This is a genomic window from Photobacterium sp. 270122K, from assembly GCF_059941365.1.
The window spans coordinates 172,609-230,279 of record NZ_JBPOEN010000008.1; the positions used below are offsets into that span (position 1 = coordinate 172,609).

Here is a 57,671-nt window from a genome sequence, read left to right on the forward strand (position 1 = left end):
ATCAAGAAGAAATCAAACGTCAGGGCTTTATCCGGGTAGTTGTGCTCTAAGGCCATGAAATGCTCAAGCGCGGTGGCGTCAATGCCCACTTCTTCATGCAATTCTCGGATCACGGCTTGCTCCGCCGTTTCACCCGCTTCCACTTTACCGCCTGCAAATTCCCAAAAACCGCCCTTATGCGCGGTCGCCGCACGGCGGGTAATAAACACTTTGTCCTGCGTCGTATTTAGAATGATCCCAGCAGAGATCCACACTTGCTTCTTATCCACACTCAACCCTATCTCTGTTGACCTATACTTTTCTTATTCAGCTGTTTATCTGTTTGTTTCGAAAATATAAACAGATAAGCAGATAAACAAAAGGCCGCATAGGCGGCCTTTTGTTGTCAGGTATCTCAACGATTAGTTGATTTGACCATGACACTGTTTGTATTTCTTACCAGAACCGCATGGGCAAGGTTCATTACGGCCCACTTTACGCTCATCACGCTGGTAAGGGGCGCTATCGTCACCCTCTTCAGCGCTTTCATCGGCAATTTGGCTCGCCGCATTTTGGTGCTGGAATTGCTGACGACGGGCCAGTTCTTCCGCCAAACGACGACGTTCCTCTTCGACACGCTCAACCTCTTCCTGCTGCTGCACGCGCACTTTACTCAAGATGGCGATCACATCAGACTTCAAGTTTTCCAGCATGCCTTCAAACAGCTCAAACGATTCACGCTTGTATTCCTGTTTCGGGTTCTTCTGCGCATAGCCACGTAGGTGGATACCTTGACGCAGATGATCCATCGCGGCCAAGTGCTCTTTCCACAAAGTATCAAGGTTCTGCAGCATCACCGTTTTCTCGAAGTTGCGTAGCACTTGCGCACCAACCACTTCTTCTTTGTGACGGTAAACCTCTACAGCCTTCTCGACGATACGCTCACGCAACGCTTCTTCGTACAGCTTGTCTTCGGTATCTAGCCACTCTTGAATCGGCAGCGCAAGATCGAAGTCATCTTTCAAGCGCGTTTCAAGGCCGGCGATGTCCCACATATCTTCCAGAGATTGCGGTGGAATGTGTGCATCAATGACAGACAAAATCACGTCTTCACGGTTTTGTTCAATCATGTCGCTGATGTCTTCCGCATTCATCAACTCGTCACGCAGTTCATACACGACTTTACGCTGATCATTGGCAACATCATCGAATTCAAGCAGCTGCTTACGAATGTCGAAGTTACGGCCTTCTACCTTACGCTGGGCGTTTTCGATGGCTTTGGTCACCCAAGGGTGCTCAATCGCTTCGCCTTCTTCCATACCTAGCTTCTTCATCATGTTGGATACACGATCAGAGGCGAAGATACGCATCAAGCCATCTTCCATCGACAGATAGAAGCGCGAAGAACCGGCATCACCCTGACGACCCGCACGACCACGTAGCTGGTTATCGATACGACGCGATTCGTGACGCTCGGTACCAATGATGTGCAAACCACCCGCGGCCAATACCGCATCGTGAGCAACACGCCAATCCGCTTTGATCTGTGCAATTTGCTCGTCAGTTGGATTCTCAAGCTTCGCCGCTTCGGTCTGCCATGAGCCACCCAATACGATATCCGTACCACGACCCGCCATGTTGGTCGCGATAGTCACGGCACCCAATGCACCGGCTTGTGCCACGATATCCGCTTCACGCTCGTGGAACTTAGCATTCAGGACTTCGTGTTTAATGCCTTGCTTCTTCAGAGCTTTAGACAGCAATTCTGATTTTTCAATCGAAACCGTACCAACCAAGACCGGCTGGCCTTTTTCAACACGCTCTTTGATGTCTTCGCTGATCGCCGCAAACTTTTCCAACTCGGTCATGTAGACCAAATCACCCATGTCATCACGGATCATAGGCTTGTTGGTTGGCAATACCACGGTTTCCAGACCATAAATAGACTGGAATTCAAACGCTTCCGTATCCGCAGTACCGGTCATACCGGACAGTTTGTTGTACAAACGGAAGTAGTTCTGGAACGTGATAGACGCTAGCGTTTGGTTTTCATTCTGGATCTTCGTGCCTTCTTTGGCTTCAACCGCCTGATGCAGACCTTCAGACCAACGACGACCCGGCATAGTACGGCCGGTGTGTTCATCAACGATGATCACTTCATCGTCTTTTACGATGTAATCCACATCGCGCTCAAACAGCACGTGGGCACGCAGTGCTGCATTCACGTGGTGTAGCAAACTGATATTGGCAGGCGAGTACAGCGTATCTTCTTCCGCCATCATGCCATTTTCTTTCAGAAGGTCTTCCACAAACTCTTGGCCGTTTTCGGTCAAGTGCGCTTGCTTGGATTTCTCATCAACAGTGTAGTGGCCTTCGCCACGGTATTCTTCACTATCTTCTTGATCTTGCTTCACCAACTGCGGGATCAATAAATTGATCTTGGTGTACAACTCAGAGCTGTCTTCCGCAGGACCGGAAATGATCAATGGGGTACGCGCTTCATCGATCAAGATGGAATCCACCTCATCGACCACGGCAAAGAAACGTTCGCGCTGCACACGGTCTTCAGGGCGGAAGGCCATGTTGTCACGCAAGTAGTCAAAACCGAATTCATTGTTCGTGCCGTACAATACGTCTGCGGCGTACGCGTCTTTCTTCGCTTGTGGCGGCATGTTCGGTACGTTCACGCCCACGGTCATGCCTAAGAATTCAAACAGGGCACGGTTGGTTTCGGCATCACGCGCAGCCAAGTAATCGTTCACGGTAACAATGTGAACACCTTTACCGGTCAAGGCGTTAAGGTAAGCCGGCAAGGTTGCGGTCAAGGTTTTACCTTCACCGGTACGCATTTCTGCGATTTGACAGTTGTTCAGCACCATACCGCCGATCAACTGCACGTCGAAATGACGCATGCCGAAGACACGCTTAGAGGCTTCACGGACAGTTGCAAAGGCTTCTGGTAGAAGCAGATCGAGCTCTTCACCTTGATCAAGGCGCTCACGGAATTCAACCGTTTTCGCTTTTAGCTCTTCGTCAAGCAGGCTCTCAAACTGAGGTTCAAGCTTGTTGATTTGATCTACAATTTTGCGCATACGACGCAGAGTGCGGTCGTTACGGCTACCGATAACTTTGGTCAGTAGTTTTGATAACATGGCTTTGCCGTTTTCTCTTGTTATTTCAGCTGCATAAATGGCTGAATTGCTTAATCTGAATTTTTCAACGGGGATTCACCAAAAGCCACACTGTGTGCAAAATTGGATTTACCATCCCTGTCCCGTCTAAATCCGCCATTTGGTATGACAACGGAAGCTGACCCGAAAAACTACGCATAACAATGATATTGTGGTCTGATTCAATCATTTCAAGGGAAAAATGAAAACAAACCCGGAGTTTTCCAGATCGTTGCTGCCCATTCATACCGACAGCATCGCATACTGCACGTGACAGACAGCCTTCGCCACAGTACCCCTAAGCGGGTTATAATAAGACATATTCACAGTGCCGCCTATGGCTAATCCCCCACAGGGTTTACCATATTCGCAAAATTAGAACTAAGCCCCGACTTTTTTGCCTAGGAAGCGTCAGTAATGCGTGATCATCGCCCTCAAACGCCCGGCCATTTGCTGGAAGACACCCCCATCGGCAATATTCAGCAACGCGCTATCGCCTTAAGTCAGCTGGACAAAGCGGTAAAAGCGCACCTTGCGTGTGCCGAGCACTGCCGGGTCAGTAACTTTCGCCAGGGCGTGCTGATCATCGAAACCGCCTCTGCTGCCTGGTCGATGCGACTCAATTATGAACGCAACACGCTCAGCAATACGTTGCGTGCCAACCTGCTGCCGAGCCTGACACGCATTGAGATCAAGGTGAACCCGCAGCTGGCTGCCGTTCAGCAAGAAAAGACAGAGAAAGTACCGGACATTGTACGCAAACCCATTACGCCGCAAGCGGCGGAGTATTTGCGTCAGACCGCACAGCATGCCCCCGATAAAATCCGGGTGCGACTGGAGCGCATTGCGGCGTTAGCGAATCGCAATAAAAGCTGAAAGACAAACAAAAAAGACATACAAAAACGCCGGACATCGTCCGGCGTTTTTTTAATTCATGCTTAAGTGCAAGTAAGCTTAGGCGAAGACCATGCCTGGCTGAGCGAACGTCACAGGGACTTGCTGCTCATCCGTGAAGGTCGACCACTCGTACGCTTCTTGATCGGCCAGCACTGCACGCAACAACTTGTTGTTTAGGGCGTGGCCAGATTTGAAGGCGACCATTTCACCAATAATATTATGGCCACACATGTACAAGTCACCAATGGCATCCAGTACTTTGTGTGTCACTAACTCATTGTCAAAACGTAAGCCGTCATCATTCAAGATACGGTAATCATCCAACACGATCGCATTGTCAAAGCTACCGCCCAACGCCAGATTTTGCGATTGAAGGTATTCAATATCTCGCATAAATCCAAACGTACGTGCGCGGCTAATGTCTTTAACAAAAGATTGGCTAGAAAAGTCTAACACTAAACGCTGCTGCTCTGCATCGATGGCCGGATGGTTAAAATCGATCGCAAAATCCAGACGAAAACCGTTATGAGGACGGAGTTCTGCCCATTTGTCGCCATCTTCAACACGCACCGTTTTCTTAATACGCAAGAAGCGTTTCGGTGCATTCAGCGTATCTATGCCCGCAGACTGCAACAGGTAGATAAAGGGACTGGCGCTACCATCCATAATCGGAATTTCAGGTGCATCCACTTCGATAATCACGTTATCGATCCCCATACCGGCCAGTGCCGCATTCAGGTGCTCAACAGTTGAGATACGCACCCCTGACTCGTTCACGAGGGCGGTACATAACATGGTGTCGCGCACAGAACTCGCATCTGCTGGAAAATCAACAGGCGGATTAAGGTCTGTACGGCGATAAATCACCCCTGTATTGGCAGCAGCCGGACGAAGAATAAGCGTGACTTTACGCCCAGAGTGAAGACCCACCCCAGTCGTTTGCACAATGCTTTTCAGTGTACGTTGTCTGATCATCTGCTTTTCTCAACTATTGTTTTGCCTAAATATCGGCCCAGATCCTTGCAAAAAATAAGAACAAGGACCGATATCATATCACTTTGTGACCAATTTCCCAAATCAATTACATTGATCAGTCGGCTTGCTTGCGCAAGAACGCTGGGATATCGAGGTAATCGTGATCAGCTTGTGGCTTGGCTTTTGCCGCCGTCGCCTGGCCGGCAGAGTCAGCAACAGACGCAGACGGTGCTGGCGTTTGTGGCTTCGTCTCTTCAACCACTGGCGCAGCAACAGGTTTGTCCTGTGCCACAGCCTGAACAGGCTTTGATGATGTCACTAACGTGATGTCAGGCTTGCACTCTTTACCGATACCGGTTGCAACGACTGTCACACGTAGCTCATCAGTCATGTCTGGGTCCAAAGAGGTACCAATCACAACGGTTGCGTTATCTGATGCGAAGGCTTTCACGGTATTACCCACTGTCTCGAACTCGTCAAGACGCATGTCCATACCTGCCGTGATGTTAACCAACACACCACGCGCGCCCGCCAAATCGATGTCTTCTAGCAATGGGCTAGAAATCGCCATCTCAGCCGCTTCTTCCGCACGATCATCACCAGTAGCCACACCGCTGCCCATCATCGCATGACCCATTTCAGACATAACTGTACGTACGTCAGCAAAGTCGACGTTAATCATACCAGGGCGCGTGATCAGCTCCGCAATGCCTTGAACCGCATTTTTCAATACGTCGTTAGCTTTTGCGAACGCGTCTAACAAGGTAATACCACGGCCAAGGACCTTCAGCAGTTTCTCGTTAGGAATGGTGATCAATGAATCGACGTGCTTTGACAGCTCTTCGATCCCTTGTTCCGCGAACGCCATGCGCTTTTTGCCTTCAAAGCTAAATGGTTTTGTCACCACCGCTACGGTCAAAATGCCCAGCTCTTTCGCGACTTCAGCAATGATTGGTGCTGCACCGGTACCGGTACCGCCGCCCATGCCTGCTGCAATGAAGATCATATCAGAGCCTTGTAGCTCAGCTTTGATGGCTTCACGGTCTTCCAGTGCGGAGTCACGACCCACTTGTGGATTCGCGCCTGCACCCAGACCTTTTGTGATTGTGCCACCGATCTGAATCACCGTGCTGACACTGCTTTTACGTAAGGCCTGAGCATCCGTATTCACGGTAATAAACTCAACACCCTCAATTGACTCACGTACCATGTGATCGACAGCATTACCGCCGCCGCCGCCAACGCCAATGACCTTAATTACCGCTTCGTCAGACATTTCCATCATCGGTTCAAACATGTGTTCTCTCCGTCCATCCTGTTCGCATCAGGTTTTAAAAATTTTTGCTAAACCAGCCACTAACTTTTGTGAACAAACCAGAAACTGAGCGTTTCGGTTCAATCTCACTGCCATCAAATGTCTGACTATCCTTTCCGTAATGCAGTAAACCTACTGCCGTCGCATAGTGCGGGAATTGAACGTGCTCGGTCAGCCCGGTCACATTCAGTGGCAAACCAACCCGGACTTGATTGCTGAAAACACGCTCTGCGCATTCCACCAATCCTTCCATTTGTGCCGCCCCACCGGTTAAGACAATACCTGCCGCTAACTGGTGTTTGACCCCCGCATTACGCAGTTGTTCTTGTACTTCGATGAGCTTCTGATTAACGAGCCCCAGCAATTCACTGTAGCGAGGCTCTATCACTTCCGCTAACGTTTGGCTTTGCAAACTACGAGAAGGGCGACCGCCAACACTCGGTACATCGACCTTCGCGTCTTTGTTCACTAACTCACTCAATGCACAGCCATATTTCACTTTTATCTCTTCCGCATCCCCCAGAGGGGTGCCAAAGGCATAAGCAATATCACTGGTCACAACATTGCCAGCATAAGGGATCACTGCGGCATGTCGTAGCGCGCCCCCTGTCCATACGGCAATGTCCATGGTGCCGCCACCCAGATCAACGACACACACGCCGAGCTCACGCTCATCAGGCGTCAGCACCGCATAACTGGCCGCTAACCCAGAGAAAATCAACTGGTCAACTTTCAGCTCACAGCGCTCAACGGCCTTCACAATATTTCGTGCCATATCATTGTGACACGTGATCAGGTGAACATTGGCCTCCATGCGTACCCCCGATAAACCGACAGGGTTTTTAATGCCCTCTTGGTAATCAATAGCAAATTCTTGAGGGATTACATGTAAAACTTTATGTTCATCACTGATTTTTACTGACTTCGCTGTATGAATAACATTATCAACGTCGTCTTGCGTTACCTCTTTGTCAGAAATAGGCACCATGCCTTCTTCTGTCTGGCAACGAATATGTTTGCCTGATAATGACAAATATACCGAGGTGATCTGGCAGTCAGCCATGAGTTCGGCTTTGTTGATCGCGCCTTGCACCGACTTTACAACCGATTCAAGATCGTTCACACCGCCTTTGTCCATTCCATTCGATGGACTACTGCCTTCCCCAATGACGTTGACTTCACCATTAGGTAAGATTTCCCCGACCAAAGCACAGACTTTGGAAGTGCCAATATCTAGGCCGACTATCAGTTTTTTATCTGCTGCCTTCGTCATTAGCGTACGCTCTTATTTGTTCGATTAAACCAAACAGGTTTACGGACAAGCCGGGACTACTTGCTGTTGTGTGTGTCTGGGTCGGTCACCCAGCCGACAGCGGCCCCTGTGTCATAGCGCAAGTCTACGTACTCGATGGCTTTTCCCTGCTGTTCCAATTCTGGGGACAAGCTGATAAAGCGTTCTAATCGCTCCATTCGCTCACTGCGCCCCAGTTCAAGCCTGATGCCATTTGTTAACCAAACACGCCAGGCTCGCCGTTCGTTTAATGCAAGCTGAGCAATATCAAACCCTGCCCGTTGTAACATCGGTTGCATTTCTCGCCACACCGTCAGCACCTCTTGGCTTGAGCCATCAGGCCCTGACAATGCCACTAACTTCTGTCCGGCTTGTGCCATCGGTGCGGTAAACACGACACCGTCGGGATTGACCAAAAACTGGTTATCCCAAGACGCAACAGGCTGTTGTTCGACCAAGTACACTTTGAGTGTATCGGGCCATTGTTTGCGTACTGCGGCTTGCGCGACCCACGGCATCGCTTCTAAAACATGCTGAATGTCATCGACATCCTGCGTCATGAAACTGCCGAGGTGATCAAGCTTTTGTATCCCTGTTCGCACATCATTGGGCGTCAGGTAATGCAATTCCCCTTGGATCACCAGCTGTGACAACGGCAACCGATTCGCGTCCGTCATCCACTGTATGGCGGCACTGAACAGCCACACCACAAAGCCGATCACAAAGAGAAAAAATCCGATCCCGCCCCAGTGCTTACGGGCACAAGCCGGGATCGACGGTATTCTTTTTAAGACACTATCAGCCATAATTAGTTTAACCTTGATTAAATAGCCGATAATTACCCAGAAATAACCACTATTGAGGCCTTATCTTCAACAATCGTTCAATTCCACTGGGTAAAGTTGACAGATTATACCGAGCAAGTTCAAGCTCTCCAACACCTGTATTGCGATTCCTGAGAGCAAAGCCCACGAAAAACGGTATCGAACGTGGACTTTACATTAATTATATGCTCAAAGCATAAATTATATGCAATATAGATACCGTAAAATCGTGCGCTTGCTGGGATCTTAGTGTTGGCGCATCGCTGCGACATTCAGCTTCATGTCGGCCAACTGGCGGGCAATTTTACCTACATCACCGGCACCTTGTGTCAGCACTAAATCACCCTGTTGCAAAATATTGGCCAACGCGGCCGGTAGCGCCTCTGTGTTCGGCACAAAAATCGGGTCGATTTTACCGCGACCACGAATGGTACGGCACAGCGCACGGCCATCAGCCCCCGCGATCGGTGTTTCACCGGCAGCGTACACATCCAACATCACCAGCACATCGACTTGCTCTAGGACATTAGCAAAATCGTCATACAGATCGCGCGTACGACTATAACGGTGTGGCTGGAATACCATCACCAAGCGCTTATCATCCCAACCCGCACGAGCCGCCTGAATGGTCACATCGACTTCGCTTGGGTGATGGCCATAGTCATCCACCAGCATCACGTTACCGTTGCCCGTGTTGAACTCGCCAAGGTGATCAAAACGACGACCGGTACCTTGGAATTCCACCAAGGCTTGAATGATCGCGCTGTCTTCCACCCCTTCTTCTGTCGCAACGGCCACTGCTGCCGTTGCATTCAAGGCGTTGTGTTTACCCGGCATATTCAGGGTCACCGCCAGCGCAGGTTTGTCTTTACGTAAAATAGAGAAATGGCCCTGCTGACCACATTGATGGTAATCCACTAAACGCACATCAGCATCTTCAGAGAAACCGTAGGTGATCACGGGACGGCCAATGCGTGGCAACAACTCGCGTACGACAGGATCGTCCACACACACCACGGCCAGACCGTAGAATGGCAGGTTATGCAGGAAGTCCACGAAGGTTTGCTTTAGGACTTCAAAGTCACCGCCGTAGGTATCCATGTGATCCGCTTCGATGTTAGTGACCACTGACACCATCGGTTGCAGGTGCAAGAAAGAGGCATCACTTTCATCGGCTTCAGCTATCAGGTAGCGGCTTAAGCCCAAGCGCGCATTGGTGCCTGCGCTTTTTACCAAACCACCGTTAACAAACGTTGGATCGAGACCGGCTTCTGAGTAAATCTGAGTAACCAATGCGGTTGTCGTGGTTTTACCGTGTGTACCGGCAATCGCAATACCGTGGCGGTAGCGCATCAATTCTGCCAGCATTTCGGCACGGCGAACCACAGGAATACGCTGTTCGCGAGCTGCCACCAGCTCAGGGTTTTCTTGATCAATGGCCGTCGACACCACCACCACGCTCGCCCCTTCAACGTTCCCCGCCTGATGGCCAAAAAAGATCGACGCGCCTTTGCTTTCTAGACGCTGGGTCACCACGTTGGGCGCCAGATCAGACCCGCTGATCCGGTAACCTTCATTCACCAAGACTTCTGCGATGCCACTCATACCGGCACCACCGATACCCACAAAGTGAATACGCTCTACGCGGCGCATCTCTGGCACCATGGTTCGAATTTTTGCTAGTTGTTGGTTATCCAGTTTACTCATCACTTTGTCTCGTCTTAATGCTTAGCTAGCGATTTGATCACGTCAGCAACACGGCTGTCGGCATCAATGATCGCGGCATCACGTGCGGCTTGCGCCATGGTTTGCAAGTGCGCACGGTCTAATTGTTCTAATTCAGCGGCTAACCCGTCAACGGTCAGATCCGGCTGCTCAATCATCAAAGCAGCACCACACTGCACCAAATGATCGGCATTCAATGCCTGTTGGCGATCTTTGTGCATGAAAGGCACAAAGATCGCGCCCAGACCGGCCGCCGATAATTCAGACACGGTTAACGCACCTGAACGGCATACCACGATGTCAGCCCACGCATACGCGCTAGCGACATCATCAATAAATTCGGTGACCTTGTGAGGCAACGCGGTGTGTTCACGATAGGCTTGTTCCGTCTCGGTTTGCGCCCCTTTACCGGCTTGATGCCAAATCGTCACTTTATCGCCAAGTTGGCCTGCCACTTGTGGCAACGTCTGGTTAAGAATACGTGCGCCTTGGCTGCCTCCCATCACTAACACGCGAATAGGGCCTTCGCGTCCCGCAAAGCGTTCCGCTGGCGGCGCCAATGCCACCACATCCTGACGCACCGGGTTCCCGACAACGTCACGCCCCGCAAACGCGCCCGGAAAGGCTTGCAGTACACGGCTGGCAATGCGTGATAGCCATTGGTTGGTCAGGCCTGCCACGGCGTTTTGCTCATGCAAAATAACCGGTACCCCCGACAACCATGCCGCCACGCCACCCGGGCCGCTGACATAGCCGCCCATGCCCAGCACCGCATCCGGCTGCCACGCTTTGATATAGCGGCGCGCCTGAAAAATAGCGCTGATAATCTTAAACGGCGCCGCCAGTAAGCGCGCGATGCCCTGCCCACGCAGGCCTTTGACTTTGATGAAATCAATCTCGATGCCGTGTTTCGGCACCAAGTCAGCCTCCATGCGATCAGCGGTGCCTAACCAGCGGATTTCCCAGCCTTCTTGCTGCAACTGCTTTGCGACGGCCAGCCCCGGAAAAACGTGGCCACCGGTGCCTCCTGCCATCACAAGCAAGCGTTTATTCTTGTTCATTGTTTGGTTCTTCTGTTGTCGGCTCCGGCATATTCTTGGCAGCCAATCGCTGCTCGAAATCAATCCGGATCAAAATCGCGACCGCGGTCGCCATAATAAATAAACTGGAACCACCGTAACTGATCAATGGTAGGGTCAAGCCTTTAGTCGGCACCATGCCCGCTGCTGCGCCGACATTCACCAATGACTGGAAGGCAAACCAGAACGCAAAGCCAAAAGCGAGAAAGCCCCCGAACAACTGCTCCGTTTGCAAACAACGACGGCCAATCAAAAGGGCTTTCACTACCAGCGAAAAAATCAGTAACAGCACGACCGTAACCCCAACCAATCCCAATTCTTCAGCTAAGACGGAGAAGACAAAGTCCGTGTGTGCTTCCGGTAAATAAGCCAGCTTCTGGATGGAGTTTCCTAAGCCTTGTCCAAACCATTCGCCACGGCCGAACGCCATCAGAGACTGCGTCAGCTGATAACCACTGCCAAACGGGTTTTCCCACGGATCCAAAAAAGACGTAACTCGGGCCCAACGGTAGGGTTCGAAGACAATCAATGCGCCAATCAACACGGCAGCTGACGCCAGCATAACCATAAACGGTAAGATCTTAGAGCCGGCGATAAACAGCATGCCCACAGTGGTCACAAACATGACCACAAATGAACCCAGATCAGGCTGCGCTAACAATAACAGCCCCAGAAAAAATAACAGTAAAATGGGCTTTATAAAGCCAAACGTACTTTCACGTACTTGTTCATATTGTCGGACCAAATAAGCCGCGATAAAAATAAACAGAGACAACTTAGTGACCTCTGCAGGCTGCAAATTCAACGGACCTAATGGGATCCAGCGAGAGGCACCGTTAACTGAATTACCAATAACCAGTACCACGCCTAATAAGACCATTGAGCCTATTAGCATTTTTCCACTGTGCCGATTCCAGAATTGAAGGGGAATCATCACAATGATGGCAGCCAGAACCAGCGAGACCGAAAGAAACGACGCATGGCGCAAAGCAAAATAGAAAGGGAAACCTGTCAGACGGGTCGCGATAGGCACCGAGGCCGACGTCACCATCACCAAACCGGTGATCATCAGTGCCAATGCAATCCACACCAACTGACGATCGTACGGTGCCTGTGCCGCGGGCTTGGTCAGCCAATCGGACACGCCACCGAAAAACGCGCTGAACGCGTCTTTGATTGCCACTCGCATCAGTGTGTCTCACCAATACGGTATTGCAGCACCTTCGCTTGCTCGACAAACGCGTCACCACGCGCCATGAAGTTCGCAAACTGATCCAGACTCGCACACGCAGGCGAGAGCATGATCATGTCACCGTAACGCGCCTGTGCTGCCGCCAGTGCCGTGGCTTCCGCCAGTGTCTCCACCGCCACGCTATGCGCGGCCAATGGCAAGAACGCATCACGATCACGACCAAAGCAATATAAGCGCACATCCATCGCCGCCAAGATCGGTGACAACGCAGAAAAATCCGCGCCTTTGCCATCACCGCCCACCAACAGATGCAAGATTCCCTCTAGGTTTAAGCCTTTAAGGGCGGCTTCTGTACTGGCGAGGTTGGTGGCTTTCGAGTCATTCACCCAGCGCACACCCGCATGGTTCACCACCAACTGGCAGCGGTGCGCGAGCCCCTGGTAGCGACGCAATGCACGACACGCCGCATCACGGTCAATACCTGCCGCATCAGCCAGCGCCAATGCCGCTAAGCTGTTTGCCACGTTATGGCGACCGACCAGCGCAATATCATCAGCCAGCATCAACGGCTGACCGTCAATCGCCAACCATTCACGACCGTCCACGGAAACCAGACCGTAAGCGTGATCATCAAAGCCAAAGCTGGTCATCGCCGTGTTGATATCGGGCTGGGTCGCCAAATCATCACGGTTGAAGACCACGAGCTCGGCGTGATCGAATATACGCATTTTGGCTTCGCTGTACTGGCGTAAACCGCCCGGATAGCGATCCATGTGATCTTCGGATAAATTCAGGTACACCGCCGCTTTCAGCGCCAGTGATGAGGTCGTTTCAAGCTGGAAGCTGGATAACTCCAACACGTATAGATCGTGATTTTCAACCAGCATGTCCAACGCGGCGACGCCAATGTTGCCACCGACGCCCACGTTGATCCCGGCTTCTTTGGCCATTTCACCGACCAAGCTGGTCACGGTGCTTTTGCCGTTAGAACCGGTGATGGCCACCACAGGCTTGTCGACCGCACGGGCAAACAATTCGATGTCACCGACGATCTCAACGCCGGCATGCGCGGCAGCTTGTAGTTCCGGTGTCGCCAGTGCAATCCCCGGACTGGCAACGATCATATCCGCCGCCAACAGCCAGTCCATATTCCACTGACCGCAGCACAGTGCTACGCTGTCCGGTAACTGGTCATGACCAGGTGGCGTGTCTCGGGTATCAATCACTTTAATATCCATCGACGGAGACAGTCGCATCAGGTGATGCACAACGGAGAGCCCCGTCATACCCAGCCCAATCACAACAACCTTATTTACGCCACCTAAGCCTTTCATTTATCGTACCTTCAATGTCGCCAGAGCAATCAGAACCAGCATCAATGTAATGATCCAGAAACGCACAATCACGCGCGGCTCCGGCCAACCTTTTAATTCATAATGGTGATGGATCGGTGCCATGCGGAAAATACGCTGGCCACGCAGCTTATAAGAGCCGACTTGCAGGATCACCGACACGGTTTCCATCACGAACACGCCGCCCATCAACACCAATAGCAGTTCCTGACGCACCAGTACCGCGATCGTGCCGAGTGCGCCACCCAGTGCCAATGAGCCGACATCGCCCATGAACACTTGAGCTGGGTAAGTGTTAAACCACAAAAAGCCCAAGCCAGCGCCGACAATCGCCGTACACACCACCACCAATTCGCTGGCGTCTTTCAAATAAGGAATATGCAGATAATCGGCATAATTCACGTTGCCCGTCGCCCACGCAATGAAGGCCATACCACCCGCGACCATCACGGTCGGCATGATAGCTAAGCCATCCAAGCCATCCGTCAGGTTCACCGCGTTACTGGTGCCGACAATCACAAAGTAAGTGAAGACGATATAAAACAGACCCAACTGCGGCATCACGTCTTTAAAGAACGGTACCACCAATTGTGTCGCCACCGTATCTTGACCGTGTACGTACAGCGCAAATGCCACGCCCAGTGCAATCACCGACTGCCAGAAGTATTTCCAGCGCGCGATCAGGCCATCGGTATTTTTGCGCACTACTTTGCGGTAGTCATCGACAAAGCCGACCGCACCGTAGCCCAGCATGACCACCAGCACAGCCCAGACATACGGGTTGCTGAGATCCGCCCATAACAACACGGTGATCGCAATGGCCGCAAGGATCATGATCCCGCCCATCGTCGGTGTACCACGTTTGCTGAAATGCGATTCCGGTCCATCGTGGCGAACCACTTGACCGATCTGCAGCATCTGCAAGCGGGCGATCAAGCGCGGGCCCATCCATAACGAAATCATCAGTGCCGTTAAGATACTGATGATGGCGCGGAACGTCAGGTATTCAAACAGACGGAAAAAAGGAAAAGTCGGTTCTAGTAAGTCGGCTAACCAGTAAATCATGCTTCTTGTTCCTGCAGTGCGACAATCACATCTTCCATGCGGGCGCTACGCGCGCCTTTTGCCAACACTGTCACTTGGAGGTTATGTTCATTGAGTTGTGAGTCGAGTTGCTGTTGTAACGCCGCAATCAACTCCGCTTTATTGTCAAAATGACGGCCGCCGTTCAGTTCGCTCACCACGTGGCTCGCGCGTCCAAACGTCATGACCGCCAGACCGCGATCTTGTGCATGCTCTGCCACTTCACGGTGCAAGGCTGCACTGTCTTCGCCCAATTCCGCCATATCACCTAAGATGAACCAACGTTGACCCGCAAAACTGTCGAGTAAATCGATCGCCGCTTTTACGGAGGCCACGCTGGCATTGTAGGTATCGTCAATCAGGCGCAAATTCGCGCGCGGTTCGGTGATGTCGACCCGCCCTTTCACGTTCACCACAGCCCCAAGGCCAGTTTGAACCTGTTCAGGCGTTGCGCCCACTGCCATCGCCATCGCCGCAGCAGCCAATGCATTCGATACATTATGCTGCCCCGCCAGAGTCAGGCTGACAGGAAACGCCCCAGAAGGGGTGCGCATTGTAAAACATGCACGGCCAAGACTGTTAATAATTATGTCATCAGCAGAAAAATCAGCATTTTTTTGCGTGGCAGAAAAGGTCAACACCGTGTGCGCATCCAATAATGGCTGCCAGGTCTCACGTGAATTGGAGTCCAGATTGATGATGGCCGTGGCGTTATCGCCCGTCAGCCCTTCAAAAATTTCCCCTTTGGCTTTCGCCACGCCGGCCAGCGAGCCAAACCCTTCTAGGTGCGCCGCCGCCAAGTTATTCACCAACGCGACTTGGGGTTTCACCAAGTGCGTCGTGTAGGCAATCTCATTTTGGTGGTTAGCACCCAGCTCAATCACCGCAAATTCGTCCGCTTCCGTCAGGCGCAACAAGGTCAATGGTACACCGATGTCATTGTTGAAGTTACCCGCGGTCGCCAGTACCTTGCCTTTTTCTGCCAAAATGGCCGCCACCATCTCTTTGACCGTGGTTTTGCCACAACTGCCGGTCAGTGCCAGCGTCGTCAGGCCATGTTGTTCAGCCAGTGTCGCTTTCACCCAAGCGCTTAATTGGCCTAGCGCCGCGTGGGTATCCGCCACAACCACCTGTGGCAATGCCACCGGCAGGTGTCGGTTGACCAACAAAGCCACAGCGCCGTTCTCAAGTGCCGTTTGACAAAAATCGTGAGCGTCAAAACGCTCGCCTTTCAGGGCAATAAAGACGGTACGATCGCCAATCTGACGCGTATCTGTCGATACCGCATCAATCACGGCATCGTCGCCAACCAACTCGCCCGCTAATACGTGAGCAAGCTGGGAAAGTGAAACCTGAATCATGCGCGGGTCTCCAATAATGCGTGTGCCGTTTCGCGATCCGAATAATGAATGGTGCGATCGGCCAGAATTTGATAATCCTCGTGCCCTTTGCCCGCCACCAAAATGATGTCATTGGCATTGGCGTGGGTAAATGCCCACTTACAGGCCTGCGCCCGATCGTGGATCACTTCCGCAGCATCCGGAGTGGCAAGACCGTCCAGCATATCCGCCATGATGGCTGCCGGATCTTCGCTGCGCGGGTTGTCATCGGTTAAAATCACACGATCCGCTAATTGCTCGGCGATCTGCGCCATCATCGGACGCTTGCCGGTGTCGCGATCGCCGCCGCACCCAAAAATACACCACAGTTGACCATCACAATGGACACGCAAGGCCTGCAAGGCTTTTTCCAATGCATCTGGCGTATGAGCATAGTCAACCACAACCATAGGTTTGTCAGGGGCTTGAAAAACTTCCATCCGACCGGTGACAGCCGTCAACTGCGGGGCACTTGCCAGCAAAGGCGCAAGAGGTCGCCCCGTTGCCAACAAGGTCGCTAAAGCCAACATCAGGTTCATCACATTGAACGCGCCCACCAAGGGCGCACTGAACTCGCCAGCGCCCCAACTAGAGTCAAAGCATACCGTCACCCCTTGGGTGCTGTAGTGAACCTGCTCCAGCCACAAGGCGGGACCCGTCAGGCCGTCAAGGTGGGCTTTGTCTTGGGCGACAGCCACAGCCTCTGGCAAGGTGTGCAACCACTCACGTCCAACGGCATCGTCAGCATTGATAATGGCCACACCGCACTGATGGGCGGTAAACAGGGTTTTCTTGGCCTCGGCATAGCTGGCCATATCACCGTGGTAATCCAAATGGTCACGGCTTAAATTGGTGAAGATACTGGCTTGGAACTGCAACGCGCTGATGCGCCCCTGCACTAATCCATGCGAGGACACTTCCATCGCGGCATAATCGGCGCCTTGCTGTACCATCTCCGCCAGCACGTGCGGGATCTCAATCGCACTGCCAGTCGTGTTCGCCGCAGGCACAATCTGCCCGAGCAAGCCGTTACCCGTGGTGCCCATCACGCCTGCCTGATGGCCGATCAAATTGGCCCACTGTGCCAGCAACTGGCTAATGGTGGTTTTACCGTTGGTGCCAGTGACGGCGATCAATTCAAGGGCTTCATCCGGCGCACCGTAAAAGCGTTTGGCAATCGCAGAGAGCTGCGTATTAAGGTGTGGCAGGGCAATCACGGCGACGCCGCCTTGCTCTGTCAGACAAAACCTTTCGTCATCGGTATGCGTAAGAACGGCAGCAGCGCCGTTTTCAATCGCTTTGGCAATAAACTGACGCCCATCAACACTGTGGCCTTTCACGGCGACAAACAGGTCACCGGATTGCACGTGGCGGCTGTCTAAGATCATGCCACTCACGGAGAATGCCGACAAGGACGGTGGCAACACCTGTCCATGGAGCCATGGCGCCAACAACGCGCCAAGTTGAGTCTGTTGCTTAAGTTCCGGCATCGGTATGATCTCTATGGTTCACGAGGTTCAATTCTTCGAGGGTGCCCGCATCCGGCGGGATATTTAAAATTTGTAAGGCGCTTTCCATCACTTCAGAGAAAATTGGCGCAGCAATGGCACCGCCGTAATATTTATCCCCTTGGGGTTCGTTGACAACCACGACCATGGCCAGACGAGGCTCACTGATCGGCGCAATCCCCGCCGTCATCGCAACGTATTCATCGCTATAGCCCCCCGCCACGGCCTTTTTCGCCGTACCGGTTTTCGCCCCCACCCGGTAACCCGGTACCGCAGCACGTTTCGCACTGCCTTCTTTGTGAGTAACGGTTTCCAGCATATTCAGCAACTTACGCGTCTCTTCAGCCGAAACGACCTGTCGCCCCGGCACCACGGACTCGGTTTTGAGGATCGACAACGGTCGACTCATCCCCATCGCACCCAACGTGGCGTACGCGCGGACCAATTGGATCGGCGTCACGGAGATACCGTAACCAAACGCAAGTGTGGCCCGTTCAAAATCAGACCAACGACGGCGATCCGGGAAGAAACCTTGCGCCTCACCGATCAAGTTGATCCCAGAGGCATCCCCCAATCCCACGCTGCTGTACATGCCCAATACGGCATCAATCGGCATCGCCAGTGACAACTTACTGACGCCTATATTACTGGATTTTTGTAAAATTCGAGCAAGGTTTGCTTTACCAACGCGAGAAACATCACGCACACGGCTACCGCCGATCTGCATCAAACCATTGCCGGTATCAATCACGGTATTTTCATCCGCCACACCATTTTCCAGCGCAGCCAACACCACAAACGGTTTAATGGTGGATCCCGGCTCCATCGCATCGGTGATCACACGGTTACGCATACGGTAACTTTGCAGTTGTTCACGGTTATTGGGGTTATAGGACGGGGCATTGACCATGGCCAACACTTCACCGGTGCGCACATCCACCATCACAATCGAGGCCGATGTGGCTTGATAGTCCGCCACCGCTTGCTTCACGGCACGGTACGCCACTGCCTGCAGACGCTGATCGATACTCAAACTCAGTGGTTTACCCGGTTCGCGCTGTTTCAGAGAGATATTTTCCACCACACGCCCGTAGCGATCTTTACGCACGGTACGTCGGCCCGGTTCGCCGGTCAGCCAACCGTCATAGGTGCGCTCCACCCCTTCCAGACCGTGGCTGTCAATACCGGTGACCCCGATCAGATGCGCGCTGACTTCCCCTGCGGGATAAAAACGGCGAGATTCATCTTTCAGTCCAATACCCGGTAGATCCAATTTACTGACATACGCGGCCATTGCAGGGCTCACCTGGCGCTGCAAATAAATAAAGCGACGCTTTTTATTGTCTTCCAAGCGTGTCAGCAAATCTTTGCGATCCAGCCCCAGCACATCCGCCAGCGCATACCAACTTTCACGGTGTTGTAAGCCATCATGTTTGAAAATTTGTACCGGATCGGCCCATACCGCCTGTACCGGCACACTGACGGCCAGCGGTTCGCCGTTACGATCGGAAATGATCCCGCGCGCAGACGGCATGGCTTTGACCCGCAGTGAACGCATGTCGCCTTCTTGGATCAATCGGCCGGGCTCCAGCACTTGAATATAGGCCGCGCGCCCAATCAGTGCGGCTAACGCCAGCACAACAAAGCCACAAATGACAGTAAAGCGCCACGGAATGAATGCCGGTGGCGCTTTCTGGCGACGCTGATTTTGTTTGGATGAACGCTTTAATAGAGTCTTCAATTTCATTACTGCACAATGACTTCACTGTCGCGGGATGGACGATGCATTTGCATTTCGTCCTCGGCCAAGCGCTCAATGCGGCTGTGCTCAGCCAGTGAATTTTCTTCGAGAATTTGGTTGCGCCATTCGATATCGAGCTGATCACGCTCGATCAGCAACTGTTCTTGATGGGCAATTAATTGGCGGGAGTTGTGGGTGATCAAGACCACCCCAACGGCAGAGCACAACACCAGAACCAAGAGGAAAAGCGGGATCCGCCCTATGGTCAGGAGATCCTTGCCAATGATTTTAGCAAGATTGTCTGAAGGTTCCGGTGTTGTTTTCATACGACTACAAACGCTCAGCCAGACGCAATACCGAACTGCGAGAACGCGCATTCTCACCAATTTCATTGCGACTTGGTTTGATGGCTTTACCCACGGCTTTCAAGTCCGCCGAGCCTAGTGCTTTGATCTGTGCTTCCGTTAGCGGCAAACCGGCAGGCACTTCTGGCCCTTTGCTTTGCTTACGAATAAAACGCTTCACCATGCGATCTTCCAACGAGTGGAAACTGATCACCGACAAGCGGCCTTCTGGCGCCAGCACATGCATTGCGCCGTTCAGTGCGGTTTCGATCTCATCCAACTCACTGTTGATGTAAATACGGATCGCTTGGAAACTACGCGTTGCAGGGTGCTTGTGTTTATCTCTAAACGGTGACACATCAGAAATTAGCTTCGCCAATTGGGTCGTGCGCGTTAACGGCTCGTTCTCTGGGTTTTCACGGTATTCAACAATGCCACTCGCAATACGCTTGGCAAAACGCTCTTCACCGAACTCACGCAATACCCATGAAATGTCGTCTGCGTCTGCATGAGCCAGCCATTCTGCCGCCGATTGGCCAGAGGTTGGATCCATACGCATGTCCAACGGACCGTCACGCATGAAGCTAAAGCCACGCTCAGCATCGTCCAGTTGTGGCGATGACACACCCAAATCAAGCAGTACGCCATCCACACGGCCGATCAAGCCACGTTCTTCCATGTATTTTTCCATGCCCGAGAACGGACCATGGATGATGTTAAAGCGTGGGTCAGTAATTTTTGCGGCTTCCGCAATCGCCTGTGGATCACGGTCGATACTGTAAAGACGACCGTTTTCGCCCAACTGAGAAAGAATCAAGCGGCTGTGACCACCGCGGCCGAAAGTACCATCGATGTAGATACCATCGGGCTTAATCGCCAACCCATCAACGGATTCATGAAGTAAGACGGAGACGTGCGCAAACTGTTCAGACATAAGGATTCATTCAGCTCTTGTGAAAGCCCGCCAAACCATAAAGGAGGTAGCCGACGGCCTGACGTAAACATATATTAGGAAGGAAATTCAGCAGCTTAAGCCTTTAAAATGCTGTTTTAATAGCATTTGCCGCAAATTCCCATGGCAAAGTGTACGTATTTGACAAAAAAGATGTCAAGCCAGCACCCACATTTCTAACAATCTATTGATATTTAGCACCGATATTTCATTCGAGCAAAAACGGCGGGGAAATTTTTGAGGGGCTGAATACGATAAAAGGCGATGAAACACTCCCGAAGAAGTATCGCATCACCTTTTATACTGAAAGTGGTGAGTTGGCCATATAAGCCGGGTTCTGTTCCGCTTGCGCGGCGGTAACCATTCCTCTAGGCCTGCAATCACTCACAGGCTCAAGCAACCTACCCGTCCCCAACGCGGGCCACGCCATTAGGGACCTATTTGGTCTTGCTCCGGGTGGAGTTTACCGTGCCACGAACTATTACTAGCCGCGCGGTGCGCTCTTACCGCACCCTTTCACCCTTACCTGTGCACCACTCCGAAGAATGGGCCATCGGCGGTATACTCTCTGCTGCACTGGTCGTAGGCTCGCGCCCCCCAGACGTTATCTGGCACCCTGCCCTATGGAGCCCGGACTTTCCTCCCCTTCGTCAGTCTCCCAAAGGACATCAACGAAGCAGCGGTTACCTTGGCCAACTCAGGCGCGGATTGTATAAGACTTGGGTCACAGTTACCAGTGAAAAAAGCCCTGCGCTGCAGAGGTGTTTAAAAAAGCGCCGAATGCGCGCGATTTGTGTACCGCCACAGCGAGACCTCACGCCTCTCACCACAAAAAGCTCACATCAAAATAAACAACGCGTGTTAATCAAGATGCTCCAAGCCCCACTTGTACAGGGCATTTTTCTTCACGCCGTGAATTTCTGCTGCCAACGCGGCCGCTTTTTTCAATGGCAACTCTTTCGCCAGTAAGCCTACGGTGCGCAGTGCATCTGACGGTAAGTCTTCTTTTTCGGCACGGTGACCAGCGACCAACAACACCATTTCCCCTCGGGTACGGTTGCTGTCTTGGGCGATCCACTCCACCAACTCACCCAGCGGGGCACCATGAATGGTTTCGTAGGTTTTGGTCAGCTCACGGGCTAACACCACCTGACGCTCAGGGCCCAGTACCGCAAGCATGTCCGCCAGTGACTCGGTAATACGGTGCGGTGACTCATAAAAAATCATCGTGCGTTCATCATCAGCCAGTGCTTGGAAGCGGTCACGACGGCCTTTGCTTTTCGGCGGTAAGAAGCCTTCAAAGCTGAAACGGTCAGACGGTAAGCCAGCCCCACTGAGCGCGGTGATCACGGCACACGGTCCCGGTAACGGCACAACTTTAACCCCCGCCTGACGACAACGGTTCACAAGATGGTATCCTGGATCACTGATCAATGGCGTACCGGCATCCGATACTAAGGCAATGCTGGTACCGCCCTGTAGTTTCTCGATCAAATAGTCAGCTTTTTGCTGTTCATTATGATCGTGAAGCGCAAAGGTGCGGGTCGAGATCGAAAAATGGGTTAATAGCCGGGATGTATGGCGCGTATCTTCTGCGGCAATCAGGTCCACATTCGCCAACACGTCCAATGCACGCTGTGTAATATCTGCCAAATTACCAATTGGTGTTGGGACGATGTACAAAGTTGCGATGTCTACCGTGCATGAATTGGTCTCACTCATTTGTTTAAGATCTCATCTGCAATTAATATAGAAAGTAATTTGTCACAGTTGAATGAATTCAATGCTCAATTTTACCCATAAGCGTAAAAGTGTATCACGACTGTTCGCCCCTGTAGCCCTTGCCGTGATTTTGGCAGGCTGTGCTTCCACGAGCGATCAACCTGTCGTCGCCACTGATATCACCGTCGCCGCTACCGATACGGCGGCCAACTATCTGATCAAAGCCGAATCCAGCGAAGGTGCACAAAGCATTAACTGGCACATTCTGGCACTCAAAGCCTTTATTCAGGAAGGCCGCTGGGCGCAAGCAGAGCAACAAGTGCAGCGCTTGAGCCAAATGAACCTCGGCCCTGTCCAGCTGGCGGAATGGCAACTGGCACGCGCCACACTGCGTTACCAGCAAGGTCAGCCACAAGCAGCACTCGACAGTTTGAACTTCCAGCCGTGGTGGACACTGTCCAAGAGCCAGTATGTGCGCTATCACATGCTGCGTGCAGAATTGTTTGGTCAAACGCAGCAGCCTCTGGCAGCAGCCCGTGAGCGTACGGCGTTAGAACAGTACCTCAGCCCAGAACAGAAAGCGGCAAACTGGCAGCAGCTCTGGCAGAGCCTTTCGCAGTACAATAATAACCAACTGCAAACCATCACCTTCAGCGACGATGAAAGTGTGCTGCGTGGTTGGGTACAGTTAGCCGTGCTGAAAAATACCTATGCACAGCGCCCGGCGAAATTGAAAAGCATGGTGGAAGACTGGCTGGCCCAGCACCCTTACCACCCGGCGAACCAATATCTGCCCGCCGATCTGGAAGCCATTACCTCTTTAGACATCGCGCAAGTCGACAACGTGGCGCTGTTACTGCCGCTGTCAGGCCGTTTTGAGAAATCAGGTAAAGCGGTACGTGATGGTTTCATCAACGCCATGCTGGATGATTCAGGCCGTGCGGCAGAGACCGAACTGACGGTGTATGACACGGAAGCCGAGTCGATCCCTGCCATCATGAGCAAGCTGCAGCAAACCGGTGTTCAAATGGTGATCGGGCCACTGCGCAAAGAAAAAATCACCGAGTTCCAACAAGCCAACAAGGGACAAATCACCCTGCTCGCGCTGAATGAACCGGATCAAAGCACGATCAATACCGGTAATGCCTGCTACTTTGCGCTCTCGCCAGAACAAGAAGCCGAGCAAGCAGCCCGCCACTTGTTTGCTGAAGGCCATCGTTTCCCGATGGTACTGGCGCCGGGCAACCGCTTTGGTCAACGCGTCAGTGATGCATTCATCAAGCAATGGCAGCAACTGACCGGCAATACGCCAGCACAACGTCAGTTCAGCTCTCGCCAGCAGATCCAAAAAGAGATCGCCGGCGTGTTTGGCTTGACCGACAGCCAAGCGCGTATCGATCAAATGAAGCAAATTCTGGGCAACAACAGCTTGGAAGGTCAGCCACGTAGCCGTCGTGATACCGATGCGGTGTACATGATTGCCAACATCAATGAGCTGACGCTGCTGAAGCCATTCATTGATGTGGCCGTGAACCCGGGTGTCACGTTGCCGCGTCTGTACGCGAGCTCGCGTAGCTACCCGAACCGCAAGGTGAATACCACGGACATCCGCGGGATTGAGTTCAGTGACATTCCATTGTTAGTGGATGCTAACCAACACTTCATGACCAACTTCGATGAGCTCTGGCCAAAGAGCAATAACACCGAGATCCGCTTGCACGCCTTCGGGATGGATGCTTATAAGATGATCACGGAATTGCCGCAAATGCGTGTGGTCGATAACTACACCACGCAAGGCAACACCGGCCTGCTGAGTTTGGATAACCAGTGTGTGGTACAGCGTGAGCTGAGCTGGGCGACGTTTGCCGGGGACGGCATTGAACCTGCGCAATAAACGCCAGCAAGGGCAACACTATGAGGCCATGGCCGAGCAATACCTTTGCCGCCATGGTCTTATTGCCTGTCAACGCAATTTTCAATGCCGCAGTGGGGAAATCGACCTGATCATGCGTGATCGTCACTGTTGGGTCTTTGTCGAAGTCAAATTCCGTAAAAACAACCATTACGGTTCGGGCGCAGACGCGGTAAACTGGCGCAAACAGCAACGGCTGAAACGTGCTGCCTTTTTTTGGCTGCAAAAACATGGCCATGCTATTGAACACACCGAGTTTCGATTTGATGTGGTCACGCTAACGGGCACACCACCGATAATTGAATGGCTTACCAACACCTTAGTAGAAGGTTGATCCATGCTAGAGAGCATCAAAGAAAGTTTTACCGAAAGCATCCAAACCCAAATTGCTGCCGCCGAGGCTCTGCCCGATGCGATATCCAAAGCAGCTCAGGCAATGGTGCAAAGCCTGCTCAATGGCAATAAAATCCTCTGCTGTGGTAACGGCGGCTCGGCAGCGAACTCACAGCATTTCGCCTCTTGCCTGATCAACCGCTTTGAAACAGAACGCCCTAGCCTGCCGGCCTTGGCGTTAACCGCAGATACTGTCACGTTATCCGCTGTCGCGAACGACTATCATCACGATGAAATCTTCTCGAAGCAGGTCCGTGCATTAGGTCAGGCAGGCGATATTCTGTTTGTTCTGTCCACCAGCGGTAACAGTAAAAACATCATCAAGGCGATGGAAGCGGCGCTAACCCGTGACATGACCATTATTGCACTGACCGGTAAAGACGGCGGTGAGATGGCCGGTCTGCTGGGTATCCACGATGTGGAAATCCGTATTCCCTCCCAACGTACGGCCCGTATTCAGGAAGGCCACCTACTGACGGTACACTGTCTGTGTGATCTGATTGATAAGGTTTTGTTCCCTCACCACGACGCTTAAGGTATTCAGGATGATTTCCCGTAATTGGCGCTGGCTAGTGTGCCTCTTTCTTTTTCCACTGCTTTCAGCCTGTTCAATCATTGATCCGGCAGATACCCGCTCCGGCTGGCAGCAATGGCATGATACGCAAATTGAAATGGAAGTGGGGGGGTTAGCCAATAAGCCGCCATTTAATCTTCAAACGCGCGTCAATGCCGTGTCTGTTGAAGGCAAAGTGTTACTCGTTGGTCAGGCTGTAGATAGCCAGATTAGCCAGCAGTTAGAACAGCAAGTGCGTGCTATCGCCAATGTGCAATTTGTGTATAACGAATTGCAGATCCGCCCGCTGCCACAACTGGGTGAAGTCAGCCAAGATAGCTGGATCACCACCAAAGTGAAAAGCCAGTTGATCGCCAGCAAGCGCTTACGCGACATCAGCATCAAGGTGATCACTGAAGGCCAAGCGGTGTATCTGTTAGGGTATGTCACGCCCGATCAAGGCGATGTGGCGGCCGATATTACCCGCAACGTCTCTGGGGTAAAGAAAGTGGTGAAGGTGTTCGAGTATCCACAACCGTAAGCCGTAATGCGATTAACGGTAAACGAAGTCGCAGTGGTATAAAGAAAAAACAGAAAGAAAAAACGCAGCCTAGGCTGCGTTTTTTTATTGGCAAGGTGTCACTTATTTCACGACACGCAGGCTTGGGCGACCACGTGGACGCGGTGGTTCATCATCAGAATGATCCTCCGCTTCTTCTGTCACTTCTGCCAATGGTGAAACCACTGACATGTCATTGTCATCATCTTCGCCGTCTTCATCATCAAACTCAATCGAGCCATCCGCATAAGCCGGTTCTGGTTCAAACATGGTTCCTGCCCCATTTTCACGGGCGTATATTGCTAACGCAGCATACATAGGAACATTCACAGAATGGGGGCGACCGCTGAAACGGGCATTGAAGCTGATAGCCTCATCACCCAGTTCCAAGTTACCCACCGCACGTGGTGCAATATTCAGGACAATCTGACCATCGCTGACAAATTCCATTGGCACTCGCACGCCAGGTAATGTCGCGTCCACCACCAAGTGAGGCGTCAGATCGTTATCCACCAACCAGTCATAAAATGCACGCAGCAAATAAGGACGGCGTGGTGTCATATTGTCCATCTGCATTATTTGCCAGCCAGACGCATTTCACGCTCAGCTTCAGTCAGTGAAGCAAGGAATGAATCACGCTCAAAAACACGTGTCATGTATGCTTTCACTTCCTTCGCGCCAGCGCCTGTCAGCTCGATGCCCATTTCAGGCAAGCGCCACAGTAGCGGAGCCAAGTAACAGTCAACTAGGCTGAACTCTTCGCTCATGAAGTAAGGGAACTCCGCGAACACAGGAGCAAGCGCCAGCAATTCTTCACGAAGTTGCTTACGGGCTTTATCAGCTTCGTCTGCTGATCCTTTGTTCACTTTCTCAGCCAATGTGTACCAGTTACGCTCAATGCGGTACATCATCAAACGGCTGTTGCCGCGAGCAACAGGATAAACAGGCATCAATGGCGGATGAGGGAAACGCTCATCCAAGTACTCCATAATGATGCTTGCTTGATAAAGTGCAAGCTCACGGTCAACCAGGGTCGGCACTGAGTTGTACGGATTCAGGTCAAGTAGATCTTCCGGCAGGTTATTTGGATCAACCAGCTCGATTTCAACACTCACACCTTTTTCTGCTAGTACGATACGCACCTGATGGCTGTAGATGTCAGAAGCATCAGAATACAGAGTCATCACCGAGCGTTTATTGGCAGCAACAGCCATTAACCCCTCCAGTATATTTAAATACACAAAAAACAACGGGGGCGCCTGCCCCCATTGCGAGAATCTAACCCACTAGATTACCCGATCAGTGGACATCACGCCAATACTCTTTCTTCAACAGTAATGTTAGTACAAAGAATACAACGATAAAGCCCATCACCCAATAACCCAAACGCTGACGCTCAAGCTTCATTGGTTCGGCGGCGTATTCCATGAAGTTGACAAGATCACGCACGACCTCATCATACTCTTCTTGGTTTAGCTCCCCTGTGCCATCTGATTTGATCCCAACATATTCTTGAATTTCTTCGCCATCCACCAAACGGGTCTCGTAGACTTTGCTCGGCACCCCTTGCAACTCTTCGAGTACATGCGGCATCCCCACGCTTGGGAACACCACATTGTTCACCCCAAAGGGACGACTTGGATCGGCATAGAACGAACGCAAATACGTGTACAACCAATCCGTCCCGCGTACGCGTGCCACCATGGTCAAATCCGGTGCGGGTGCACCGAACGAGGCCGCCGCGTATTCTGTTGGGATCGCATTGACCATCAGATCCCCGATTTTTGCATTCGGATCAAAGATCAAGTGCTCTTTCATCAGCGCTGCAGGAATATCGAGATCCATCGCGATACGCTCGTAACGCTGATACTGCGTGGCATGACAGCCAAAGCAGTAGTTCATGAAAGTTTGCGCGCCACGCTGCAACGAGGCTTTATCGGCCAAATCATTATTGGCCGGATCCAGTGGCACCGACGGGCCGGCAGCCATCGCGAGAGCAGGCAGCAAAGCAAAAAGTATCACCATCAACTTTTTCATTTGTATGTCACCCTCTCTGGTAGCGGTTTCGTCGGCTCGTTTTTACTGTAGAAGAACAGCAACACGAAGAACATGAAGTACAAGAAACTGAAGATCTGTGCCAGCAAGGTGTAAGTGGCGGTCGCAGGCAATGCCCCTAAAATACCCAACGCAATGAAGCTGATGGTGAACTGGACAATATTCGCCAGGTGCAACTTACTGCGGTAACGGTATGAACGCACTTTACAGCGATCAAGCCACGGCAACAGGAACAGCGCCACAATCGAGGCTCCCATCGCAATCACCCCCAGTAACTTATCCGGTACCGCACGCAAGATGGCGTAGAACGGGGTGAAGTACCACACAGGCGCAATGTGCTCTGGGGTCTTCAGCGGGTTCGCGGCTTCAAAGTTAGGTGGCTCAAGGAAGTAACCGCCCATTTCGGGGTTAAAGAAAATGACATAACTGAACAGGAAGGCAAAGACCGCCACCCCGACCATGTCTTTCACTGTCCCATACGGGTGGAAAGGAATCGAGTCAATGATGTCGTACTTCTTGCTGTAGTACTCATGGAACGGGAATTGGGTTTTGTAATCGTCGCCCTTGCTGCCTTTCGGCAGTTTGGTCTCAATCCCATCCGGGTTATTGGAGCCCACTTCGTGCAGTGCCAACACGTGCAACACCACCAAGAGTAAAAGCACAATCGGTAGCGCAATCACATGTAAGGCAAAGAAACGGTTGAGGGTCGCGCCGGAGATCACATAGTCACCACGGATCCACAATGTCAGATCATCACCGATCACCGGAATGGCACCAAACAGGGAAATGATCACCTGTGCGCCCCAGTAAGACATCTGGCCCCAAGGCAGTAAATACCCCATAAAGGCTTCGGCCATCAGCACCAAGAAGATCAACATCCCGAACAGCCACAACAGCTCACGGGGTTTCTGGTAAGAGCCGTAGATCAACCCACGGTACATGTGCAGGTACACCACGACAAAAAATGCCGAGGCCCCGGTCGAGTGCATGTAACGTAACAGCCAACCGTACTCGACATCACGCATGATGTACTCAATGGAGGCAAACGCCCCCTCGCCCGACGGCACGTAGTTCATGGTCAGCCAAATCCCGGTCAGGATCTGATTCACCAACACCAACATGGCCAGCGATCCAAACAGATACCAAAAGTTGAAGTTCTTCGGCATCGGGTATTCCGATAAATGCTTTTTATAGGCATTCATCACTGGCAGACGTTTTTCAATCCATCCTACTAATGCTTGCATTACACGGCCTCCTCATCGACACCCACCAAAATGGTATTGTCATCCACAAAGACATGCGGAGGGACAACCAGGTTCAGTGGCGCGGGTACGCCTGCAAAAACGCGCCCTGCCATATCAAACTTAGAACCATGACACGGACAGAAGAAACCGGCCGAGACCCCATTCACTTGCTCAGTGAACGAGTCCGGTAAATAGGTAGGGGAACAGCCAAGGTGGGTACAGATCCCCACGGCTAAAAAGATTTCCGGCTTAACGGAACGAAATTCATTTTGGGCGTAATTAGGTTGCTGCGGTTCCGCCGAGGACGGATCACGGAGTTGACCATTATGGCCCCCTAACTCACTCAAGATAGCGTCACTGCGACGGACAACCCACACCGGTTTGCCTCGCCATTCAACGCGGACCATTTGCCCATCTTCTAACTTGCTAATATCAACTTCGACAGGTGCCCCAGCAGCCTTCGCTTTGGCGCTCGGGTTCCATGATTTGATAAAAGGCACGGCGACCGCAGCGGCCCCTAAGCCTCCAACAACCGAAGTCGTCGCAGTCAGGAAGCGGCGTCGGCCCTTACTTACTGGCGCATTGCTCATCCAACATTCTCCCATGTGCTCCCGCTCGGATTCTTATTTATGTCCTTATGCGTCCCTGGAGCTCTTGCGGCTAACTTTCAACGGAAAGAAGCAACAGACAAGCCTGCCATCTTGGCAGACTCAAGGCGTTTACAACTGTTGCTTATCACACCAAATGATAAAGAAAAGCCTACTTTTTGACAAGATAAAGCTACCTTTTGGCAACAAATGTGAGAGGTATGTTCTTTTTGTTTTAAAGCGAGTGACAAACAACTGTTAAAGGGGGTGTTTTTGTCATTTTCAGCCATCGGTGCAAGGCATAGTGCATACCTCGACACTGGCAATATTGTTGCGGAAATGTAGGAAGATAAATTGAAAGATAAAAAAAAGCCCAACCCGAAGGTTGAGCTTTCTGTACACAGTAACCAGAAAAATCTGGCGCGTAATAATTAACGCTTAGAGAACTGTGGACGACGACGTGCTTTACGTAGACCAACTTTCTTACGTTCAACTTTACGTGCGTCACGAGTAACGTAACCTGCAGCGCGTAGAGCTGGGCGTAGAGTCTCATCAAGCTCCATAAGAGCACGAGTGATACCGTGACGGATAGCACCAGACTGACCAGTGATACCACCACCTTTAACAGTGATGTATAGGTCTAGTTTCTCAGTCATTTCAACTAGCTCAAGTGGCTGACGAACAACCATGCGAGCAGTTTCGCGACCGAAGTATTCTTCGATGCTACGCTTGTTGATTACGATGTTGCCAGTACCCGGTTTGATGAAAACACGAGCAGCTGAGCTCTTGCGGCGACCAGTGCCGTAGTATTGATTCTCTGCCATTGTCATAATCCCCAATTAGATGTCTAGTACTTTAGGCTGCTGTGCAGCGTGGTTGTGCTGAGTACCAGCGTAAACTTTAAGCTTACGGTACATTGCACGGCCTAGAGGACCTTTAGGAAGCATGCCTTTAACAGCAGTTTCAATAACCATTTCTGGTTTCTTAGCAATTAGCTTATCAAAGCTGATTGACTTAAGGCCGCCGATGAAGCCAGTGTGGTGGTGGTACATTTTATCTGTACGCTTTGCACCAGTTACTGCTACTTTCTCAGCATTGATAACTACGATGTAGTCACCAGTGTCAACGTGCGGAGTGTACTCCGGCTTGTGCTTACCACGTAGACGAGATGCGATTTCAGTTGCTAGACGACCAAGAGTTTTGCCTTCAGCGTCAACAACATACCAGTCACGTTTTACAGTTTCTGGTTTAGCAACGAAAGTTTTCATGCTAATTATTACCCAAAATTAAATAGTTTCACTTTACAGGAGCAGAATATGCTCCATCTGTACAGAGCCCCAGTCATCACCCCTTCGAGTGGTTGGCACTCTCGGCTTCTGCCGATACAGGTACGGTGGGTCGCAAGATTATAGGGAAGGGTGGAGAAAAAATCACCTTTTTTTGAAAAAAAAATCAGATTTTTTCTCTTTCATCCATTTAGGGCTTAAAAGCAGGCTTATCTCAGTGTTTTTCTCTGCAATTATACGGACTAAACCTGTTTGTCCCCTACCCCAAGTGGGGTTGTGCTAAGTACTCATGACTTTGCATTTCCACCAAACGGGAACAGCAGCGTTGGTACTCAAACGCCAATCGCTGACCGATATATAGCTGTTCCCAATGCACTTCCGCAGACAGGATCACTGTCACATTGCGCTCGTAAAATTCATCAATCAATGCAATGAAACGTCTTGCGGCATCACTCTCCTCTTCGCCCATTTGCCGCACCTCTGACAGCAATACCGTGTGATACAACTGGGCAATCTCCATGTAATCGGTCTGACTGCGCGCGCCTTGGCACAAAGTGCCAAAATCAAAGTGCACCACCCCACGCGCCTCATGGCGGGTCGGGATGTCACGGTGATGGATAGTGATGGATTTGTTGGCATAACGCGGGGCAACCGTGAGCTGTTCAAAGTATTGCACCATGTTGTGCTCCGCTTGGGCATCCAGCGGGTAATGATAGATTTCTGCTTGTTCTAGCGTTCTTAAGCGATAATCGGTGCCTGAGTCGATATTCAGCACGTCGCAATTCGTCTGCAAGAGCGCAATGGCCGGTAAAAAGCGCGCCCGCTGTAAGCCATTACGGTAAAGATCGTGCGGCGGAATATTCGAGGTCGCGACCAAGGTGATCCCTCGGGCAAACAAGGCTTCAAACAAGGTACCGAGGATCATGGCATCGGTAATGTCCGACACAAAAAATTCATCAAAGCAGATCACATCCGCCTCGGCTTTAAAGCGGTCAGCCACACATTCCAGTGGATCGGCCTGTTGATCCAACTGCGCGAGCTCCTCATGAACACGGTGCATGAAGCGGTGAAAATGCACCCGCATCTTGCGTTTAAGGGGCAGGCACTCGAAAAAGGTGTCCATCAGGTACGTTTTCCCGCGCCCGACGCCCCCCCACAGATACACCCCTTTTTCTGGGCTCACCGGCGGTGCCGGACGACGTAACAAGCGATCAAGCCATGTCAGCGGTGCTGCAGGCGGGATGGGGGTCAGTAAGCGGTGGTAAAGATCATCCAGATGGCGCACTGCTAACGCTTGCGCAGGATCGGCAATGAAATCGTGACGCTGGAGGTCGTGTTGGTATTTTTCTTGTGGGGTCATCCTTGCTCCACGCAAATCGGTATCCGAAGTGACAGAGATAGTACCATGCACGCCGATGTGCATGTATAGTATCTGTACAAATTCGATTAGCGGGATGCCAGTTCAGCACCCATTAATCTTTCTGTTATACAACAGGTCAGTCAGTGTTCATTGCGTGCTTTTCAGACAACCGCTTAGCGAGTTGCCATGGTCACTGTCCCCTGTTACTTAAAAGTCAAAAGGAGTTATTCATGGCTTGGATTTATGCGCTTCTTGTTTTTCTTGCAGGTGCGATTGTGGGTGCCTTTGCCACACGCCTGAACAACAAGGGGTTAAAACAACAAAAAGAACTGAAAAAAGAACTCGATAAGTCAAAGTACGAGTTGGAACAATTCCGTCAGGAGTTAGTCGACCACTTCGCCCAAAGCTCAGAGCTGCTGGATAACATTGCGAAAGACTACAGCAAGCTGTACGAGCACATGGCGAAAACCTCCACCGAGTTAATGCCCAACCTGCCGGATCAAGATAATCCGTTTGCCCGCCGCATCAGCACACTGGAAGCCGTAAAAGGCAACCAAACGGCCAAGGACACGTCACAGGATCAACCCCGTGATTACGCCAATGGCGCAACCGGTCTGTTCAACGATCAACACGACGCAGACGTGGAAGCCCCAAAGGCCAGCTAACGCCCGTGTGTGACCGGACACCCAAGTGAATTTCAATCACTTGGGTGTTAAAAACAGGAACTAAACGCTGCTTTTCAAGTCTGAGCTAATGCAGCTAAATCCTTATAATAGGGTACTATGGCTGTCATTGGACTTGAAAATCGGAGTTTAGTAATAATGAAAAAACCTTTGCTTGTATGTAGTGCACTCGCACTCAGCATCAGTTCTGTTATTACCCCACTAACGGCAACGGCAGCCCTTCCCCAATCGGTGAACAGCCAACCGCTTCCTAGCCTTGCCCCTATGCTAGAGCATGTCACTCCCGCCGTCGTCAGTATTGCCGTTGAAGGTAAGCATGTGTCTACCCAGCGCCTGCCAGATAGCTTTCGCTTTTTCTTTGGCCCCGATTTCCCGGACGAGCAAGTGCAAGAGCGCCCTTTCCGAGGCTTAGGCTCGGGCGTGATTGTGGATGCCGATAAAGGCTATATCGTGACGAACCACCATGTGATTGGTGGTGCCGATAAAATCTTAGTGCAATTGCATGATGGCCGAGAAATCACCGCCGAGTTGATTGGCAGTGATGAAATGTCAGACATCGCCTTACTGAAACTAAGTGACGCCAAAAACCTGACCGAAATTACGCTGGCAGACTCTGATCAGTTGCGTGTCGGCGATTTCGCGGTGGCGATCGGTAACCCGTTTGGCCTCGGTCAAACCGTGACGTCTGGCATCATTTCCGCCCTCGGCCGGAGCGGATTGAATATCGAGAACTTTGAAAACTTCATCCAGACCGATGCGGCCATCAACAGCGGTAACTCCGGTGGCGCACTGGTGAATCTGAACGGTGAACTCATGGGGATCAATACCGCCATTTTAGGCCCGAACGGCGGTAACGTCGGGATTGGCTTCGCCATTCCGGTCAACATGGTGAAAAACCTCACCGAGCAGATCTTGGAATACGGGGAAGTCAAACGGGGCGTATTGGGCGTGCAAGGAGGCGAACTGACCTCTGAACTGGCCGAAGCCTTTGGCTATGAAACCAACCACGGCGCGTTCATCAACCAAGTGATGCCCAATTCTGCGGCCGAAAAAGCGGGCCTGAAAGCCGGTGACATCATCGTGTCGGTGAACGGCAAGCAAATCCGCACCTTCGGTGAATTACGCGCCAAAATTGCCACCCTCGGTGCGGGTAAAAAAGCGACGTTAGGCATTGTGCGTGACGGCAAAGAAAGTGCGGTAACCGTGATGCTGCAATCTGCCACCGTCAGCAAAGTCAAAGCAGATAACCTGCATCCGGGGCTGGCAGGGGCCGAGTTTGCCAACACCACCGCGGAGGATGGCGTAAAAGGCGTGAAGGTCACTCAGTTGACGGACAACTCGATGGCAGCACGTTACGGCTTACAACAAAATGACATCATTTTGGGGGTCAACCGCCAACCGATTAACAATCTTGGCGAGCTTCGCAAAGCCCTCGACAGCAACCCGAATGTGCTGGCACTGGAAGTCAAACGCGCAGGCAATATCCTGTATTTGATCATCCGCTAACCCTTCCGCACGCTTCACCGGGTCATGTTTCATGACATAACACGACCCGGTGAATTATCCCTGCAAAAATAACCTTCTACGCTGAATTAAATTCGGTGGAAGTTGGTATCTGCCCGAGGTAGTGGTACTCTCGTCGGCTATAATAGGTGGTTTAATCTTCAAGGGAGCATACATGCTGGCATTTTTGGGTCGATCCATTCTGCTTGGTATCGTCACGGCCATTGCACTGCTGGTGGTTTTCCCTGATTTACGCACCCAAATGTTTGATAGCCCTAAAGATTTAGTCGCGCCGGTTGAATACAGCCAAACGCAACTTTCCTTTAACTACGCGGTGCGACGCGCCTCACCCGCCGTAGTGAATATTTATAACCGTCGCTATAACGCCGATGATCGCTTGCAGCTGAGCACCCAAGGCTTAGGCTCTGGCGTGATCATGAGCGACAAAGGCTATATCGTCACCAATTATCACGTGGTCGCCGAAGCGGATCAGGTGATCGTCGCCTTGCAAGATGGCCGTATTCTCACCGCTCAATTGATCGGTAAAGATCAACGTACCGATTTAGCCGTCCTGAAAATTCAGGCGGACAATCTGCCCGTGATCCCCCTTAGTACCGCTTATATCCCAGCCGTCGGTGATGTGGTGCTGGCGATCGGTAATCCGTATAACCTCGGACAAACCACCACCTATGGCATCATTTCCGCCACGGGTCGCTCGGGCATGAGTTTCTATGGCCGCCAAGATTTCTTGCAAACCGATGCCGCCATCAATGAAGGTAATTCCGGTGGCGCGCTGGTGAATACCCGTGGCGAGTTAGTGGGCATTAACACCGCATCTTTCCAGCAAGCAACCGACATTGAAACCTATGGGATCTCCTTTGCGATCCCGTATGAATTAACACAAAAAATCATGAACAAGCTGATTGCGGATGGCCGTGTGATCCGCGGTTATATCGGGATCGAAGCGCGGGACATTAATCCGGTGATGGCACGTCTGTACGATGCCGACCAAGTGCGTGGGATCATCGTGATGGGTATGGATCCGAACGGCCCAGCCGCGAAAGCCGGTTTTAAAGTCCAAGATATCTTGATTGAAATTGATGGCAAGCCTGTTACCGACCGCCGTAACGTGCTCGATATCGTCACCGAACTGCGCCCGGGAACCGAAGCCACCATGAAAGTGTTGCGTAACGGGCACCCCGAAACCCTCACGGTGAAAATTGGTGATGAGCCCAACGGCTACTAATCCCCAGCCGTCAGCCGCCATTCTCTCTGCGCTGATCCCGCTTTGCGAGGCACACATTCCGTCATCAAAACACAGACACAAAAAAAGCCTCGCACTGCGAGGCTTTTTCGTTTCAATCGTCAGGATGTCGATTAGGCGTTAATACGCTCAATCTTCATGCCTAGCGCACTGAATTTATCTTCAATGTGCTCGTAACCACGGTCAATGTGGTAGATGCGGTCAACGATGGTTTCGCCTTCAGCAATGCTACCGGCGATCACCAAGCTTGCAGAAGCACGCAGGTCAGTTGCCATCACTTGTGCGCCGCTCAAGCCGTCAGTATCACCGCAAATCACGGTGTTACCTTCGATCTCAGCGCGTGCGCCCATGCGGATCAGCTCAGGAATGTGCATGAAACGGTTTTCAAAAATCGTTTCAGTGATGATCCCTGTGCCTTTCGCGACCAAGTTCAATAGCGAGAATTGCGCTTGCATGTCGGTCGGGAAACCCGGGTGTGGCGCAGTACGGATGTTCACGGCTTTCAGCTCGCGATCCGTCATGTCCAAACTGATCCAGTCTTCACCGGTCTCAATTTTCGCGCCCGCTTCTTCCAACTTAGACAACGCCGCTTCCAACAACGAAGGACGGGTGTTACGGCAGACAATGTTACCGCCAGAGACCGCTGCCGCCACCAAGAAGGTGCCGGTTTCAATACGGTCAGAGACCACTTCATGGTAACCGCCACCCAGACGCTCAACACCTTCGATAGTGATGGTGTCGGTGCCTGCACCGGTAATTTTCGCGCCAAGCGTATTCAAGAAATCAGCGGTATCGATGATTTCTGGCTCACGCGCGGCATTTTCAATCACGGTAGTGCCTTCAGCCAAGGTCGCCGCAGACATGATCGTCACGGTCGCGCCCACACTGACTTTGTCCATCACGATATGCGCGCCTTTCAGACGGCCATCAACAGACGCTTTTACATACCCTTCTTCCAGTGTGATCTGCGCACCCAACTGCTCAAGGCCGTGAATGTGTAGATCCACCGGACGTGCACCGATAGCACAGCCACCCGGCAGCGACACTTGGCCTTGGCCAAAACGTGCTACCAGTGGGCCCAGCGCCCAAATCGACGCACGCATGGTTTTCACCAAATCGTACGGCGCACAAAACTCATTTACCGGACCGGCATCCACATGCACAGAACCGTTACGAGACACTTTCGCGCCCAATCGGCTAAGTAGCTCCATGGTCGTGTCGATATCACGCAATTTTGGCACATTGGCAACTTCTACCGGCTCTTCCGCCAGCAAAGCTGCAAACAAAATAGGCAACGCTGCATTCTTAGCACCAGAAATGGAGACTTCGCCGCACAGTGGACCACCGCCCTGGATTCGAAACTTCTGCATCATTTACCTCTTAGGACAGCGACATCAATTTTTTATCACGCGCCCATTCTTCAGGCGTGTACGTTTTAATACTTAAGGCGTGAATTTCATTGGCAGCAATCTGTCCCATCAGCGGGCCATAAATTGCCTGCTGTTTTTTCACTCGGCTCATGCCATCAAAAATAGCGCCAACCGCAATCACTTCGTAGTGGCTGCCGTCGCTTTTGACGATCACTTCATCCAGCGTGAGGGCATTTTCCAGAATGTGTTTAATTTCAGAGATTTCCACAAGTTTTCCTCTTGGCGACTTACTTGATGCAAGCCGCTAACATTGATTCGACGTGACTCAAGCGTAACAGTGTCAATAACTGCTCGGGCACATTCAAAAATCTCAGCTCCGCGCCTTGCTGGCGGAGCTGCTGGTATACATGCAGCAACATGACCATGCCGGCAGAATCAACGCGAGTAAGCGCGGCCAGATCAAGCGTGACCTGAGCATCCTGCGGCATCCATGCTTGCCGTTGCTGCCAAAAAGCTGGAACTGTGTCACGTTCCAATGCCCCTGACAAGCAGTAATAACCATTTTCCTGAACTCGCCACTCAATCTTCGGCTTAGTCATTGTTTTCCGCCTCGCGGCGGATCGGTTTGGCGGCGAGGGCTTTCAAATCTTGGGTCACGGCATCCACCCCTTCGGTGCGTAATTTGCCGCTCCACTCGCTCTGCTTGGTCGAGATCATACTGATCCCTTCCGCAACCATATCAAACGCTTGCCACTGACCGGATTTCTTGTTGTGACGCAATTTGAAATCCAAGCGGATCGGCGGACGTTTATTATCCACAATGTCCACACGCACAGACACCACGGTACGGTTCGCCGGAACGGCTTTACGTGATTCAACTTTGATGTCTTGATCGGTGTATTGCGTCAGCACTTGGGCATAAGACGCGATCAGGTAATCCGTAAAGGCTGAGACAAAATTATCACGTTGTGTCGCCGTGGTTTTCTTCAGCTGTGGACCCAATACCTTATACGCCGCATAGCGGGCATTGATGTAAGGCAACAATTCTTGGCGCACCACTTGGCGCAACAACTCAGGGTTACGTTGGATCTGGCTTTGCTCGGCTTTCAAACGGGCAAAGGTCTTGGTCGACACTTGCTCCATCATCACATAGGGATCCGTTTGAGCAATCGGTGCCGCTGTTACCCCTAATGGCGACAAAGCCACTAAAAGCAGTACTACGTATCGCAATAATCTCATCTTTAGATCCTCTTATTTGCTATCGCCGCTGAGGCTATACATCACTTGGCCAATCATGTCTTCTAACACCAATGCAGATTTGGTGTCTTCAATCAGATCGCCATCTTGGAGCATCGAAATATCATCATCGATGAACCCCGGTTCAATCCCCAAATACTGCTCACCCAGCAGACCAGACGTCAAAATGGCCGCTGAACTGGTTTCAGGGAAATAACCATATTGTTTATCAATCGCCAATGTCACCAACGGCGTGTAGGTGTCTTTATCTAAGGTGATATCAGTGATTTGTCCGACCGTCACGCCACCGACTTTGATCGGTGAGCGGACTTTCAGCCCACCGATGTTGTCAAAGTGCGCCTGTAAACGGTACGTTTCACCGCCCCCGATGTTTTGCACATCCGCGACTTTAAAAATCAGTACCAATAAGGCAGCAAACCCAGCCAGTACAAAGCTGCCTACCCATAATTCGATTTTTCTCATTTGCTGCATCTGAACATTCCTGTTATTACCGCTTCGCGGTCATGTTGACCCACGCCAATTCGCTTTCGCTGCTAACGTGTAGCATTAGCTACCAAACATCAGCGCGGTGAGTACAAAGTCTAGACCGAGGACGGCCAGTGACGCATTCACCACAGTACGGGTGGTGGCTCGGCTGATCCCTTCCGACGTCGGCTGGGCATCATAACCATTAAAAACGGCAATCCAAGTCACGGTGATCGCAAAGACGACCGACTTAATCACACTGTTGCCGATGTCATAGCCCAACTCGACCGAGGACTGCATCACCGACCAGAAACTGCCTAAATCAATACCTTTCCATTCCACGCCCACCAACTGACCGCCCCAAATGCCCACGGCACAGAAAATCATGGTCAGCAGCGGCATGGAGATCACCCCGGCCCAAAAACGCGGTGCAATTACGCGACGCAGTGGATCCACCGCCATCATTTCCATACTGGACAGCTGCTCGGTGGTTTTCATCAACCCGATTTCAGCGGTCAACGCTGAGCCCGCACGCCCCGCAAAGAGCAAGGCAGTCACCACCGGCCCCAGTTCACGCAACAGCGACAAGGCCACCATCTGCCCCAGACTGGTTTCCGCGCCAAAATCCACCAGCACGATGTAGCCTTGTAAGCTCAACACCATGCCGATAAACAAACCGGAGACCAAAATGATCGCCACCGATAGCACGCCGACGGAGTACAGTTGGCGCATCAGCAACGGAAACATTTTACGTGGCTGCGGACGGCACACAATGGCACCATAGAGCATCAAGCTCGCTCGCCCCACCGCTTGGCAACGCGCCATGGCACGCTGACCCAACTGGGCAATAAAATCCATTATCATGATTTAGTGATCCTTGTGCTCAAAACCAAACAGATCCTGCTCAATCGCGCTGGCAGGGTACTGGAAAGGCACAGGGCCATCAGCATCACCGTCCAAAAACTGTCGGATCTTCGGATCCGGATTCTGCTGCAACGCCTCTGGTGAGCCCTGACCAATAATTTTACCGCCCGACAATAAATAGACGTGATCGGCAATACTCATCACTTCCGGCACATCGTGCGACACGATGATCGAGGTACTGCCCAAGGCTTGATTCATCTCGCGGATCAATTTCACCAGCACCCCCATGGTAATCGGGTCTTGGCCAACAAACGGTTCATCATACATGATCAGTTCAGGGTCAAGCGCAATCGCACGGGCCAATGCCGCACGGCGCGCCATCCCGCCGGATAACTGGTTTGGCATCAATTCAGCCGCACCGCGTAAGCCCACGGACTCGAGCTTCAGCAACACCAGCGTGCGGATCAAATCCGCCGATAACTGCGTGTGTTCACGCAGTGGAAACGCCACATTCTCAAACACCGTCATGTCGGTAAACAAGGCACCAGACTGGAATAACATGCTCATTTTTTTACGCGCTTGGTACAGCGCCTGTCGTTTAAGGGCAGGAATATTGTCGCCGTCAAACCAGATCTCACCGCTGTCTGGCTGGATTTGTCCGCCGATCAGGCGCAACAGGGTCGTTTTCCCTATTCCTGACGGCCCCATAATCGCAGTGACCTTGCCTTTGGGCACGTCCAGCGTAATATCATCAAAGATCTTACGCTCCCCGCGCAAAAAGGTCATATGCCGGATCGATACCAGCGCCTCTGTCTGCTCCATACGTCCCTTAATACACCATTCCGCCCGTCAGCCATGCTGCCTGACAGCGTCAAAATGGTATTAATTGAATAGAATTAATCATTTAACCGTCTGCATTGATGATAGGTACATTATGCAACCAACTCAAGACATGAACTGTAAGAAGTCTGTGATTTCTTGCCCCCTTCTCGACATCACCTCTCACTCCTGACTCTGTTTGGCGTTGCCTGCTTTCCCCACAGAATACTGACTTCTGCTTTCTTTTGAGTCGTTTATGCCCCTAACGACAGGACAAGGCGCACATTCTGTAGAAACCTCACCCCCGCGCACATTTCTCCTGCCCTTTTGCTTTCTTTTTATCGAGTGAACCGTCAAAATTGATCACTTATACCTGAATAAACAGGTGTAACTATTTCATTCATCTTGGCTTAACACCGATCTCTTTTCGGATCGTAGCCATAGCCAACCTCAATGACATAAGGGACGACAATGTTAGAAGCCATCGTGTTTCTCTGTATCGGTTTAGGATTACTGGTATGGAGTGCAGATCGACTTGTTTACGGCGCTGCGGCGCTTGCGAAAAACTTTGGTGTGACACCGCTGGTGATCGGGATGACCATCCTCGCCATGGGCTCCTCCGCCCCAGAAATGGTGGTCTCCGCCACTGCCGCCCTTGACGGTAAAACCGACACCGCGATCGGTAATGTACTGGGGTCCAACATCGCCAACATTGCCTTGATCCTCGGGATCACGGCCCTGCTTAAGCCCCTTTCCATCAGCTCTGCCATCATTCGCCGTGAACTCCCCCTCATGATGGGTGTCACAATCATTGCCGGTCTGTTGATGTGGGATAACTACCTTGGCTTCTGGGAAGGCGTGTTACTGATTGTGCTGTTCATCGCCTTCTTAGTGGTGATGCTGAAAATCAGCCGCCAAGCCAAAGAAGCGGGCGATCCCCTCGCGGACGAACAAGAATCTGAGATCCCGGAAGGGGTCAGCAATAAAGCGGCCCTGATCTGGACCGTGATCGGTCTGGTCTTGCTGCCGTATGCCGCGAGCATGCTGGTGGATTCTGCGGTCACCATCGCCAAGTTCTTTGGCATGAGTGACTTGGTGATTGGTTTGACCATCATCGCCGTCGGCACCAGTTTGCCTGAACTTGCCGCCTCCATTGCCAGCCTCGCCAAAGGGGAAGATGACATGGCAGTGGGTAACATCATCGGCTCCAACGTGTTTAACATTTTGGCGGTGATGGGGATCCCGGCCGTACTCAACCCTGATGCCCTGAATGCAGATGTCATGGGCCGTGATTACTGGGTCATGTTCGGTGTGTCTGTCTTGTTAGTCTTGATGGCTTTAGGGAAACGTCGCCGGATCAATCGCGTCGAAGGCCTGATTCTCCTGATAGCCTTTATCGCCTATCAAGGCTATCTGCTTTATAATCTAGCCGCTTAATGGAGAGCTAGACTATGTTTGAAACGTTTGATTATTGCGATATTGGCCGCAGGGTCATAGAGATTGAAGCGAAAGCACTGCAAAAACTGACCCAGTATATTAATGGCAGTTTTACGCAAGCCTGCCAGTTAATTGCTGGCGTGGAAGGCAAAGTGATTGTCATGGGGATCGGGAAATCCGGCCATATCGGTAATAAAATTGCCGCGACTCTGGCCAGCACCGGCACCCCTGCCTTTTTTGTTCACCCCGGTGAAGCCAGTCACGGCGACTTGGGGATGATCGGCAAAAAAGATGTGATTTTGGCCATCTCCAACTCAGGCGAAGCCTCAGAAATTCTGGCGCTGCTTCCGGTCGTCAAACGTGTCGGGATCCCGCTGATCAGCATGACCGGCAAGCCTGAATCAAGCATGGCTAAGCTGTCGCAGGTGCATTTGCAAATTACCGTGGATCAGGAAGCCTGTCCGCTGAACCTCGCCCCAACCTCTAGCACCACGGCCACCTTGGCCATGGGGGATGCGCTGGCCATTGCGTTGATGGAAGCCCGTGGCTTTACCGCCGACGACTTTGCCCTCTCTCATCCCGGTGGTGCACTGGGGCGTAAACTGCTGCTGCGCATTAGCGATGTGATGCACACCGACGCGCGCCTGCCAATTGTCCGTGAGCACGACACCATCAAAGATGCCCTGCTAGAAGTCTCTCGCAAAGGACTGGGGATGACGGCTATCATTGATAATGAGCAGCAATTAATCGGCATCTTCACCGATGGGGACTTACGTCGCTTGCTGGATAACAAAATTGATATCCACAACACCGCGATTGGCGATGTCATGACCCGTCACCCGGCAACGATCCGCCCTGACGTCTTGGCGGCAGAAGGATTGAAAACCATGGAAGATCGCAAAATCAATGGATTACTGGTGACCGATAACGGTCAGTTAGTGGGTGCGTTGAACATGCATGATTTATTGAAAGCAGGAGTAATGTGATGCAGGTTGAGACCCTTTATGGCCCTGTTAATGCCTCGGTTTTTGACCGTGCCCGCACGATCCAATTGCTGATCTGCGATGTGGATGGGGTGTTCTCTGATGGCCGCATCTACATGGGTAATGACGGCGAAGAGCTGAAAACCTTCCATACCCGTGACGGGTATGGCATCAAATGCCTGATGGCGGCCGGCGTAGAAGTGGCAATCATCACGGGGCGTCAATCAGCGATTGTTGAAAACCGTATGAAAGCCTTAGGCATTACCCATGTCTACCAAGGGCAGGACAACAAAGTCGCGGCGTACGAGGCAATTTGCCGTAGCCTCTCCATTTCACCGGAACACACGGCGTACATCGGTGATGATTTGATTGACTGGCCGGTCATGGAACAAATCGGCTTATCCGTCTGTGTGGCAGATGGCCACCCTCTCCTGCGTCAACGGGCAGATCTCACCACCCGCATTAACGGCGGTTATGGCGCCGTGCGTGAAGTGTGCGATCTGATCCTTGAAGCCAAAGGAGAATTAGATAAACATAAAGGCTTAAGTATATGACCTTACAACGGCTACTCTATGCATTATTGTTAGTAGTATGTGCATGGACCGGCTACTACCTGCTGGATAAACACTGGCAGGAAGATATTCAGGTAAGCCCAGACGCAGAGAAACCACTGTTTACCGGTCGTGCCGTGAGCAATACCACGTTTAACGAGTCGGGCCTGCGTAGCTACCAGATTGATGCCGATTACCTTGAGCACTTCAGTCAAAGTGGCAATACGGATTTTGTCGAACCCGTGTTATGGGTTTACCGTGATGGGATGGAAACCGAGTGGCGGATCAGCGCCAATCAAGCGCGATTGGATAATGAGCAGGTACTGCAAATGACGGGCAATGTCCGCATTTTCAACTTACTGCCCGCCTCTGCGATAAAAGTGATCCAGACTGACACGCTACGTCTTGATCTGATCAGCAAAGATTTTGATACCCCGGATCAAGTCACCATTACCGGTGACGCCTTCCAAAATGAAGGGACGGGAATGAAAGGCAATATGGACCGCAGCATCGCCACCCTATTGAACAACGTAAAAGGTAGATATGAAGCTTTATAAACTGACGACCCTGCTTTGCCTCTGCCTCAGCGCCCCAAGCTGGGCCTTGAGCAATGATACCGAGCAACCGATCTACATTGACTCGGATAACCAAGAGCTCGACATTCAAAAAAATATCGTGACCTTCAGTGGCAACGTGGTGCTGCGCCAAGGCAGCATTGATATTCGCGCCGATAAAGTGGTTGTGACGCGCCAAACAGGGAAAAACAGTCAGGAAACCATCGACGCTTACGGTAAGCCTGCGACCTTCCATCAGATCATGGATGACGGCAAGCCGATTGATGGTGCTGCCAATAAGATGCGCTACGAAACCGCCACCGAATTCCTCAAGATGACGGATGACGCCGTATTGATCCAAGAAGGCAGCGAGATCAAAGGCAAGATCATCACCTACAAGATTGATGAGCAAAAACTGGTTGCTGAAAGCGGTAAGAAACAACGTGTGACGACCATCTTGCAGCCTAACCAGCTGAACAAGAAATAAGAAGAACCTGATATGGCAACCTTAAAAGCAGAACATCTCGCCAAAAGCTATAACGGCCGTAAGGTCGTGTCCGATGTCAGCCTGGAAGTGAATTCCGGCAAAATCGTCGGCCTACTGGGTCCGAACGGCGCCGGTAAAACCACCTCGTTCTACATGATCGTGGGTCTCGTCGCGCGCGATGCGGGCTCCATCACCATTGATGATGTGGATATCAGCCTGCAGCCGATGCACAACCGCTCACGCATGGGGATCGGCTATTTGCCGCAGGAAGCCTCCATTTTTCGCAAACTGAGCGTGCATGACAACCTGATGGCGGTCCTACAAACCCGTAAAGAACTGTCCAAAGCGGAACGTCAGGACAAACTGGAAGAATTGTTGGATGAATTCAACATACAGCACATTCGCAACAGTTTAGGTATGGCACTATCAGGGGGTGAACGACGCCGTGTGGAAATCGCCCGTGCGTTGGCCGCAAACCCGAAATTCATTCTCTTGGATGAGCCGTTTGCCGGGGTCGATCCTATCTCTGTGATCGACATCAAAAAGATCATTGAGCATTTACGTGATCGCGGTTTAGGCGTGCTAATCACCGATCATAACGTACGCGAAACGCTCGATGTCTGTGAGCAAGCTTATATCGTCAGCCAAGGGCAATTGATCGCCCACGGAACCCCTACCGAAGTGCTCAATGACGAACACGTGAAACGGGTTTATCTGGGTGACCAGTTCCGTCTATAGTTAGAAGTAGGACGTACCAGGCGCCCGTACTCACGCCTTTGTGAGCATCGGCTCTCGCCAACCACGCGGCGCCAACACCAACGATAACAATAAGGTACATACAGACATATGAAAACCTCGCTCCAGCTTAAACTTGGTCAACAATTGGCAATGACGCCGCAATTGCAACAGGCCATCCGCCTTTTGCAATTATCGACACTGGATCTGCAGCAAGAGATACAGGAAGCCTTGGACGCCAATCCCCTGCTGGAACTTGAGGAAAGTGCCCACGAAACCTTGACCGGTGACGATGGCAATCATCATAACGAGCATGACACCGCCACCGCCGAACAAGAGACCGCCCGTAACAGCGATGACTTAGACAGCGCGGATGCGTTAGGCCAAAACGAGATGCCTGACGATCTTCCTGTTGATACGACGTGGGACGATGTCTACAGCGCCAACTCCGGCAGTACCGGCCTCGCGTTTGATGATGACATGCCCGTCTATCAAGGGGAAACTACGGAAAGTCTGCAAGATTACCTGATGTGGCAGGTGCACCTGACGCCCTTTAGCGATACCGACCTCACCATCGCCACCGCCATCATTGACGCCATTGATGAGCAAGGCTACCTCACCAGTTCAACCGACGACATTCTCGACAGCTTAGGGGATGACGACGTCGAACTCGATGAGGTGGAAGCGGTACTCAAACGCGTACAGCAGTTTGATCCGCTGGGTGTGGCCTCGCGCAATTTGCAAGAGTGCTTGCTGCTTCAATTGGCGACATTCCCGCTCGACACGCCTTGGTTGTCTGAAGCCAAGATGCTGCTGACCGACTATATCGATCTGCTGGCTAACCGCGACTTCCGCCAACTCATGCGCGACACCAAGCTCAAAGAGCCTGAGCTCAAGCAAGTGATGCAGCTGATCCACGGCCTTGACCCGCGTCCGGGTAACCGTGTGATCGCCACAGAAACCGAATACGTGGTACCGGATGTCTCCGTGTTTAAAGATCACGGCGCATGGGTGGTCACGATCAACCCCGACAGCGTGCCCCGCATTCGTGTGAATGAACACTATGCGGCCATGGGGAAAAACGTCCGCAATAGTGCTGACAGCCAATTTATTCGCTCGCACTTACAAGATGCCAAATGGCTGATCAAAAGTCTGGAAAGCCGCAACGACACCCTGTTAAAAGTCGCGCGCTGCATTGTTGAACACCAGCAAGACTTCTTTGAATTTGGTGAAGAAGCCATGAAGCCGATGGTACTCAATGACATCGCACTGGCCGTCGACATGCACGAATCCACCATTTCACGCGTCACCACACAGAAGTACATGCATACCCCGCGTGGGATCTTTGAACTGAAATACTTCTTCTCCAGTCACGTCAGCACCGACAACGGGGGCGAATGTTCATCAACCGCCATTCGCGCGTTAGTGAAAAAGCTGGTGGCCGCCGAAAATCAGGCTAAGCCACTGAGTGACAGCAAAATAGCAACACTCCTGGCGGAACAAGGGATCATGGTGGCAAGAAGGACCATTGCCAAATACCGAGAATCACTGGGGATCCCACCGTCTAACCAGCGAAAACGTCTGCTGTAGCAGACGCCAACAGAAGGAAGATGTCTATGCAAATTAATCTCACTGGGCACCATATCGAAATCACGCCAGCCATGCGCGATTACGTGGAAACCAAGTTCAATAAGCTAGAGCGGTTCTTCGATAAAATTAACAATGTCCATGTCATTTTGAACGTTGAGAAGTTGGAACAAGTTGCGGAGGCGACCCTTCACATTAACGCGGGAGAAATCCACGCCAAAGCGGATTCTGAAAATATGTATGCTGCGATTGACGCATTAACTGATAAACTGGTACGTCAATTAAACAAACACAAAGATAAACTCAACAGTCATTAAATCATGCAACTGAGTAATGTATTGAGTCTGGACTGCACCAAGAGTGCAGTCCCTTGCTCGAGTAAAAAGCGTGCTTTGGAAATCATCAGTGAGATCGCTGCCGAGCACCTCGACCAAAACCCCCAGCCCTTGTTTGAGTGTATGCTCAACCGAGAAAAAATGGGCAGTACCGGGATCGGCAACGGCATCGCCATTCCCCACGGTCGAATCAATAACAGCGAACACGCCATTGCGGTATTGATCCAATGCCAAGATCCTATTCAATTCGATGCCATTGATAACCAACCTGTCGATCTGCTCTTTGCCCTGCTTGTGCCTGATGCACAATGCAAAGAACACCTCCAAACCCTGTCTTGCATGGCAGAGAAGCTCAGCAACAAACACATCCTTAAGCAACTTCGCACCGCAAAAAGTGATGAAGAGCTTTATCACATTCTCACCAGTGATTCATAATGATCCTGACACCCACACAGAATGTTGAGGACAGCCAACCATGATGTTAATGGTCGTAAGCGGACGCTCAGGATCCGGTAAATCCATCGCCCTTCGGGTACTGGAAGATTTGGGCTACTATTGCGTTGATAACCTGCCCGTGACCTTGCTGCCGCAGTTCATCAATACCCTGCAAGGGGATGAACAAAACGTTGCCGTCAGCATTGATGTGCGCAACATGCCTGATGAGCAGGACGATATCCGCAGAACGCTGGATACCTTGGGCGAGCATGTGGATGTGAATGTCATCTTCTTGGATGCCGACGACAAAACCTTGGTCAAACGCTACAGCGAGACCCGTCGTTTGCACCCACTGTCACGCCAGAACATGAGTCTTGAGCAAGCGATTCAATCGGAAAGTGCCCTGCTGAGCGAACTCAAAGAATGTGCAGATTTGGTGATCGATACCACCAACAAGTCTATCCATGATCTGAGTGAAACCGTCCGTGCCCGCGTGTTGGGCCGTGATGCCCGTGAACTGATCATGGTGTTTGAATCCTTTGGTTTTAAACACGGTTTACCGACCGATGCCGACTATGTGTTTGACGTGCGCTTTCTGCCCAACCCGCATTGGGTGCCTGAGCTCAAGCCACTGACCGGCCTTGACCAAGGGGTGAAAGAATATTTATCCAGCCACCCTGAAGTGCACCAGCTGACCAATCAGATTCGTAACTTCATTGAAACGTGGTTACCCATGCTGGAAAAAAACAACCGCAGCTACCTCACCGTCGCCATTGGGTGTACCGGAGGTCAACACCGCTCGGTCTATATTGCCCAACAACTGGCTGAACACTTCCGTTATGAAGGGCATCAAGTGCAAGTTCGCCACCGTACTTTGGAAGCGTCATCATGACCTTTGCCTCGCGTGAACTGTTCATCAAAAACCGCTTAGGCCTGCACGCCCGTGCGGCCATTAAACTGGTCGAGTTAGCCCAAAGTTTTCAAGCTGCCATTACCATTAGCAACGGCGAGAAAAGTGCCACCGCAGATAGTGTGATGGGGCTATTGATGCTCGAATCCGCCCAAGGCCAACAAGTGCACGTCAGCGCCGAAGGCTGCGATGCCAGCGAAGCACTGGCGGCGGTCAGCGAGTTGATCGAAGCCGGCTTTGATGAGGAAACTTGAGCCCTTATCACGCCTTCTGCGTCAATTGACGCAGGCGCACAGTAAATAATCGGTGAATTCCGCATTTCCTCTCAGATCTGGTGAGACAACCACCACGCTATTGCGTTAAAATTCAGCTTATTGCGCCGTTATACCTCAGGGTGATATTTCGCCACTCTGGCGACACCCAGCCGCCCTGCACTTTCCAAGGCATCTTCGGGGTATTTCGCAGTTGAGTTATTTGGGGTACCGCAAGCAATGGCCGATAGCATCGATCAAGACCACACGCACCAAACGCTACAAGAAGTGAATCAAGCGCTCGACAATGGCATGTTTGTCCATGTCCGTCGCCTGCTCCAAGATATGGAGCCGGAAGATATTGCGCACCTGCTTGAAGCCTCTCCCCCCAAAGAACGTCAAGTCCTGTGGCAACTGACCGATCCCGAAGAACAAGGTGAAATCCTTGATGAACTGTCGGAAGACGTTAAAGACGGCATCGTGGCACAGATGGCGCCCGATAAGCTGGCCGCGGTCACCGAAGGTATGGAAACCGATGATGTGGCGTACGTCTTGCGTAGCCTGCCGGATCGTAAGTACCGGGAAGTACTGGCACAAATGGATGCCACTGACCGTCATCGGGTCGAAAAAGCCCTCGCCTACCCGGAAGAAACAGCCGGCGGAATGATGAGCACTGACTTCATCACTATCCGTGGGGATGTCACCGCCGATGTGGTCTTGCGTTATTTGCGCATGAAAGGCGAACTGCCGGAAGCCACCGATGCCTTGTATGTGGTCGATCAAAATGAAACCTTGATCGGTTATCTCTCGCTATCCACCCTGATCACCACCCAACCGGACATTGAAATCCACGACGTGATGGAAGATGCCGATGAGGCGATCCCGGTTGAAATGGATGACGGCGAAGTCGCGAACCTGTTTGAGCGCCGTAACTGGCTGTCCGCGCCCGTCGTGGATGCCCATTACCAACTGGTCGGCCGTATCACCATCGATGACGTGGTCGATATCATCCGTGAAGATGCCGAACACTCAATGATGAGTATGGCCGGTATGGACGATGACGAAGATACCTTTGCGCCCGTGGTGAAATCCGCCAAGCGCCGTAGCATCTGGCTCGGCGTCAATGTGCTGGCCGCATTGGCGGCAGCTTCCGTCTCCAACATGTTTGAGGAAACCCTTGAACAAATGGCTGCGATTGCCATCCTCATGACCATCGTCCCTTCGATGGGGGGCGTGGCGGGTAACCAAACCGTTGCCTTGGTGATCCGAGGGTTGGCCGTCGGTCACATCGGGGACAGTAATACCCGCTGGCTATTGAGCAAAGAAGCCCGCGTCGGTTTAATCAATGGCCTCCTGTGGGCCGCGATCATTGGTGGCGTGGTGGTGATCTGGAAAGGTAACCTCCTGCTCGGGGCAATCATTGCAGGAGCGATGCTAACCAATTTAGTGGTCGCCGGTGTCGCTGGTGTATGTGTGCCGATCATGCTCAAGAAAATGGATATCGACCCCGCATTGGCAGGGGGTATGGCGCTGACCACCATCACCGACATGGTCGGTTTGTCAGTCTTCCTCGGCTTAGCCACGCTGTTTTTGGTTTAATGTCCATACCAAAGCACTACTCTTAGATCGCTAAGACTCAAACGCGAAACAAGCATAAAAAAGCGAGCCTCTCTGGGCTCGCTTTTTTATTAGACGTTTAGCGATTAGCGTTATTCGCCGGCGATCTTCATGCTATCGAGTAACATAGAGCCGGTTTGGATCTGGCTACGCATTTCCGTGTCAGTACCAATTGCCACAATGTTTTGCATCATGTCTTTTAGGTTACCGGCGATAGTAATTTCACTCACTGGGTATTGGATTTCACCGTTCTCGACCCAGAAGCCTGCCGCACCACGGGAATAGTCACCCGTCACGACGTTCACGCCCTGGCCCATTAATTCGGTCACTAACAAGCCGCGACCCATTTTCTTCAATAGCTGCTCGAAGCTCTCGCCCGTCGAGTTCACCATCCAGTTGTGGATCCCACCCGCATGACCGGTTGGCTGACGGCCCATTTTACGGGCGGCGTAACTGGTCATCAGGTACGTCTGCAACACACCGTTTTGAATGATTTCACAATCTCTTGTTGCCAGACCTTCGCTGTCAAATGGCGTACTCGCCATGCCGCGCAGAATGTGAGGACGCTCGCTGATGTTCAACCAGTCAGGGAAGATTTGCTCACCCAACTGATCCAGTAAGAAAGACGATTTACGGTACAGGTTCGAGCCACTGATCCCCATCACAAGGTGACCAAATAACCCGGTCGCAATATCGGCCGCAAACATCACCGGCGCCTGACGCGTGGTCAGTTTACGTGGATCAACACGACCAACCGTACGCTCTGCGGCATGCAGACCCACTGCTTCTGGCTGCCATAAATCTTGCGCACGACGTGCCGTGGTGTAGCTGTAGTCACGCTCCATCTCACCGTTTTTGCCTTGGGCAATCACACAGCAGCTGGTGCTGTGGCGGCTTGAGGCATAACTGGCCAACATACCGTGGCTGTTGCCGTACACTCGGATCCCGTAGTGGCTGTCGTAGCTGGCACCGTCGCTTTGCTTGATACGCGGATCAAAGTCCAAAGCGGCTTGTTCAGCACGGGCCGCAATTTCAGCGGCATGATCCGGCTCAGGCTCGTCCGGGTGGAACAGATCCAGATCAGGGATCTCACGTGCCATCAGTTCAGCAGGGCCTGGACCGGCAAACGGGTCTTCAGACGTGTAGCGCGCGATATCCAACGCGGCCGCCACGGTCTGTGCAATGGCTTCTTCACTTAAATCAGACGTCGACGCACTGCCCTTACGCTGGCCACGGTACACCGTGATGCCCAACGCACCGTCACTGTTGAACTCCACGTTCTCGACTTCGCACATGCGCGTCGAGACACTGATCCCGGTCGTTTTATTGATCGCCACTTCGGCCGCATCGGCTTTTTGCCCTGCAAGCTCAAGGGCTCTCGCTACCGCCGCTTCCAGTTCAACACGTTGTTGAGCAACCTGTTCTTTCACGTCCATACTCTTAAATTCTCTCTAATGGATTGATCAGCCGCCTCGTAGAAAGCCGCGAAATCAGCCCATGAAGTCGGTATTACTATTAGGATAACACCGCCAAGGTGGATTTTGCGCCCCAAATCGTGATTAAACTGGTAAAATAAAAACCAAATGCAATAGCCATGAGCCTGTTATGAGCCGTAAAAATCAAAAAGCCCCATGGGAACCAGAAGAAGAAATCATCTGGGTAAGTAAATCCGAGATGAAGCGCGACATGGACGCCCTGCAAAAGATGGGTGAGGAACTGGTTGAGTTGAAGCCAGGCGCCCTTGCTAAAGTGCCATTGGACGAAGATCTGCTTGAAGCGGTAAAAGATGCGCAGCGTTTTAAAAACGAAGCCCGTCGTCGTCAGCTGCAGCGTATCGGTAAACTGATGCGCCAGGTAGACATCGAGCCGATCCAAGTCGCGCTAGACAAGCTGAACAACAAGCACTCACAAACCACCGTGATGCTACACAAGCTTGAGAAGAAGCGTGACAAGCTGATTGAAAATGGTGACAGCATGATCAATGCCATCATCGTTGATCACCCTGACGCTGACCGCCAACACTTGCGTCAGCTTGTGCGTCAAGCGGCGAAAGAAAAAGCACAGGAAAAACCGGGCAAAGCGTACCGTGAAATTTTCCAGGTGCTGAAGTCATTGTACTTGGAAGACTGATCAACGCTGCACGATTGTGCGCGATCAAACGTCCAATAAAAATGCCAGCCCACAGGGGCTGGCATTTTTTTATCTTGCGGTGTTGATCATGGCTTAAACATCATCTTCCCGCAGCTCACGCTTACTGCGTACCGCCGACAGTCATCGATTCCACTTTCAGCGTTGGCTGACCTACACCCACAGGGATGCTTTGACCGGCCTTGCCGCAGACACCCACGCCACGGTCGATATCCAGATCATTACCGACCATCGACACTTGCTGCATGGCTTCAATGCCGCTACCAATTAGGGTTGTGCCTTTGATTGGGCGCGTGATCTTACCGTTTTCAATCAAGTAGGCTTCTGAAGCGGAGAACACAAACTTACCGGACGTGATATCCACCTGACCACCACCAAAGTTCGGTGCGTACACCCCTTTCTTCACGCTGGCGATGATTTCTTCCGGCGAGTGTTCACCCGGTAACATGTAAGTATTTGTCATGCGAGGCATTGGCAAATGGGCGTACGACTCACGACGGCCGTTACCGGTCGGTGCCACACCCATCAAACGCGCATTCAGCTTATCTTGCATGTAGCCTTTCAGCTTGCCGCCTTCCACCAACACGTTGTATTGACCCGGTACACCCTCATCATCAATGTTGATGGAACCACGGCGATCTTTCAGCGTACCGTCATCGACAATCGTACACAGGCTAGACGTCACTTGCTGACCCATCTGGCCAGAGAACATCGACGATCCTTTACGGTTGAAATCCCCTTCCAACCCGTGACCCACCGCTTCGTGCAACAACACACCCGGCCAGCCCGCACCCAATACCACAGGCATGGTACCGGCAGGCGCTTCATCAGCATCAATGTTGATCAGAGCCTGACGCAGTGCTTCATCGGCGTAGGTCAGGGCAATCGACTTGCCGTCGACTTCTTGCTGGAAGTGCTCGTAACCGTAACGGCCACCGCCACCGGCGCTGCCGTGTTCACGCTTGTCGCCTTTTTCAATCAGCACGCTGATCGACAAACGCACCAACGGACGGATATCCGCCGCATAGGTGCCGTCCAGTGCCGCCACCAAAATTTGCTCATACACACCGTTAATGCTGACCGACACTTCTGTTACCATCGGCTCTTTGGTACGAATGTAGCGGTCAATCTCTTCCAGCAAGGCAATTTTCTGGTACTTATCAAAGCTGTTTAGCGGGTTCACCGGGGCATAAATGTCACCCGGCGCATGCGGCATGAACGCCTGTACTTTGCCGTCGCCGCCGCTGCGGGTGATCCCACGCGCCGCTTTAGCACTTTGTGTCAGTGCCAATAAATTAATTTGATCAGAATACGCAAAGCCGGTTTTCTCACCCGACACCGCACGTACCCCTACGCCACGGTCAATATTGAATGAGCCGTCTTTAATAATGCTGTCTTCCAGCACCAAGGACTCATGCCAGCATGACTGGAAATAGACATCGGCGTAATCCACATCGCGTGCTGCCACCAGCCCTAGCGTACGACTCAGCTCTTCGCGTCCCAATCCCGCTTGGGCCAGCATGGTATTTTCTACAATTTCCAGCGTCATTTATTCTGCTCTTGTGTTAATGGCTCTCCGACCACTGTCGGTGAGCACTCGCGATGGTGAACGCCCAATCGAGCATGCTTCACCAATGGCATATTTGTTCGGATGGTCTGACAAAGATCCAAATCGATGTTCGCCATGATCACGCCGGTCCCTTGTTGTTGACAGGTTACGATCTGCCCCCACGGATCCACGATCATGGAGTGACCCCACGTTTCCCGTGATTCATTGTGCTCACCCCATTGTGCCGCCGCAACGACCCAGCACTGGGTTTCCACCGCGCGCGCCCGTAGCAACACTTCCCAGTGTGCCCGGCCCGTGACCTTGGTAAAGGCAGCGGGTACCACAATGATTTCGGCCCCTTGCTCACGCAAGGCAGCGTACAGTTGAGGGAAACGCACATCATAGCAGATTGAGAGGCCAATTTTGCCATAAGGCGTCTCTGCCACCTTGATGGCCTTGCCCGCCTGAAACGTATCCGACTCACGATAGCGGCGGTGTTGGTCGGCCACATCCACATCAAACATGTGGATCTTGTCGTAATCCGCCTGACAGATCCCCTGATCGTCAAACAGCAACGCCGTGGTCGTGATGGCGCCGTTATCGCGCAAAATCGGCATGGAGCCAATCAGGATCCAAATGCCTAACTGGCGTGCCATGGCGGCCACTTCCGCTTGCAATGGGCCGTTGCCCAAAGGTTCGGCATGGCGCTGATAATCGGCATGTGAGCCAAACACCAAACAATTTTCTGGCGTGATCACGACCTTAGCGCCCTGCAATTGCAGCCCTTTTACTTTCTTTTTCAAATGCAGCAGGTTCCGTTCCGGATCTGCATTCGAGGTCATCTGTACTATGCCAAACTTCGCCACCACATTCTCCTTTGTCTCATGGCCCGCCGTGGTTATACGGTGGACGATACCTCTCTCCGCATACGGTGAGCGATCACGGTTTGTCTTTGCTCTCTGGCGCGTCTTTACCGGTTAACGATTCAGGCACTTTGTACTCGCCGGTAAAGCGCGATTGTTCGGTTACAGTCGGGGCATCAATCGGTCCTTGAACCGAATAGTTAATCTGCGTAAATACATCCACCACGGGCGACAACACGGTCGAAATGGCAAACACATAAATCGCCACTTGTGGTGCCACCGCAAACGCCGTCAGCACCGGGATCCCCGAGGTAAAGTCAGGAATGAATTTCACCCTTGCATCGACCGTCTCATTGACAAGATTAGCACTTCCATGGATAAACATATCCCCCGCCAGCGCCTGCATTTTAATGTCTGAGGTCTCAAACTGGCCATTTTCAATCCGCCCGCTACCGCGAATGTAATTAAACGCCAACCCATCATCAAAAATGCCGGAAAAGTCGAGCTGCATTTTGCGCACAATCGAATCGATACTGAACAGGCCTAACAAGCGTCCGGCACCGCCAATGTCACTGATCACCCCTTGGCCGGTTTCCGATTTCATTTCACCGGTTAAGGTTTCACGGTGCATTGACCATGGCGCGCCTTGCCACTGAATCGACGCATACGTACTAAATTCGGCGCCTTGGATCCCACCGGAAATACCAAAACGCCCCATGATATCTGAACTGTTTTTCCCTTCGACATCAAACGCCAGCTGCGTTTCACTGTGATCGCCATTCAACGTCCAGTTACCGTCTAAGTTCAACGTCGTCGCGCCAGAATTCACGGTGAAATTGCTCAGTGCCAACATGTTGTTTTCGCGGCGCAGCTCCCCAGACACTTTACCCAATCGGTAGCCTTGTAACCATGCGTCATGCAGCAGCAAATCCACGTCGGGGACATTGGCCATCATGCTGCGGTCAAAGTCCGTCACTGGCGGTACATCACGCTGCGGCTGATAACGCCCTTTCGGCTTTTGGGTCTCGGTTTCCGGCAAATTCAGGTGCAAACTGTCTAACTCAACCCGCAGCGGCTGGCCTTTCGGCCACAAGGCGTGTCCAATCAGTTCACGGCTGTTGATGTTCATCTGCCACGCCTTGTCTTGTGTCATACGCTGGCTCAGCGACAACGCCACCTTATGCCAATCTAAACCGGCAAGGGTCAGCTGTTTCACCTTGGCTTGCACGCGATTTGGCAGCGGGATATCCGGCATCGCCGATGGGGTATTCGCACTGGCGTGAGACGTCGCGGCGATCTTGTCTTGGATCTCACCGACCAAGCTGATCCAACGGTCACCGTCCACCTGTGCGCCATCAATATCGACCCCGTGCACCCCACGCTGCAATGCGTGACGTTTTGCATTCCCCACCGTCAGCTCACTGCTTTCTATCACCAGTTTCTCGGGGATCAAGTTGAACTGCGCCTGATACGTCGCATCCGGAGCCGTCAGTGTGCTGGTCAGCGAATTCGCATTCCCTGTCACGGCCAAGTGCAGTGCCTGCTGGGTATTGGGCGTCACAGTAAGGGGATACGGTAATTGGCTGCGAATATGGGTCAGCGGTGCATCCACCTTTACTTGATAAGCAAACCCGGTGTCGTGCAGATCCACACCGACATGCCCCTGCCACGCACTGCGTCCACTGACATGCGCCAATAAGGGATCATCCAGTGTTTTTTGCAAGGCCGCCATGTCCCAGTCACCGTTGAGGTTCACATCAACCCGGTAACCGCTCTCGCTGTCTTTTGCCGTGACGCTTTTTGTCACGACGCTCTGACCGGTAAAGCCCAAGCTCACCGGTTGATTGAGTGTCGTGCCGGTGAAATTGTCGGCCTTAATTTTATCGTTATCAAAATGCACCACGCCGCTGACGTTTTCCAGCGGGATCGGCGGCGCATTCAAGGCCACTTGGTTGTTGTTCAGGGTCGCCTTACCCCACGCACGCACATCGCTGCCATCAAACGGAATATCAAGTTTAAATCGAGAGGTCACCGGCCCGCTGACCTGTACCGTGGTCAGTGCGGCGCCAACGGAATCCACCAAGGGCGTAGCCAACATGTAATCACGTACTTGCTCACCGTCTGCGGCCACATCCACCGTCAGTTTCAGGTGGCCATCTTCCGCCAGTTCCGCGCCCCCCGTCACACGCGAAGCTGTCGCACCGAGTGTTTTAGCATGGCGGGCATTAAGGTACATCCAGTCATTTTCAAACCGCAGATCCAAATTCAAATCCGTCAGCTCGGGCCACGCGGTATCAAAACTGAATGCGCCGTTACGTAAGGGCACAAAGACCTGAAATACACCGTCATGCTGGGCATACGGAAATGCGTTTAACTCGCCATACCATAGCAATGGCGCATTTTTCGTTTGGCCGCCACGGATCGCCGCTGACAGATAATCCGTCAGCTCATGCCCCAGCGCCAGTGTTGGGAGGTAACGCCAGGTCTCACCGGCATGGCGGATACTGGCTTCGCCGTAAAACGACAG

57 protein-coding genes and 1 other RNA gene (2 of these 58 only partly in view) are annotated in these 57,671 nt (G+C 52.0%); 21 read left to right on the forward strand and 37 right to left on the reverse strand.

Annotated features, from left to right (window positions below; all coding sequences use genetic code 11):
• Both mutT and secA read right to left on the reverse strand, forming a co-directional pair.
• Positions 1-269 carry the 5' portion of an 8-oxo-dGTP diphosphatase MutT gene (mutT, locus tag ACSF8W_RS15680; protein ID WP_500848158.1) on the reverse strand. Its footprint begins 139 nt before the window's first position, so only the first 269 of its 408 coding nucleotides appear in the window; its start codon is at positions 267-269; its stop codon lies off the left edge, out of view.
• Positions 270-401: 132 nt separating this feature from the next.
• Positions 402-3,131, reverse strand: coding sequence for a preprotein translocase subunit SecA (gene secA / locus ACSF8W_RS15685; protein WP_500848159.1), 2,730 nt, complete (start codon positions 3,129-3,131; stop codon positions 402-404).
• Between the two features lie 435 nt (positions 3,132-3,566).
• Here secA and ACSF8W_RS15690 point away from each other — a divergent pair, with 435 nt between their 5' ends.
• The gene (locus tag ACSF8W_RS15690) at positions 3,567-4,025 is read left to right on the forward strand and encodes a DUF721 domain-containing protein (RefSeq protein WP_500848160.1); all 459 of its coding nucleotides are present in this window, start codon (positions 3,567-3,569) and stop codon (positions 4,023-4,025) included.
• A gap of 78 nt (positions 4,026-4,103) precedes the next feature.
• Here the strand turns inward: ACSF8W_RS15690 and lpxC are convergent, their stop codons facing one another.
• From lpxC to rsmI, 16 genes are all read right to left on the reverse strand, one after another.
• The gene (lpxC, locus tag ACSF8W_RS15695) at positions 4,104-5,021 is read right to left on the reverse strand and encodes a UDP-3-O-acyl-N-acetylglucosamine deacetylase (protein ID WP_500848161.1); all 918 of its coding nucleotides are present in this window, start codon (positions 5,019-5,021) and stop codon (positions 4,104-4,106) included.
• A 115-nt stretch (positions 5,022-5,136) separates the two neighbouring features.
• Positions 5,137-6,318: a cell division protein FtsZ gene (ftsZ, locus tag ACSF8W_RS15700; RefSeq protein ID WP_500848162.1), complete on the reverse strand. Its 1,182-nt coding sequence runs from the start codon at positions 6,316-6,318 to the stop codon at positions 5,137-5,139.
• Between the two features lie 34 nt (positions 6,319-6,352).
• Positions 6,353-7,609: a cell division protein FtsA gene (ftsA, locus tag ACSF8W_RS15705; protein WP_500848163.1), complete on the reverse strand. Its 1,257-nt coding sequence runs from the start codon at positions 7,607-7,609 to the stop codon at positions 6,353-6,355.
• Positions 7,610-7,665: 56 nt separating this feature from the next.
• The gene (locus ACSF8W_RS15710) at positions 7,666-8,433 is read right to left on the reverse strand and encodes a cell division protein FtsQ/DivIB (protein WP_500848164.1); all 768 of its coding nucleotides are present in this window, start codon (positions 8,431-8,433) and stop codon (positions 7,666-7,668) included.
• A 264-nt stretch (positions 8,434-8,697) separates the two neighbouring features.
• A complete protein-coding gene (gene murC / locus ACSF8W_RS15715; RefSeq protein WP_500848165.1) occupies positions 8,698-10,158 on the reverse strand; it encodes a UDP-N-acetylmuramate--L-alanine ligase in 1,461 nt (486 codons plus the stop codon).
• Positions 10,159-10,172: 14 nt separating this feature from the next.
• The gene (gene murG, locus ACSF8W_RS15720) at positions 10,173-11,237 is read right to left on the reverse strand and encodes an undecaprenyldiphospho-muramoylpentapeptide beta-N-acetylglucosaminyltransferase (protein WP_500848166.1); all 1,065 of its coding nucleotides are present in this window, start codon (positions 11,235-11,237) and stop codon (positions 10,173-10,175) included.
• Positions 11,224-12,444, reverse strand: a complete 1,221-nt coding sequence (gene ftsW / locus ACSF8W_RS15725; protein ID WP_500848167.1) for a cell division protein FtsW — start codon at positions 12,442-12,444, stop codon at positions 11,224-11,226. Before ftsW ends, murG begins: the two co-directional genes overlap by 14 nt.
• Positions 12,444-13,781: a UDP-N-acetylmuramoyl-L-alanine--D-glutamate ligase gene (gene murD / locus ACSF8W_RS15730; RefSeq protein WP_500848168.1), complete on the reverse strand. Its 1,338-nt coding sequence runs from the start codon at positions 13,779-13,781 to the stop codon at positions 12,444-12,446. The genes ftsW and murD overlap by 1 nt, the downstream gene beginning before the upstream one ends.
• On the reverse strand, positions 13,782-14,864 hold the full coding sequence (gene mraY / locus ACSF8W_RS15735) for a phospho-N-acetylmuramoyl-pentapeptide-transferase (protein ID WP_500848169.1): 1,083 nt from the start codon (positions 14,862-14,864) through the stop codon (positions 13,782-13,784).
• A complete protein-coding gene (gene murF, locus ACSF8W_RS15740) occupies positions 14,861-16,243 on the reverse strand; it encodes a UDP-N-acetylmuramoyl-tripeptide--D-alanyl-D-alanine ligase (protein ID WP_500848170.1) in 1,383 nt (460 codons plus the stop codon). The genes mraY and murF overlap by 4 nt, the downstream gene beginning before the upstream one ends.
• Entirely contained in the window at positions 16,240-17,751 is a 1,512-nt protein-coding gene (gene murE, locus ACSF8W_RS15745) for a UDP-N-acetylmuramoyl-L-alanyl-D-glutamate--2,6-diaminopimelate ligase (protein WP_500848171.1), read from the reverse strand. The genes murF and murE overlap by 4 nt, the downstream gene beginning before the upstream one ends.
• Entirely contained in the window at positions 17,738-19,516 is a 1,779-nt protein-coding gene (locus ACSF8W_RS15750; RefSeq protein ID WP_500848172.1) for a penicillin-binding transpeptidase domain-containing protein, read from the reverse strand. The genes murE and ACSF8W_RS15750 overlap by 14 nt, the downstream gene beginning before the upstream one ends.
• Complete coding sequence (gene ftsL / locus ACSF8W_RS15755) at positions 19,516-19,836, reverse strand: cell division protein FtsL (RefSeq protein WP_500848173.1); 321 nt, start codon at positions 19,834-19,836, stop codon at positions 19,516-19,518. The genes ACSF8W_RS15750 and ftsL overlap by 1 nt, the downstream gene beginning before the upstream one ends.
• A gap of 4 nt (positions 19,837-19,840) precedes the next feature.
• Positions 19,841-20,788 carry a 16S rRNA (cytosine(1402)-N(4))-methyltransferase RsmH gene (gene rsmH, locus ACSF8W_RS15760; RefSeq protein WP_500848174.1) on the reverse strand — a complete coding sequence of 316 codons (948 nt, stop codon included), beginning with the start codon at positions 20,786-20,788 and terminating at the stop codon, positions 19,841-19,843.
• Between the two features lie 328 nt (positions 20,789-21,116).
• Positions 21,117-21,505: RNase P RNA component class A (rnpB, locus tag ACSF8W_RS15765), an RNA gene on the reverse strand.
• Between the two features lie 162 nt (positions 21,506-21,667).
• Positions 21,668-22,528: a 16S rRNA (cytidine(1402)-2'-O)-methyltransferase gene (gene rsmI, locus ACSF8W_RS15770; protein WP_500848175.1), complete on the reverse strand. Its 861-nt coding sequence runs from the start codon at positions 22,526-22,528 to the stop codon at positions 21,668-21,670.
• 61 nt (positions 22,529-22,589) lie between these two features.
• On the opposite strand from rsmI, the gene ACSF8W_RS15775 reads away from it, so the two are divergent.
• From ACSF8W_RS15775 to ACSF8W_RS15790, 4 genes are read left to right on the forward strand one after another with little or no spacing between them, the layout of a single operon-like run.
• Entirely contained in the window at positions 22,590-24,422 is a 1,833-nt protein-coding gene (locus ACSF8W_RS15775) for a penicillin-binding protein activator (protein ID WP_500848176.1), read from the forward strand.
• Complete coding sequence (locus tag ACSF8W_RS15780) at positions 24,406-24,774, forward strand: YraN family protein (RefSeq protein WP_500848177.1); 369 nt, start codon at positions 24,406-24,408, stop codon at positions 24,772-24,774. The genes ACSF8W_RS15775 and ACSF8W_RS15780 overlap by 17 nt, the downstream gene beginning before the upstream one ends.
• 3 nt (positions 24,775-24,777) lie before the next feature.
• Positions 24,778-25,368, forward strand: coding sequence for a phosphoheptose isomerase (locus ACSF8W_RS15785; protein ID WP_500848178.1), 591 nt, complete (start codon positions 24,778-24,780; stop codon positions 25,366-25,368).
• Positions 25,369-25,378: 10 nt separating this feature from the next.
• Complete coding sequence (locus ACSF8W_RS15790; RefSeq protein WP_500848179.1) at positions 25,379-25,927, forward strand: BON domain-containing protein; 549 nt, start codon at positions 25,379-25,381, stop codon at positions 25,925-25,927.
• 102 nt (positions 25,928-26,029) lie between these two features.
• Here the strand turns inward: ACSF8W_RS15790 and sspB are convergent, their stop codons facing one another.
• The 8 genes from sspB to zapE all read right to left on the reverse strand — a co-directional run bounded on the left by sspB (position 26,030) and on the right by zapE (position 32,477).
• Positions 26,030-26,521, reverse strand: coding sequence for a ClpXP protease specificity-enhancing factor (sspB, locus tag ACSF8W_RS15795; RefSeq protein ID WP_500848180.1), 492 nt, complete (start codon positions 26,519-26,521; stop codon positions 26,030-26,032).
• Positions 26,521-27,159: a stringent starvation protein SspA gene (gene sspA / locus ACSF8W_RS15800; protein WP_500848181.1), complete on the reverse strand. Its 639-nt coding sequence runs from the start codon at positions 27,157-27,159 to the stop codon at positions 26,521-26,523. The genes sspB and sspA overlap by 1 nt, the downstream gene beginning before the upstream one ends.
• 85 nt (positions 27,160-27,244) lie before the next feature.
• Positions 27,245-27,982, reverse strand: a complete 738-nt coding sequence (locus tag ACSF8W_RS15805) for a cytochrome c1 (RefSeq protein ID WP_500848182.1) — start codon at positions 27,980-27,982, stop codon at positions 27,245-27,247.
• Positions 27,979-29,244, reverse strand: coding sequence for a cytochrome b (locus ACSF8W_RS15810; protein WP_500848183.1), 1,266 nt, complete (start codon positions 29,242-29,244; stop codon positions 27,979-27,981). Before ACSF8W_RS15810 ends, ACSF8W_RS15805 begins: the two co-directional genes overlap by 4 nt.
• Positions 29,244-29,834 (reverse strand): ubiquinol-cytochrome c reductase iron-sulfur subunit, encoded by a 591-nt coding sequence (petA, locus tag ACSF8W_RS15815; RefSeq protein ID WP_500848184.1) that lies wholly within the window; start codon positions 29,832-29,834, stop codon positions 29,244-29,246. Before petA ends, ACSF8W_RS15810 begins: the two co-directional genes overlap by 1 nt.
• Positions 29,835-30,262: 428 nt before the next feature.
• Entirely contained in the window at positions 30,263-30,655 is a 393-nt protein-coding gene (rpsI, locus tag ACSF8W_RS15820; protein WP_428476499.1) for a 30S ribosomal protein S9, read from the reverse strand.
• 15 nt (positions 30,656-30,670) lie between these two features.
• Positions 30,671-31,099, reverse strand: coding sequence for a 50S ribosomal protein L13 (gene rplM / locus ACSF8W_RS15825; RefSeq protein WP_428476498.1), 429 nt, complete (start codon positions 31,097-31,099; stop codon positions 30,671-30,673).
• A gap of 277 nt (positions 31,100-31,376) precedes the next feature.
• Complete coding sequence (gene zapE / locus ACSF8W_RS15830) at positions 31,377-32,477, reverse strand: cell division protein ZapE (protein WP_500848185.1); 1,101 nt, start codon at positions 32,475-32,477, stop codon at positions 31,377-31,379.
• A 230-nt stretch (positions 32,478-32,707) separates the two neighbouring features.
• Between zapE and zapG the strand changes: the two genes are divergently transcribed.
• The 3 genes from zapG to degS all read left to right on the forward strand — a co-directional run bounded on the left by zapG (position 32,708) and on the right by degS (position 35,909).
• A complete protein-coding gene (gene zapG, locus ACSF8W_RS15835; RefSeq protein WP_500848186.1) occupies positions 32,708-33,142 on the forward strand; it encodes a Z-ring associated protein ZapG in 435 nt (144 codons plus the stop codon).
• A gap of 153 nt (positions 33,143-33,295) precedes the next feature.
• Complete coding sequence (locus ACSF8W_RS15840; protein WP_500848242.1) at positions 33,296-34,666, forward strand: Do family serine endopeptidase; 1,371 nt, start codon at positions 33,296-33,298, stop codon at positions 34,664-34,666.
• Between the two features lie 172 nt (positions 34,667-34,838).
• A complete protein-coding gene (gene degS / locus ACSF8W_RS15845; protein WP_500848187.1) occupies positions 34,839-35,909 on the forward strand; it encodes an outer membrane-stress sensor serine endopeptidase DegS in 1,071 nt (356 codons plus the stop codon).
• Positions 35,910-36,040: 131 nt separating this feature from the next.
• On the opposite strand, the gene murA is transcribed toward degS, so the two are convergent.
• The 7 genes from murA to mlaF form a co-directional block, all read right to left on the reverse strand.
• Complete coding sequence (gene murA / locus ACSF8W_RS15850; protein ID WP_500848243.1) at positions 36,041-37,297, reverse strand: UDP-N-acetylglucosamine 1-carboxyvinyltransferase; 1,257 nt, start codon at positions 37,295-37,297, stop codon at positions 36,041-36,043.
• Positions 37,298-37,307: 10 nt separating this feature from the next.
• Entirely contained in the window at positions 37,308-37,565 is a 258-nt protein-coding gene (gene ibaG / locus ACSF8W_RS15855) for a BolA family iron metabolism protein IbaG (protein ID WP_500848188.1), read from the reverse strand.
• A 19-nt stretch (positions 37,566-37,584) separates the two neighbouring features.
• Positions 37,585-37,896 carry an STAS domain-containing protein gene (locus ACSF8W_RS15860; protein ID WP_428476492.1) on the reverse strand — a complete coding sequence of 104 codons (312 nt, stop codon included), beginning with the start codon at positions 37,894-37,896 and terminating at the stop codon, positions 37,585-37,587.
• The gene (mlaC, locus tag ACSF8W_RS15865; RefSeq protein WP_500848189.1) at positions 37,889-38,536 is read right to left on the reverse strand and encodes a phospholipid-binding protein MlaC; all 648 of its coding nucleotides are present in this window, start codon (positions 38,534-38,536) and stop codon (positions 37,889-37,891) included. The genes ACSF8W_RS15860 and mlaC overlap by 8 nt, the downstream gene beginning before the upstream one ends.
• 12 nt (positions 38,537-38,548) lie before the next feature.
• A complete protein-coding gene (gene mlaD, locus ACSF8W_RS15870; protein ID WP_428476490.1) occupies positions 38,549-39,025 on the reverse strand; it encodes an outer membrane lipid asymmetry maintenance protein MlaD in 477 nt (158 codons plus the stop codon).
• A gap of 75 nt (positions 39,026-39,100) precedes the next feature.
• Positions 39,101-39,883: a lipid asymmetry maintenance ABC transporter permease subunit MlaE gene (gene mlaE / locus ACSF8W_RS15875; protein ID WP_500848190.1), complete on the reverse strand. Its 783-nt coding sequence runs from the start codon at positions 39,881-39,883 to the stop codon at positions 39,101-39,103.
• Between the two features lie 3 nt (positions 39,884-39,886).
• The gene (gene mlaF / locus ACSF8W_RS15880) at positions 39,887-40,705 is read right to left on the reverse strand and encodes a phospholipid ABC transporter ATP-binding protein MlaF (protein ID WP_500848191.1); all 819 of its coding nucleotides are present in this window, start codon (positions 40,703-40,705) and stop codon (positions 39,887-39,889) included.
• A gap of 468 nt (positions 40,706-41,173) precedes the next feature.
• Between mlaF and ACSF8W_RS15885 the strand changes: the two genes are divergently transcribed.
• From ACSF8W_RS15885 to mgtE, 12 genes are all read left to right on the forward strand, one after another.
• Positions 41,174-42,139: a calcium/sodium antiporter gene (locus ACSF8W_RS15885; protein WP_500848192.1), complete on the forward strand. Its 966-nt coding sequence runs from the start codon at positions 41,174-41,176 to the stop codon at positions 42,137-42,139.
• Between the two features lie 14 nt (positions 42,140-42,153).
• On the forward strand, positions 42,154-43,125 hold the full coding sequence (locus tag ACSF8W_RS15890) for a KpsF/GutQ family sugar-phosphate isomerase (protein WP_428476486.1): 972 nt from the start codon (positions 42,154-42,156) through the stop codon (positions 43,123-43,125).
• A complete protein-coding gene (kdsC, locus tag ACSF8W_RS15895) occupies positions 43,125-43,676 on the forward strand; it encodes a 3-deoxy-manno-octulosonate-8-phosphatase KdsC (protein ID WP_500848193.1) in 552 nt (183 codons plus the stop codon). The genes ACSF8W_RS15890 and kdsC overlap by 1 nt, the downstream gene beginning before the upstream one ends.
• Positions 43,673-44,230, forward strand: a complete 558-nt coding sequence (lptC, locus tag ACSF8W_RS15900; protein ID WP_500848194.1) for an LPS export ABC transporter periplasmic protein LptC — start codon at positions 43,673-43,675, stop codon at positions 44,228-44,230. The genes kdsC and lptC overlap by 4 nt, the downstream gene beginning before the upstream one ends.
• A complete protein-coding gene (lptA, locus tag ACSF8W_RS15905; RefSeq protein WP_500848195.1) occupies positions 44,217-44,714 on the forward strand; it encodes a lipopolysaccharide transport periplasmic protein LptA in 498 nt (165 codons plus the stop codon). The genes lptC and lptA overlap by 14 nt, the downstream gene beginning before the upstream one ends.
• 12 nt (positions 44,715-44,726) lie before the next feature.
• Entirely contained in the window at positions 44,727-45,452 is a 726-nt protein-coding gene (lptB, locus tag ACSF8W_RS15910; RefSeq protein ID WP_428476482.1) for an LPS export ABC transporter ATP-binding protein, read from the forward strand.
• A 108-nt stretch (positions 45,453-45,560) separates the two neighbouring features.
• Positions 45,561-47,039: an RNA polymerase factor sigma-54 gene (locus ACSF8W_RS15915; RefSeq protein ID WP_500848196.1), complete on the forward strand. Its 1,479-nt coding sequence runs from the start codon at positions 45,561-45,563 to the stop codon at positions 47,037-47,039.
• Between the two features lie 26 nt (positions 47,040-47,065).
• A complete protein-coding gene (hpf, locus tag ACSF8W_RS15920) occupies positions 47,066-47,353 on the forward strand; it encodes a ribosome hibernation promoting factor (protein WP_428476480.1) in 288 nt (95 codons plus the stop codon).
• A 3-nt stretch (positions 47,354-47,356) separates the two neighbouring features.
• Positions 47,357-47,806 (forward strand): PTS IIA-like nitrogen regulatory protein PtsN, encoded by a 450-nt coding sequence (gene ptsN / locus ACSF8W_RS15925; RefSeq protein ID WP_500848197.1) that lies wholly within the window; start codon positions 47,357-47,359, stop codon positions 47,804-47,806.
• A 40-nt stretch (positions 47,807-47,846) separates the two neighbouring features.
• On the forward strand, positions 47,847-48,698 hold the full coding sequence (rapZ, locus tag ACSF8W_RS15930) for an RNase adapter RapZ (RefSeq protein ID WP_500848198.1): 852 nt from the start codon (positions 47,847-47,849) through the stop codon (positions 48,696-48,698).
• Positions 48,695-48,970 carry an HPr family phosphocarrier protein gene (locus tag ACSF8W_RS15935; RefSeq protein WP_500848199.1) on the forward strand — a complete coding sequence of 92 codons (276 nt, stop codon included), beginning with the start codon at positions 48,695-48,697 and terminating at the stop codon, positions 48,968-48,970. Before rapZ ends, ACSF8W_RS15935 begins: the two co-directional genes overlap by 4 nt.
• 237 nt (positions 48,971-49,207) lie before the next feature.
• On the forward strand, positions 49,208-50,566 hold the full coding sequence (mgtE, locus tag ACSF8W_RS15940; RefSeq protein WP_500848200.1) for a magnesium transporter: 1,359 nt from the start codon (positions 49,208-49,210) through the stop codon (positions 50,564-50,566).
• Between the two features lie 110 nt (positions 50,567-50,676).
• Here the strand turns inward: mgtE and pmbA are convergent, their stop codons facing one another.
• Positions 50,677-52,020: a metalloprotease PmbA gene (gene pmbA, locus ACSF8W_RS15945; protein ID WP_500848201.1), complete on the reverse strand. Its 1,344-nt coding sequence runs from the start codon at positions 52,018-52,020 to the stop codon at positions 50,677-50,679.
• Positions 52,021-52,189: 169 nt separating this feature from the next.
• On the opposite strand from pmbA, the gene yjgA reads away from it, so the two are divergent.
• Positions 52,190-52,714 carry a ribosome biogenesis factor YjgA gene (yjgA, locus tag ACSF8W_RS15950; RefSeq protein ID WP_500848202.1) on the forward strand — a complete coding sequence of 175 codons (525 nt, stop codon included), beginning with the start codon at positions 52,190-52,192 and terminating at the stop codon, positions 52,712-52,714.
• Between the two features lie 121 nt (positions 52,715-52,835).
• Here the strand turns inward: yjgA and tldD are convergent, their stop codons facing one another.
• The 3 genes from tldD to ACSF8W_RS15965 all read right to left on the reverse strand — a co-directional run.
• Positions 52,836-54,281 (reverse strand): metalloprotease TldD, encoded by a 1,446-nt coding sequence (gene tldD / locus ACSF8W_RS15955; protein WP_500848203.1) that lies wholly within the window; start codon positions 54,279-54,281, stop codon positions 52,836-52,838.
• The gene (locus tag ACSF8W_RS15960; protein WP_500848204.1) at positions 54,278-55,147 is read right to left on the reverse strand and encodes a carbon-nitrogen hydrolase family protein; all 870 of its coding nucleotides are present in this window, start codon (positions 55,145-55,147) and stop codon (positions 54,278-54,280) included. Before ACSF8W_RS15960 ends, tldD begins: the two co-directional genes overlap by 4 nt.
• 73 nt (positions 55,148-55,220) lie before the next feature.
• A protein-coding gene (locus tag ACSF8W_RS15965) for a YhdP family protein (RefSeq protein ID WP_500848205.1) crosses the window boundary here: on the reverse strand, positions 55,221-57,671 show its 3' portion. Its footprint extends 1,512 nt past the window's final position; the window shows 2,451 of its 3,963 coding nt (coding positions 1,513-3,963); its start codon lies off the right edge, out of view; the stop codon is at positions 55,221-55,223.

Bases quoted from the DNA above. Each gene is read 5' to 3' on its own strand.
- tldD (WP_500848203.1), bottom strand. From the start codon at position 54,281: ATGACGCTGGAAATTGTAGAAAATACCATGCTGGCCCAAGCGGGATTG.
- ACSF8W_RS15915 (WP_500848196.1), top strand. From the start codon at position 45,561: ATGAAAACCTCGCTCCAGCTTAAACTTGGTCAACAATTGGCAATGACG.
- pmbA (WP_500848201.1), bottom strand. From the start codon at position 52,020: ATGGACGTGAAAGAACAGGTTGCTCAACAACGTGTTGAACTGGAAGCG.
- rsmI (WP_500848175.1), bottom strand. From the start codon at position 22,528: ATGAGTGAGACCAATTCATGCACGGTAGACATCGCAACTTTGTACATC.
- lptB (WP_428476482.1), top strand. From the start codon at position 44,727: ATGGCAACCTTAAAAGCAGAACATCTCGCCAAAAGCTATAACGGCCGT.
- mlaE (WP_500848190.1), bottom strand. From the start codon at position 39,883: ATGATAATGGATTTTATTGCCCAGTTGGGTCAGCGTGCCATGGCGCGT.
- degS (WP_500848187.1), top strand. From the start codon at position 34,839: ATGCTGGCATTTTTGGGTCGATCCATTCTGCTTGGTATCGTCACGGCC.
- ACSF8W_RS15775 (WP_500848176.1), top strand. From the start codon at position 22,590: ATGCTCAATTTTACCCATAAGCGTAAAAGTGTATCACGACTGTTCGCC.
- ACSF8W_RS15790 (WP_500848179.1), top strand. From the start codon at position 25,379: ATGATTTCCCGTAATTGGCGCTGGCTAGTGTGCCTCTTTCTTTTTCCA.
- secA (WP_500848159.1), bottom strand. From the start codon at position 3,131: ATGTTATCAAAACTACTGACCAAAGTTATCGGTAGCCGTAACGACCGC.
- ftsW (WP_500848167.1), bottom strand. From the start codon at position 12,444: ATGCGAGTGGCAATCAAAGACGCGTTCAGCGCGTTTTTCGGTGGCGTG.
- murA (WP_500848243.1), bottom strand. From the start codon at position 37,297: ATGCAGAAGTTTCGAATCCAGGGCGGTGGTCCACTGTGCGGCGAAGTC.
- rplM (WP_428476498.1), bottom strand. From the start codon at position 31,099: ATGAAAACTTTCGTTGCTAAACCAGAAACTGTAAAACGTGACTGGTAT.
- sspB (WP_500848180.1), bottom strand. From the start codon at position 26,521: ATGCAGATGGACAATATGACACCACGCCGTCCTTATTTGCTGCGTGCA.
- lptC (WP_500848194.1), top strand. From the start codon at position 43,673: ATGACCTTACAACGGCTACTCTATGCATTATTGTTAGTAGTATGTGCA.
- ftsL (WP_500848173.1), bottom strand. From the start codon at position 19,836: ATGAAAACAACACCGGAACCTTCAGACAATCTTGCTAAAATCATTGGC.
- ACSF8W_RS15810 (WP_500848183.1), bottom strand. From the start codon at position 29,244: ATGCAAGCATTAGTAGGATGGATTGAAAAACGTCTGCCAGTGATGAAT.
- rapZ (WP_500848198.1), top strand. From the start codon at position 47,847: ATGATGTTAATGGTCGTAAGCGGACGCTCAGGATCCGGTAAATCCATC.
- sspA (WP_500848181.1), bottom strand. From the start codon at position 27,159: ATGGCTGTTGCTGCCAATAAACGCTCGGTGATGACTCTGTATTCTGAT.
- lptA (WP_500848195.1), top strand. From the start codon at position 44,217: ATGAAGCTTTATAAACTGACGACCCTGCTTTGCCTCTGCCTCAGCGCC.
- ACSF8W_RS15885 (WP_500848192.1), top strand. From the start codon at position 41,174: ATGTTAGAAGCCATCGTGTTTCTCTGTATCGGTTTAGGATTACTGGTA.
- rsmH (WP_500848174.1), bottom strand. From the start codon at position 20,788: ATGTCTGAACAGTTTGCGCACGTCTCCGTCTTACTTCATGAATCCGTT.
- ACSF8W_RS15935 (WP_500848199.1), top strand. From the start codon at position 48,695: ATGACCTTTGCCTCGCGTGAACTGTTCATCAAAAACCGCTTAGGCCTG.
- lpxC (WP_500848161.1), bottom strand. From the start codon at position 5,021: ATGATCAGACAACGTACACTGAAAAGCATTGTGCAAACGACTGGGGTG.
- ACSF8W_RS15805 (WP_500848182.1), bottom strand. From the start codon at position 27,982: ATGAAAAAGTTGATGGTGATACTTTTTGCTTTGCTGCCTGCTCTCGCG.
- mraY (WP_500848169.1), bottom strand. From the start codon at position 14,864: ATGATTTACTGGTTAGCCGACTTACTAGAACCGACTTTTCCTTTTTTC.
- ACSF8W_RS15860 (WP_428476492.1), bottom strand. From the start codon at position 37,896: ATGACTAAGCCGAAGATTGAGTGGCGAGTTCAGGAAAATGGTTATTAC.
- mgtE (WP_500848200.1), top strand. From the start codon at position 49,208: ATGGCCGATAGCATCGATCAAGACCACACGCACCAAACGCTACAAGAA.
- petA (WP_500848184.1), bottom strand. From the start codon at position 29,834: ATGAGCAATGCGCCAGTAAGTAAGGGCCGACGCCGCTTCCTGACTGCG.
- mlaF (WP_500848191.1), bottom strand. From the start codon at position 40,705: ATGGAGCAGACAGAGGCGCTGGTATCGATCCGGCATATGACCTTTTTG.
- mlaC (WP_500848189.1), bottom strand. From the start codon at position 38,536: ATGAGATTATTGCGATACGTAGTACTGCTTTTAGTGGCTTTGTCGCCA.
- hpf (WP_428476480.1), top strand. From the start codon at position 47,066: ATGCAAATTAATCTCACTGGGCACCATATCGAAATCACGCCAGCCATG.
- murF (WP_500848170.1), bottom strand. From the start codon at position 16,243: ATGATTCAGGTTTCACTTTCCCAGCTTGCTCACGTATTAGCGGGCGAG.
- zapE (WP_500848185.1), bottom strand. From the start codon at position 32,477: ATGACCCCACAAGAAAAATACCAACACGACCTCCAGCGTCACGATTTC.
- zapG (WP_500848186.1), top strand. From the start codon at position 32,708: ATGGCTTGGATTTATGCGCTTCTTGTTTTTCTTGCAGGTGCGATTGTG.
- ACSF8W_RS15890 (WP_428476486.1), top strand. From the start codon at position 42,154: ATGTTTGAAACGTTTGATTATTGCGATATTGGCCGCAGGGTCATAGAG.
- murD (WP_500848168.1), bottom strand. From the start codon at position 13,781: ATGAAAGGCTTAGGTGGCGTAAATAAGGTTGTTGTGATTGGGCTGGGT.
- ACSF8W_RS15785 (WP_500848178.1), top strand. From the start codon at position 24,778: ATGCTAGAGAGCATCAAAGAAAGTTTTACCGAAAGCATCCAAACCCAA.
- ftsA (WP_500848163.1), bottom strand. From the start codon at position 7,609: ATGACGAAGGCAGCAGATAAAAAACTGATAGTCGGCCTAGATATTGGC.
- ACSF8W_RS15690 (WP_500848160.1), top strand. From the start codon at position 3,567: ATGCGTGATCATCGCCCTCAAACGCCCGGCCATTTGCTGGAAGACACC.
- murE (WP_500848171.1), bottom strand. From the start codon at position 17,751: ATGCCGGAACTTAAGCAACAGACTCAACTTGGCGCGTTGTTGGCGCCA.
- murG (WP_500848166.1), bottom strand. From the start codon at position 11,237: ATGAACAAGAATAAACGCTTGCTTGTGATGGCAGGAGGCACCGGTGGC.
- yjgA (WP_500848202.1), top strand. From the start codon at position 52,190: ATGAGCCGTAAAAATCAAAAAGCCCCATGGGAACCAGAAGAAGAAATC.
- ftsZ (WP_500848162.1), bottom strand. From the start codon at position 6,318: ATGTTTGAACCGATGATGGAAATGTCTGACGAAGCGGTAATTAAGGTC.
- rpsI (WP_428476499.1), bottom strand. From the start codon at position 30,655: ATGGCAGAGAATCAATACTACGGCACTGGTCGCCGCAAGAGCTCAGCT.
- murC (WP_500848165.1), bottom strand. From the start codon at position 10,158: ATGAGTAAACTGGATAACCAACAACTAGCAAAAATTCGAACCATGGTG.
- ACSF8W_RS15710 (WP_500848164.1), bottom strand. From the start codon at position 8,433: ATGGCTGATAGTGTCTTAAAAAGAATACCGTCGATCCCGGCTTGTGCC.
- ptsN (WP_500848197.1), top strand. From the start codon at position 47,357: ATGCAACTGAGTAATGTATTGAGTCTGGACTGCACCAAGAGTGCAGTC.
- mlaD (WP_428476490.1), bottom strand. From the start codon at position 39,025: ATGCAGCAAATGAGAAAAATCGAATTATGGGTAGGCAGCTTTGTACTG.
- kdsC (WP_500848193.1), top strand. From the start codon at position 43,125: ATGCAGGTTGAGACCCTTTATGGCCCTGTTAATGCCTCGGTTTTTGAC.
- ACSF8W_RS15750 (WP_500848172.1), bottom strand. From the start codon at position 19,516: ATGAAATTGAAGACTCTATTAAAGCGTTCATCCAAACAAAATCAGCGT.